Source organism: Candidatus Pelagibacter sp. HIMB1695 (assembly GCF_052047655.1).
Taxonomy (GTDB): domain Bacteria; phylum Pseudomonadota; class Alphaproteobacteria; order Pelagibacterales; family Pelagibacteraceae; genus Pelagibacter.
The window spans coordinates 457,934-514,034 of the sequence record NZ_JBNAJT010000001.1 but is presented as its reverse complement, the minus strand read 5'-3'; the positions used below and the strand labels follow the sequence as shown (position 1 = coordinate 514,034).

Genomic DNA, 56,101 nt, shown 5'->3' with positions numbered 1-56,101 from the left:
ATTTAAGTGAAAAAGAAATTGATCAATTAGTCTCTTTTTTACAATCTCTAACTGGAAAAAGTGGAAATCAAAGACCACTCGGTAAACCAAAAAAAGTACCAAGTGGATTAACAATTGATTAAATTTATTTAATTAAACTGATAGATAATAAATATGGAAAAAATTAAATATGGAATAATTGGAGCTGGCACGATGGCTCGAGAACATATTTTAAATTTATCTTTGATAGACGAAGCTGAAGTAGTTGCTCTTTCAGATCCTCACGAAGAGTCTTTGAAACAGTGCCAAGAACTCCTCAAAAAGGAAGTTGTTTGCTTTAAAAATCATCAAGATTTGATTAAAGAAAATTTAGTCGATGTATATATAATCTCATCTCCTAATTTTACTCATATTCAAATTTTAAAAGATGTAATTCAAACTGAGAAACACATATTGGTTGAAAAACCTTTGTGTACTAAGACAAAAGATTGTTTAGAAATAGAAAAACTTACTAAAGATTATCCATCAGTATTTTGGACTGCAATGGAATACAGGTACATGCCTCCTGTTTCAAAATTTATTAAAGAAATTCACAACAAAACAATTGGTGACCTAAAAACATTAACAATAAGAGAACACAGGTTTCCTTTTTTAAAAAAAGTAAATGATTGGAACAGATTTGAAAAAAATACTGGAGGAACTTTAGTTGAAAAGTGCTGTCATTTTTTTGATTTGATGCGTTTTATTATTAAGAGTGAGCCCGTAAGTGTTTATGCGAGTGGGGGACAAGATGTAAATCATTTAGATGAGGAATATGATGGAAAAAAACCAGATATTATTGATAATGCTTACGTAATTGTTAATTTTGAGAACGGCTCAAGAAGTATGCTTGAGCTTTGTATGTTTGCTGAAAATTCTGAAATGCAAGAAGAGTTAACCGCAACAGGAAATATCGGTAAAATTGAAACTTCAGTTCCTTCAAACGAGTCTGGAAAAACTACTTCTGATGTAAGAATTGGTATGAGAGATGGAAAAATTAAACAAGAAAGTATTAGTGTAGATCCAAAAATACTTGAAGCAGGACATCATCATGGGTCAACTTATTATGAACATTTAGCCTTTATAAATGCAGTAAAAAATAAATTAAAGCCAGAGGTATCTTTGAATGATGGATTAATTGCAGTTGCTGTTGGAGAAGCTGCTGAGACATCAATTAAACTTGGAAGAGTAGTAAAGCTAAACGAGATAATTACTTAAAAAAATCTATCGCCTTTTTAACTATAAAATTACTAACTCTTATATTTGACTCTGTTGTCACACCTGAAATATGAGGAGTTAAAATACAATTCATTTCAGATGTTATTCTTTCGTATAAATCTTTTTTAATAGGTTCATTTTCAAACACATCTAATGCAAATCCTGAAATTATATTTTGATTATAAGCATCTATAAGATCGTTCTCATTCACAACACTACCTCTAGAAGTATTAATTATTATTGGCTGTTTTTGCATTTTAGAGAATGAAGACTTGTTGATTAAATTTTTAGTCTCTTCTGTTAATGGTAAGTGTAAAGAAATAATATCTGCATTTTTAAATACATCTTCTAATGAAGATAATTTATAATTTTTTTCATTATCATCTAATTTTTTAATGTAAGGGTCGTAAGCCAAAACATTTAGACCATTTTTCAAACCAAAGTCCGCAACCTTTCTGCCGATGGTACCAAAACCTACTATTCCAATACACTTTTCATTTATTTCAGCAGATTTAATGATTGTTCTAGGCCAATCACCTTTGACTGTTCCATGATGAAACATAGGAATTTTTTTTATTAAAGACATAGAAGATGAAATCACATATTCAGCTACAGAGTCTGCATTCATACCAGTTGCAGGTTGGACATGGATATTTTTGGTTTTACAAAATTCAGTATCAATGTTGTCTAAACCAACACCCAATCTTCCTATAAATTTTAAATTATTAGCGTTAGATAAAATATCTTTATTTACTTGAGTTTTATTTCTGACAATTAAACCATCATAATCTTTAATAATTTCTTTAAGCTCATCCTTTTTTTCCCAAAGCTTTTCATCAAATTTGATTTCAAAACTACTGTTTAGATCGTTCAAACTGCCTTGGTTAATAAACTCTGTTATTAAGATTTTAGCCATACTTATTTATATATATTTTTAACTTAAATTGAATAACTTACTTTTTTATTGAAATTGTTGTTGGTCTTATTGAATTTGAAACAATATTTCTAGAAAGTTTTATCTCTCTTAAAACAATATAAATTCCAGCACCAATTATAAAAACATTTCCTAAATAAATATTCCAAGTAGGGATTTCATTAAAAATATAAAAACCGATCAATGCACCAATTAATAATTGAACATATTGTGTATTTGCAAATATTGAAGCAGGAAGATGTCGAGCAGAATTTATAATAAAAATCATTCCCATTCCTCTTAATAAACCTGCATTAAAATTTAAGAAAAAATCTGTTTTAGTCATTGGTATATAAAGCTCAAATGTAATCACACCTGAAATAACAATTAAGATTAACTTTCCAATTATTAAAAATGAATACACACTCTCTGATTGACCATATTTTTTAACCAACAAATGACCTACTGAAGAAAAAATTGGTATTAATAATGCCAATAATACATAGTTATTAATTTCTTTTCCAAAAGGATCGATTGCAATTATTGTTCCAATAAAACCTACTAATATTGCCGTATATCTTCTCCAACTTACTTTTTCTTTTAGAAAAATTACAGAACCAATTGTTAACACAAAGGGTGTAAAGAAGATTATGCTATACATGGTTGTCAGTGGAAGTTTATTTATACAAAGAAAAAATAATCCCATTGAAATTATTAAAGTTATTGCTCTAACCAAATGTACAAAAAAGTTTTTAGTCTTAATTTTTTTCCAAGAATTTCTAACTTGCGTGTAAAGTAAAATTGGCAGTAATGCCGATAAAGAATTAATAAATATTATTTGTGTTACATGATAATAATTTGTCAATTCTTTTGCTATAGAGTCCATGATAACAAATAAGGAATAACCAAGAATTGCTAAAAAAAAGTCTACCGAGTAGACACGGGTAGTTACTGAATTCATTTGTTAATTTTTATAATAATTTTGAAAGATCTTTTTTACTATTCTTAAACGTCGGCAAAGGATATTTAAAGGCATATTTGCGTGGAATACATTTTTCTTTTGCTTTTTCCCAAAGAGCTAACCATTGTTTAAAATTCTGAATTTTAAGATTTTTTTTATTTTTGCTTCTTACATAGAAATTTGGAAGTGGATCTCTCCCAGAAGGTTGACCAGCTACATTGTATCTAAGGTCTGCACTTATTCTAAAATCATTTGATCTATTAGGTAAGGAGCAGTGAATTGAATGTTTATGCAAAAGAATTACATCTCCAACGTCTGCCTCTAAGTGAATATGCTGCATTTTATCCAGTAATTTACTGTCTTTAATTTCTACTTGGCCTCTATAACCAGCAATATGATTTAATAATCCCATTTTATTAATTTTCTTAACAGTAATCATGCATCCATTTTTTTTTGTAGTTTTTGTAAAAGGTATCCACACAGTAACCATGTCAGTCAATTTTTGCCCTTTAGGACTGAGAACTGCAGCATCCTGATGCCAAGGTGTTCTTCCACTTAAACCGTCTAAAATTGAACCTTTTGGTAATTTTTTTTCAGGTTGTTTAATTCTAGTATTTTGTACTGGATTAGACATGATTTCTTTTCCCAAAATTTTTTCAACAACATCTAAAATATTTTTATTAGTAATTAAATTCCATAAAGATTGAGTAGCAAAGTAATCACTATCTTTCTTAACGTGATCTCTTGGCAATCTAGTATTAAAATATTGATCTAAATCATCAATTTTTAATTTCGATATATAAGAATATTTTTTTTTAAAATCTAAATTAAGAACTTTTTTTACATCCTTTTTTTTCGCAAATTTTTGGATTAAGCAATCCATTACAAATTCCATGTCATTAAGGATTGGCTTTAAATCTCTTTGATAGTTAAGAACATTTTTTACTTTTAAATATCCTTGTTCAAATAATTTCTTTTGTAGATTATTTGGCATTAATAGAACCTAGTAGAAATTTTTAACAATATCAATTCTTAGGAGCAGTTGTTAAATAATTTGCATCATGAAAAGAAGTTAACATTTTTTTCTTCGTACTGATGATATGTGGATAGTAAGCTGTTCCTTTATAATTCCAAATAACTGGCTTATTGAGTGCGTAACTTCCATAAATAAAAAATCTTTTTGGACAGTTTTTTTCTATAAAACGTTTAACTCCATGATAAGAATTTGGTGTAGATTGAAAAAATACCACAGTTCCTTTCTTTGGAGTAAATGCTTTTACTATTTCTAATTCACTCATTTTTGGAAATCGCCTGAAACTTTTTCTTAAATTTTTCTTTGATTTTTTTCTATAAATTGTAAGTGATCCTCCATTTTTCTTTGGAATATCTGTTAGATAAATTAAGAAATTATACAATCTCGTAATATCATCTCTATGAGGACGCAGTCTGTATCCTCCTTTAGAAACCGAAAAATCAATATCTAAATTAACTTTTGGGTTCGTGTAATTGTTTCCTAATAATTTTTTTAATTCACTTGAATTTAATTTCTTTTTAATAGTAAATTTTTTTTGATTAAATATTTTTGGTTTGTGAGTGTTTGTCCAAGATCCATCTTTAAAATTTTTAGAAAAAAGAGTTTCAATTTTTTTATAAAATGCCTTGCTATTAAAAAGTTTGAAGAGTTTTGCAGAATTATTTGAAGATTTAATATAGTTATTAAAATTTTTTGAGCCTTTATTAATTCTGCTTCGACCACCCATTATCATGTCATCAAAAGCTTTAGATTTACTAATTTCATCAATTAATAAATTACAAGTATTTTTCTCAACGACTTTATCTCCAACTAGTACAGGAAAATTACTTTTAATTTTTTTTAATCGATTAATTTTAAGCATTAACTATACATACCTTCTTTTACCTTGATCATTTTATACATCAGGTCATTTAAAGGTGTTTTTACTCCATGTTTTTTTCCAATTTTAGAAACAGCACCACTTATAAAATCAATTTCTGTTTTTCTTTTGTATTGAACATCAAAAGCCATTGAAGATTTGTTAGTTTGCATAGAATCTACAATTTTATTGAACATAAATAGACACTCATCTTCAGAAACATTAACTCCATCAGCAAGTGCTACTTCTCTTGTCTCTAAAATGATTTCTTTACCAAGCCCTCTTGAAACATCATTAGCCTTATTATTTACGTAAAGATCGGTGTGATGTAGGTCAAATATAGCTGAAAGAGGACCAATCGCTGTTAGAGCAAAAAGCTTCATCCATTTTCTTTTTTTAACATCTTCAGCTGCAATCATTTCTAAATTATGTGCAGTAAAAGTATCAGCTATTTCTGTAATTCTTTCCGTTATTCCTCCTTCATATTCACCGATCCATGAAGGCAATGCGCCATGGTTCATTATATGACCTGGTCCTAAAATATTAGAAGCTTGTGTTGTTGTTCCACCGATTACTTTTTCATTTCCAACGATACTTTGAATTATTGCTTCATGACCAATTCCATTTTGAAAAGACATGAAAACTGTTTTTTCACCAATAATATTTTTAATGCTATTTAACGCTGGTTCTAACGCAGTTGCTTTACACATAACAATCACTGCATCCATCTTATCTAACGATGATGGATCTGAAGTAGCATTAACTTTAATTATACGATCACCACCGTGACCATCCATTTTCAAACCATCTTTATTAATTGCATCAACATGCTCTTTCCAAACGTCAATTAAAGTTACATTTAAACCTTTTTCAGCTAGCAATCCTCCAAACAGACATCCCATTGCACCTGCGCCTAATACGGCTACTTTTAAATCTTTATTTATCATCGTTACCTTTTTAAAATTATTTATGTATAGAAATTATATATATTATCTATAGACAATATGCAAAATAAATTATAGCTTATTAACATCATGCAATTAAAAATAGAAAAAGGAACTTTCACAAATCATTCACTTGAAGATATAGCGAATGCATTAAAAAAAGGACTTTCAGAAAATTTTAAAAATGTAGAAGTTGAAGTTGTAGATTGTCCTAATCTTCGTGAATGGGATTGTCCATCTGAAGGGATAAGCGGTAACCAAAAAATCATTGATGTTGGTGGTGAGCCATACATGCATGATCCTAATTTTATCGGTGCTGAATTTGATTACCAAGAAATTTCTAAAATGATTGGATCAGAAAAATCTTATGCATTAGGTGCTGGATCTGGTGCAATGTCGTGTTTAGATGGTCACTGCGGAGAATTAGTAATTAATGAAAATTTAATTACTGACGAATCTAGATCTATAATTGCAAGAGTAAGTCCTGATAAAAAATGTATTGTTGAAAAATATAGCGCACGAAAACACGGTGGACTTGGAAATATTTATTATACAGATGGTAAACAAGGAAAAGTAATTAAAATAAAAATCAAAGGAAGATCAGGTAATCAAGGTTCACTTCCGCAAGCAATGAGGTCTTCTTTATCTAATAATTTAAACCTAAATGAAAATGAACACATTGCTATCGCGGGTGTGTTTAGAATTTTAGAAGGAAAAGTAAGATCGCATGTTCAACCAGATTATAAAGATATCAAACATGAATACTATGATCCAAAACAAATGAAGTGTGTAAAAGATTTTCTTCAATTTTATGAACCTGTTGGTCCAAAATTACAGTGTTATACAGTTCTTTGGACTGGAGATCCTACTGGAGGAGAATTGAATTTAAGAGAGTCTGGTGAACATACTCATTTTCATTCTTATGAAGACGATAAAGATGCTGGTCATTACCATTTTGATGTAACACCAGATGAAATAGAATATGAAGGATATTTTAATACAGCCTCAGAAGTGCATAGAGTAAATAACATTTATAAAGAGCTAATAAGCAAAAATAGTATTGAATAGAAAACTTAATAAGTTTAAGTTTATTTAAATGAAAAGACAGTTTAAGTATCCAAAAAATTTTGAAGAACAGAAAAAGATTTCAAAATCAACTCAGAAAAGAATTACATTAGCTGAAATTTCGCTTGGAGATTTTGAGGGAAGGTTAGCAAATGATTTATTAAATTGGTTTTCTCTGACACCTCAACATTGGATTATGCTGCACATGGTTATGCTTGCTTATTATAAAAATAAATCTATTACAAAAAATGAACTATTAAGAGTTATAGAGAAATCTTATTTAACTTCTAATGTTTATATCGATACAGCAATCAAGAAAGGTTATTTTAGAATTATTAGAAACGAAAAGGACAAAAGATCAATTTTTATTTTACCATCAGTTGTTACCATTAAGACTTTTGAGGAATTTATTGATCGAAGAGACGTTCTTTATAAAGGTATTTAATGAAGAATGTATATACATGGGCTGCAAAACCAGCCAAAAGATCAACTACAGTAGGTGATTTAAAAGCAACCAAAGGTAAAAGAAAATTTACTCAAGTTACCGCAAATACTGTTGATGAAGCTTCAGCTGCTGAAAAAGCTGGCTTTGACATGATTATTGCTAACGCTAAAAATGTTATTCCAGTTAGGGAAGGGTCCAAAAATCTTTTTTTAACCGCAGCTTTAGTTTTGAACGAATTTGTTACAGCAGATGATATTATGCGTGGAGCGTTCAAAGCTTTAGAAAATGGTGCTGATGCAGTGATGACACCAAGAAGTATGGACATAGTAGAAATGCTAGCAAAAGAAGATGTGCCTGTTATGGGTCACTTAGGATTAGTTCCAAGAAAATCAACTTGGATAGGTGGACTTCGAGCAGTTGGTAAAACTGCAAATGAGGCTTATGAGTTATTCCAAAAATTTAAAAGATTAGAAGATGCAGGAGCTTTTTCTGCTGAGTGTGAAGTAATACCTGAAAATGTAATGGGAGAAATTTCTAAACGAACAGATATTGTAACTGTCTCTTTAGGATCTGGAAGAAATGCAGATGTGATGTATTTATTTATGGAAGATATTTGTGGTGATACTGAAAATCCTCCAAGACATTCTAAAGCTTATGGAAATTTATTAAAACTTAGAAATGAAATTAAGGTTGAAAGAGTTAAAGCTCTTAAAGCATTTAAAAAAGATTCTATGGCTGGAAAGTTTCCAAGCAAGAAACAATCCTCTAATTTAGATAAAAATCAGTTTGAAGAATTTTTAAATCAACTTGATTAATAAGTAGCGTCGTTGTCTTTTTTAGACAAAGAACCTTTCATCTTATCAACAGTTGCTTTAGCGCCAGCACTTAAAGCTCTTAAATCAGAAGCTATTGTTACAAAATCAAAACCTTTTTCAATCATCTTCGTTGCATAGTCTGTTGTACCATTATGAATTCCTGCAAAAATATTATTTTTCTTTGCATGTTCTAGAATTCTCAAAATTTCAGAATAAGCTTTTGTAGTTTCAGCTCGATCAAATCCAGGTTTTTCTCCAATTGCTAAACTTAAGTCTGCAGGCCCAATATAAATTCCATCAACACCTGGTGTAGACATTATCTCATCTAAATTTTCTAAAGACTCTTTAGTTTCTATCATTGCTAATTTAAGAATTTCTTCATTAGCGTGATCTGCATAATCTGCACCACCATAAATTAATCCTCTAACAGGACCAAAGCTTCTGTAACCATCAGGTGGGTACATACATGCTTGAACAAAATTTTCAGCTTCTTTTCTATTACTGACCATTGGACAAACAATTCCATAACAACCAGCATCTAAAATTTTCATTATTTGTCCTGGCTCATTCCAATTAACTCTAGCAAGTGGAGTGACATCTGTTGTCGAAATTGTTTGAAGCATCGGAAGAGCATTACTGTAATCAACTAATCCATGCTGCATATCTATAGTTAATGAGTCCCAACCTTGATGTGCCATTGCTTCTGCAGATGCAGTACTTGGAATTGCGCACCAACCATTAATGACGGGTTTACCGTCTTTCATCATTTGTTTAATTTTATTTTTTCTCATAATTATACCTTTAATGCCATGTGCGTGTATTTAACGTTTAGATAATCTTTGATCGCCATTGATCCACCTTCACGTCCATAACCAGTTTGTTTGATACCACCAAAAGGAGCTTCTGCTACAGCAACTGCACCAGTATTAACAGCGACACAACCAGACTCTAACATTTCAGAGCCTCTGTTGGCTTGATCCATGTTATTTGTATACAAATAACTGCATAAACCAAGGTCGTTATTGTTTGCTCTTTCAATAACTTCATCAAATGTTTTAAACGTAAGAACTGGCACTAAAGGACCAAATGGTTCTTCTCTCATAATTGTAAAATCATCTTTTACGTTATCAAAAACAGTTGGTTCATAAAAATAACCTTTGTTAAAACCAGAAGGTCTTTGTCCTCCCATTAAAACATCAGCTCCTTCATTTTTTGTTGTCTCAACTAGTTTTTCAATTTCTTCTAATCTTTTTGCAGTTGTAAGAGGACCAAGCTCTACACCTTCATCCATACCATTTCCGATTTTTAATTTCTTTGCTCTATCCATAAAAGCACCTAGAAATTCATCTTTTTTATTTTCTTGAATATAAAATCTGTTTGGAGAGATACAAACTTGCCCGTTGTTTCTAAATTTTGCAGTTATCGCAATATCTGCAACTTTATTCATATCAACATCATCACAAACTATGAAAGGTGAATGACCACTAAGTTCCATCGTTACTCTTTGGACTTTATCTGCAGCTTTCTTTAATATTAATTTACCAACTCTTGTTGAGCCTGTGATTGATACTTTTTTGATAATATCAGACTCTAACAACTCATTTGAAATTTCTGCAGGATCACCAGATAATAAATTAACCACACCATCAGGAACTCCTGCTTCTTTACAAATATTAACTAATTCCATAACTGCACCAGGTGTAATTACATCTGGCTTACAAATTACAGAGCAACCTGCTGCTAATGCTGTTGAAATTTTTCTTGCAGCCAAAATAATTGGAAAATTCCATGGTATTAAAGCAGCCACAACACCTACTGGCTGATAATAAACATGAACTCTTGTATCTGGAAATCTACTTTGAACTGTTTGACCATATATTCTTTTTGTTTCTTCGGCATTCCATTCAAATATATCTGCTCCTCCACCAACTTCTCCAACTCCTTCAGCAAGAGGTTTACCAACTTCAAGTGTTAACCATTTAGCAAGAACATCTTTTTTTTCTCTCATTAGATCTGCAATTTTTCTAATTACATATGATCTTTGCCATGGTGTAGTGTTGCTCCAAACTTTAAGACCTTTCTCAGCTGACTTTAATGCTTTTTGTACATCCACTGAAGATGCTTTTGATGCTTTTCCAATCACTTCCTCTGTTGCAGGATTGATTACATCATAGGTTTCTTTTTTTTCTGCTTCTTGCCATTTTCCATCAATGAATTGTCCAAATTTGCTATACATAATTTTTTATTTTTTTTTAAGGTTTACTAAGTTAGGTTTTTTATTTTATAAATATAAATATATAAACACTATACATAAAAAAAAATAAACTAATTTATGAAAAAAATCACTCTTACTTGTGCACATGCAATCGTTAAATATTTAATAGCTCAAAAAATATTAATTAATGGCAAAAAAGAACCACTCTTTCCTGGTGTCTTTGGAATTTTTGGACATGGAAATGTAGCGTGTTTGGGTCAAGCACTTGAAGAAAATCAAAAAGAATTACCAACTTATAGAGGCCATCATGAGCAGAATATGGCTTTAACTGGAATAGGGTATGCTAGAGCTAAAAGAAGACAACAAATTTTTGTTGCTACATCATCTGTTGGCCCAGGAGCAACCAACATGGTTACTGCAGCAGCAGTTGCAATGAGTAATAGATTGCCAATTTTATTTTTACCAGGTGATACTTATGCAAATAGAATGCCAGATCCAGTATTGCAACAAGTTGAACATTTTAATAATCCAAGCATAACTGCAAACGATGCTTTCAAACCAGTTACAAGATATTTTGATCGTATCACTAGACCTGAACAAATAATTCAATCTTTTCCTATAGCAATTCAAACAATGTTAGATCCTGCTGATTGTGGTCCTGCATGTATTGCGTTAAGTCAAGATATCCAAGGTCAAACTTTTGATTATCCAGAAGAATTTTTCCAAGAAAAAGTTCATACAATTAGAAGACCAAGACCAGATGAATTTCAAATTAAAGAGGCGGCTGAAAAAATTAAATCTTCAAAAAATCCAATTATAATATCTGGAGGGGGAGTTTTTTATTCAGATGCAATGGAAGAGTTAAGTCAGTTTGCAATCAAACACAATATTCCAGTTACACAAACTGTAATGGGTTATTCAACAATGAAGAGAGATCATTCACATTTTGCAGGTCAAATAGGAGGACTTGGTGGAAAAAATACAAACTCATTAGCAAAACAAACTGATCTTGCTATTGCAATAGGTACAAAGCTTGCTGATTTTACAACAGGATCATGGGCAAACTTTGAAAACGAAAATTTCAAATTAGTCTCAATTAATGTATCAAGATATGATGCCAACAAACATTTAGCACAAGCTGTTGTTGGAGATGCAAAAGTTTCATTAACTGAACTTTCTCAAGCTTTAGGTGATTGGAAAGCAGGAGAGGATTGGAATAAGAAATCTCAAACTGAACTTAAGTCATGGAATGAACATATAGATAAAGAGAGCGCTCCAACTAATCAGGAAGTTCCAAGTTATGTTCAGGTAATTGGTGCTATTTATAGAAATTCTGATCCAACAGACATTGCAGTTACAGCTGCAGGAGGTTTGGTGGGTGAAGTAATTCAAGTATGGAGACCAAGAGAACTTAATACTCATGAAACAGAGTGGGGTTTTAGTTGTATGAGTTATGAAATATCTGGAGCATTAGGAATTAAGATGGCTAATCCAGATAAAGAAGTGATCTCATTTGTTGGCGATGGTTCTTATCTATTAAATAATACTGATATTTATTCTTCAGTAATTACAAAAAATAAATTGATCATCGTTGTTTGTGATAATGGAGGTTTTGCAGTTATAAACCGACTTCAATTATTCAAAGGTGGAAAAGAGTATAACAACTTATTAAAGAGCTCAAACACACCTGGCTTAGTTGATGTAGATTTTGCAAAACATGCAGAGAGTATGGGGGCTAAATCTGAACACGTTACTTCAATTTCAGATCTTGAAGCTGCATTTAAAAGAGCTAAAGCATCTGATGTAACTTATGTTATTTCAATTAAAACTCATGCTTATAAATGGGTAGAAGGATCATCTTTTTGGGATAGTCCAACTTTAGAAATACCAACTACTAAAGAAAATGAAGAAGCTTTAAAACTTTACAAAGAAGGAAGAAGCAAACAAAGACAAGGTATTTAATCCTTTATGAACAAAGTATTTAAAGTAGGCCTTATAGGATGTGGTCATATTTCAGAAACTTATTTTAGAGCTCAGGAGTATTTCAATAATATCAGAATTGTTAAATGCGCTGATATTAATATGGAAACAGCGAAGAAGTGTGCAATTCATTACAATATTGAAGCTGTAACTGTTGAAGAACTTCTTAAAGATAAAGAGATTGAAATAATATTAAACCTTACAATTCCTGGTGCACATTTTGAAGTTTCAAAAATGGCTTTAGAAAATGGTAAACATTCTTATGCCGAGAAACCCATGGCTGTTAACTTTGAAGATGGAAAAAAATTAGTTGAACTTGCTAAAGAGAAAAATCTTTATATTGGAAATGCACCAGATACTTTTTTGGGTGGGGGAATTCAGAAAACTCGTGAACTCATTGATAACGGTGTAATTGGTGACATTAAATTAGGTAATGCTATCTTTGCCTTTCCTGGAGTGCAATCTTATCATCCAAACCCAGAACCTTGGTTTGCTGAAAATGAAGGGGGTCCTGTGATAGATATGGGTCCATACTATCTTACAGCATTAGTAAATTTAATTGGTCCAGCAAAACAAGTACAAGGAAGATGTACAAAAGTTTTTGAAGAAAGAGAAATTGGGATAGGTCCAAAAAAAGGTCAAAAATTTAAAGTAGAAACTCCAACAACTTATCTTGCAACTATACAATTCGAAAATGATTGTATTATACAGATTACTTTATCTTTTGATGTGGTCGCTCATCAAAGAAACCATATAGAATTGTATGGTAACAAAGGATCAATTATTGTTCCAGATCCAAACATGTTTGGTGGATCTGCTTTTGTTTCAGTAACTGCTGGTGGTAATTGGGGTGAGCATAAAACAGATATGATGCCTTTAGGAAAGATAAATATTAAAAGTCAAAGCTCAAGAGCAAATGAATCTCCAACAAATGCAAATTATAGAGGAGCCGGTCTATCTGAGATGGCTTATGCAATTGAAAACAATTTAGAACATAGATGTAATGGTGATCTTTCATTACATGTTTTAGATATAATAGACTCAACTATGAGAGCATCTCAAACAGGTATTCCACAAGAAATAAAAACTACCTGCAAAAAACCAAAACCTTTTACTTTAGAAGAAATAAAAAAAATATTAAACTAATCATAAATTGATATTCTAATGAAAGTTCAATATTTTGACTTAAAAGATAAACGTGCTTTAGTTTCAGGTGGAGCATCTGGTATCGGTGCATCAATTGTTGAGCATCTTTGTGAACAAGGTGTTGAGGTTTATTTTTTTGATATAGATAAAAAAGAAGCTCAAAAATTAATTTCGAAAATAAAAAAGAAAAAACAAAAAATACCTACTTTTCATTTTTGCAATATTAAAAATATAAAAAAATACAAAACTCTAATCCAGAGCATTATTAAAAAAAAAGGCCCAATTGATATTTTAGTAAATAATGCATCCAATGATCAAAGGCACACACTTGAAGAAGTTACCGAAAAATACTGGGACGACAGAATGGCAATAAATTTGAAACACTATGTGTTTGCTATTCAAGCAGTTAAAAAAAGTATGATTAAAAATAAAGGTGGATCAATTATAAATTTAGGTTCTGTTAGTTGGATTAGAGGAGCAGTTATGTTTCCAGCATACAGTACTGCAAAAGCTGCAATTTATGGTTTAACAAAATCTTTAGCTAGAGATTTAGGGCAACATAATATTAGAATAAACTCTATTGCCCCTGGTTCAGTTGCAACTAAAAGACAGTCAAAATTATGGTTAAATCCAAAATTTAAAAAAGAAATTTTAGATAAACAGTGTCTTAAAAAACAAGTATTACCTGAGGATGTCTCAAGGATGGTTTTATATTTAGCATCAGATGTTTCATCTGGATGTACTAAACAAAATTTTACAGTAGATGCGGGTTTAATTTAAAGCTTAGCTTAACTTCTTTTTATTTTCAGCCATTGATAGTGCAATTTTAAATGAATTTAAAATTGGAGCTAAGTTAGCTTCATTTTTACCAGCAATTGCAAACGCAGAACCATGTGCAGTAGTTGTTACAGGAACAGTTAATCCACCTTGAACAGTAACTCCTCTATCAAAACCAAATGCTTTAAGTCCAGATTGAAGTGCATCATGATACATTCCAACCATACAATCATGGTTTTTATTTTTATAAGCAACTACAAAAGAAGTATCACATGGTAACGGACCATCTGTATTAAATCCGAGCTTTTTTGCTTCTTCTATTGCTGGAATAATTTCATCTTTTTCTTCAGTGCCAAATTCAGCATGTGGGTTAAGTGCTTGAACTGCTATTCTAGGATTTTTTACGCCATTCAATTCCATAACTTCATTAATTAATCTAATAGGCTTTAAGATATTTTCTTTTGTGATGTGCTGTGCAACTTCTTTAATTGGAATGTGAGAGGTTACTCTTGCAGTCCAAAAATTATCTATAACATTAAACTCACAACAAAAACTTTTTACATCTAATTTTTCAGCCATTAATTGTAATTCATCTGAATGGGTATTTCCTCCAAGCTTTAAACTTGTCTTATTCATTGGAGCAAAATTAATAGCATCAATTTTTTTTTCTTTAGCAAGAGTTAATGCTAAATCTAAAGCTTCTAAAACACTTTCACCTGATTCTTTTGAAGGTTCAGCTATTTTATAATTATGGTTTTTTCCTTTAGATATATCTAATAAAAATCTGTTTGATTTATTAAAATCAATTTGATCAAAATTTTCAACTATTTCAAGTTTGTGAGAGTTGCCAGTTACATTATTTCCACTCTCGAGAATTTGTTTTTCGCCAATAACAACAATATTTGCTTTATTTGTTATTTCTTCACTTAATAATTTTGAAATAAGTTCAGGTCCTATTCCTGCAGGATCACCAAGTAGTAGAGCTATGTTAGCTTTTGTTTGAGTCATTTTTTACTTTACGTATTATATCTGAGTATGATTATATATTTATATATAAGTTATATATATAAAAACTAAATAAACTAAAGAGGGAAATAATGAAAAAAAGCTTTAAACTATTTTTAGCAGCTGCTTTTTTAGTAACTGAATTTTTTATTGTAGCTCTTCCATTAATGATCACATCTGCAAAAGCTGATGGACATCCAATACAAGCAATTACTCACGCTGGTTTTGGTGGTGGAACTGACGTTACTACTAGAATGATGTTATTAAGAGCGAGAAGAGTTCTTAAACAAGATATGCAGTTAGTTAACAAAAAAGGTGGTGGTGGAGCAGCATCTATGGATTACATGATGTCTTTACCTGCAGATGGTAACCACACTTTAACTTGGACTACTGGTCACGCAGTATCGATGGCTTTAGGAAAAACTAAAGTAAAATTAAGCGATATGCAGCCTTTAGCAAGAGGTACAGATGATCCTCAATTATTTGTTGTTAACTGTAACAATGAAATTAAAGATGCTAAAAAATTCATTAGCGCGCAAAAATCAAAATCACTAAAATATGGAACAACACACACTGGTGGTATTGATGATGTTAGTGCAATTGCATTTACTAAAAAAGGTGGATTAACAGATCCAACTATTGTTGCTTACAAAGGTGTAGCGCCAATTAAAACTAACCTTATCAAAGGTGATATCGATGTAGGTGTTTTAAACTTAGGTGAAGCATTAACTGAAATCAACGAAGGTAAACTTTGTGTATCAGTTGTTTTAGCAAATAATAGAATGGCTAAAATTGGTGACTCTCCAACAGCTAAAGAATTAGGAATTCCTGTTTCTTTATCTACTGTTAGAGGTTTCGTAACTAAAAAAGGTGCTCCAGCAGAAAGAGTTAAACAATTAGAAGCTGGAATGATGAAAGCTATGAGCCACAACTATTACAAAAATTTCTTAACTGAAATTGGTCTTGATGACACTAGTGTAGTTGGTGCTGACGAGTGGGGTAAGCAAATGGAAGAAATGCTTGCTGAAATGACTGCTCAGCTAAAAGCTTTAGGTTACATTAACTAATCTAATTAAAAGTACATTTGAATATGAAAAATGTACAAAAACAAAAAAGGGCAAACAAAAGTTTGCCCTTTTTTTTTAGAGATGAGTTTAAAGTCTCTTTTGTAATTATTTTTATTTCTGTAGCATTATTAATCACTACTTTTACCTTTGATATTGTTCCTCCTATATTGAATAGAGGAATTCAACCTGCAACATTTCCAAAAGCACTTTTGGTTTTAATAATAGTTATGACTTTATTAATCTATTATTTAGCAACTAAAAATCCTTGGAAGGTTCAAAAAAAATTACCAAAGTCATTCTTTTTAACACTTTCAAGTTTTCTGATTTTTTTAATCATCTCAAAAACTTTAGATTTCTTTTTAGCAATTTCAGTTTTATCTATTTTTGTTTCTTATTGTTGGGGAGAGAAAAGAATATTTTATTTATTACTTGTTGGAATAATTTTTCCTGTGATTGTCTTTATTTTTTTTGAAACAATTTTAGGTTTAAGATTTCCACCTGGAATTATAACTAACATTTATTATAGCTAGATGAATAATTTATTATTAATGATGGCTCCTCTATTTAGTTCAAAGCTATTGTTAGTTTTATTTTTTGGAACATTGTTTGGATTAATCTTAGGAGTGTTACCTGGTTTAGGTCCAACAACTGGTGGTGCATTAATTTTACCTTTTACAATGACACTTGATCCATTGTCAGCAATTGTATTGTTAACTTCTATTTATTGTGCAGGTACTTACGGTGGTGCGATAACAGCAGTTCTAATTAATACTCCTGGAACACCAGCTGCTGCAGCAACTTGTTTAGATGGTTATCCTTTAGCACAGAAAGGAGAAGCTGGAAGAGCTTTAGGAATGGCTACCGTTTCAAGTACAGTTGGTGGTATTTTTAGTGTTGTAATACTTGTCTTTTTTGCACCTATATTAGCTCAGCTTGCATATGAATTTGGTCAGCCAGAATATTTTGCATTAGCGATCTTTGGTTTAACGATGCTTGCATCAATTGGAGAAGGTAGTCCTATTAAAAATTTGATTGCAGGTGCATTTGGAATTTTGATTTCAACAGTTGGTAAAGATTTTATGACATCAATTGATCGTTTTACATTTGGAATTAATGAATTAACTGAAGGGATTGGTTTTATCCCAGTTGTTGTTGGTTTGTTTGCAATGAGTGAAATGTTAACTCAATCAACTTTAATTAATCAGGTATTTAATAGAATAGCTTTAAAAGCAATTAAACTTCCAAGTAAAGATGATTACAAAAAAACTTGGAAAACAATTTTAAGATCTAGTGGTATTGGTTCATTTATTGGAGTGTTGCCTGCAGAGGGTGGAACAGTTGCTTCTTTAATTGGATATTCAGAAGCAAAAAGATTTTCAAAAAAACCAGAAGAATTTGGTAAAGGATCTATTGAAGGTATTGCTGGTGCTGAAGCTGCAAATAATGCAGCAACAGGTGGAGCAATGGTTCCAACACTTGCACTTGGAATTCCTGGTAGTGCAACAACAGCCGTTATCTTAACTGGATTAATTATACATGGGGTTAGACCTGGACCTGATTTATTTAGAGAACAACCTGATTTTTTATATGGAATTTTTGGCGCAATGCTTATTGCTAATGTTTTATTCTTTATATTTGGTTTTTTTGGTGCAAAAATTTTTGCAAGAATAACGTTGGTGCCTAATAAAATATTATGGCCAATGATTTTTGCAGTTTCAGTTTGTGGAACTTATTCATTAAATCAATCTATAATTGATGTTTGGATAATGTTATTTTTTGGTGTGCTTGGTTTTTTTATGAGAAGATATGGTTTCTCTGTTGTCCCTGTTATCATTGGATTGATTTTAGGTGAGCTAGTTGAAGGTACCTTAAGACAATCTCTAGTTATATTTGATGGAAATTGGTTAATGTTTTTTGCAAGACCAATAGCTTTAACATTCTTTATTTTATCTTTAATTGCTTTAGCTTTTCCTTTAATAAGGGCAAAAAAAATTAAAAAATAAAGATGATTAAATTTGATTTAAATAACAGAGTAGCAATTGTAACAGGTGGAGCTCAAGGTTTTGGATTAGCTATTACTGAAAGATTTATCGAGTCGGGTGCCAAAGTAGTAATTTGGGATATCGACGAGGGAGAAGCTAAAAAAGCATTAGAAAAAGTAAATTCTGAAAATTTAACTTATCAAATAGTTGATGTGAGCAACTATGAAACAATTAATTCAAAATTATCTGAAGTTGAAAAATCACATGGTAAGATTGATATCTTTATTAATAATGCCGGTGTAGCAGGGATGAATACTACTGTTGCAGAATATCCAATAGAAGAGTGGAACAAAGTTATTAATCTTAACTTAAATGCAGTCTTTTATTGTTGCAAAGCGGTTGTTCCATTTATGGCTAAGAATGATTATGGAAGAATTGTTAATATTGCCTCTATTGCAGGTAAAGAAGGAAATCCAAATGCAAGTGCTTACAGCACTTCTAAAGCAGGAGTTATAGGATTAACTAAATCTTTAGGTAAAGAACTTGCACAAAAAAATATTGCAGTAAATTGTGTTACTCCAGCTGCCGCAAAAACTAGAATTTTTGATCAAATGACTGAGGAGCATATAAATTATATGCTTTCAAAAATACCAAGAAATAAATTTGCTAAAGTAGAGGAATTGGCTTCCTTAGTTGCTTGGTTATCTAGTGAAGAAAATTCATTTTCAACAGCTGCAGTGTTCGATCTAAGCGGTGGTAGAGCAACTTACTAATAATTATGCAAGTAGGTATAGACGTTGGTGCAACAAAGATCGAGAGTGTTGTACTTGAAGAAGATGGACAAGAAAAACACAGATCTAGAATAGCATGTCCAAAAAACTATACTCAAATTATTACTGCAATAAGAGATATTCACAAAAAATTAGAACAAGAGTTTAAACAAGAACTTCCAATCGGTGTTTGTCATCCTGGAGTTCACTCTCCTCAAACAGGATTAGTTAAAAACGTTCCCAACATCAGCTGGTTAGAAAAAAAACCTTTTCAAAATGATTTGCGTAAGGCACTAGGTAAAGAAGTGTTTTGTGAAAATGATGCAAATTGTTTTGCCTTGTCGGAGTCCATAGATGGAGCAGGGAAACATTATAAAATTGTTTATGGAATTATTTTAGGATCTGGAGTTGGAGGAGGTTTAGTAATTGATAAAAAAATAGTAAGTGGCCCAAATGGTGTTGCAGGAGAGTGGGGTCATAATCAAATTCCTTATTTTGCTGCAAAAAAGGAAAATTTCGATTCAAGCAATCCAAGAGAAGCAGAAATTGAGAGTTTTTTATCTGGATTAAGTTTAGCTAAAAGATTTAAAAAACTTTATGGAAAAAATTTAAAAACAAATGAAATTTTTGAATTAAATAGACAACATGATTTAGATGCTGAAAAATTTATAGACGATTTTAAAGTCAATTTAGCAATGTCACTTTCAAGCATAATAAATATTTTAGATCCTGATGCTTTCATATTTGGGGGAGGAGTTTCAAACGAAATTGATTTCTTACATGAAATAGATTCACTGGTGCGAAAATTTGTAATTGGCAGAGAATACGAAGGTGTTTTTTTAAAACCAAGATACGGTGATGCTAGTGGCGTTCGTGGTGCTGCAAGATTAGGAAGAAGCGCGACATATTAGTTTTTAAATTTAATTTTTTAAAAATTTAGAAAAATAGCGAAAAAAAATTAAAAAAAATAATTCAACTTATAATTGTATTTAGATTTTTTGGTATAATCCCTTTTCAAATTAGTTATATTTCTTTTTTTAAATTAATTTAAAAACAATAAAAAGGGAGAAATAATGAAAAAACTTATACTTTCGATTGCAGCTCTTGCATTATTTGCAACTTCTGCGTTCGCTGAAAGATATGTCATGATTACTCATGGTGAAGGAAAAGATCCTTTTTGGCCTGTAGTTCAAAAAGGTGGTGAAGATGCAGCTAGAGCAATCGGTGCTGACTTCGAATATATCTACAACCCTTCTGCTGATATGGCTGATATGGCAAGCTCAATTCAAGCTGCTGCAGCTACTCAACCAGATGGAATGGTGATTTCTTTACCAGACCCAGATGCATTAGGCCCAGCTATTAAAGCTGCTGTAGCTGCTGGTGTTCCAGTAATTACAATGAACTCTGGTTTAGAGTCTTCTGCTAGCCTAGGTGCTTTAATGCACGTTGGTCAGCCTGAATTACTTGCTGGTCAAAAAGCTGGTGAAAGAGCAAAAGCTGAAGGTGCTTCTAAAGCACTTTGTATGATTCAAGAAGCATACAACACAGCTCTTGTAGACAGATGTGAAGGTTACGGTTCAGCTGTTCCTATGCAAATGACTGATACTACATCTGACCCTGCAACTATTCAAACTAGAGCAACTGCTGCTTTACAAGCTAACAGCGATATCGATGCGATCCTTTCAGTAGGACCACACGTGTGTGAAGCTGTTGATAAAGCTTTAGCTGATCTAGGTATGACAGTACACCACTCTTGCTTCGACTTAAGTCCTGCAGTTATGGATTTAATTGGATCTGGAAGAGTTGCTTTCACTATCGATCAACAACAAAGATTACAAGGTTATATGCCAGTTATCGTATTACACTTGTACAACAACAGTGCTGGACTTTTACCAGGAGCTAACATCCCATCAGGACCTGGCTTCGTTGACAAGTCTAACGCTTCTTCAGTTGCTGCTTTAGCAGGTATTGATAGATAGTCTGTAATAATTTAAAGGGTCGATTATTCAATCGGCCCTTTTTTTTTAACAAAATTAATAAGTCTTTTATAAATGAATACATCAACAACAAAAAAGCCGAGACAAGAGTCAGACCGACAAGGTGAAAAAAAATGGTACTCTGCATTTATGTCTCGTCCAGAGGTTGGACCTTTTGGAGTTATGGTTTTACTTTTTTGTATGTTGGGATACTTCTCTATTCCAGAGGGACAATTTTCTCTTAACCCTTTTTCTGGTGAAGGATTTAACGCTTTAGGAATTAGAAATAATTTTAGAGTAATTGCACAATTAGGGATCGTTGCACTTGCTGCTGGAATGTTAATCATTGCAGGTGAATTTGATCTTTCTGTTGGTTCAATGATCGGTTTTGCTGGTGGTTGTATGGCAATGATACTTAAATGGGGTTTTGCTGTTGTTATTCCTTACATATCTTTTGAAGGTGGTTTTCATTTTGAAGGATTTACATTATTTAAAATTCAAGATGTATCTCCATTATTAGCAATATTAATTACATTATGTATGACATTATCTTTTGGATGGATACAAGGATGGATAATTGTAAAAAGTGGAATATCTTCTTTCATCGTTACACTCGGAGGGCTTTTCTTTTTAAGAGGTTTAACCGAAGTATCATACAGAGCATTTAACAAAGCTCCTGATCAAACTGCTGGATCAACAACTGTTACAGATTTACCAGATATCAAAAACATTATAAACGTACCAGGTCATGGAGAAATGGAAAGAGACGCTGCTAAATCTTTACCAAATGACCAATTATTAGAAATTCTTAGTACTGTGCCAGCTAGCACGGTTGCAAAGTTAACTGAACGATTAACATATGTTAACGAAAAAGTTGCAGCCTACAAAACTGCCATGAATGCTGAAAAAATGATTGCAACTTTAGAAAAATCATTAGCTGGAGCAAAAAAATCTGGCAATGACTCAATGGTTGAAATTTTAACAAAGAAAATTGAAGCTGGAGTTAATGTTCCTGATGTTGCAGCAAAAGCTGTTACAGATATTGATATAGCAAAAGCTTATATCGACACCATAGTTACAGCAAGACCTGTAGCTAATTTCTTTGGTGGCGATATTATGGAGCCAGTATTTAATTGGCTATATTATACGGTAGACTGGAACGTAAATAACTTTGGAAATATTTTTGCCAAAGGAATGTATTCTGCATTAATGATCTGGGGACTGATTGCATTTATTTGTTATTTAATTTTAAGTAAAACTCAAGCAGGTAACTGGATTTATTCAACTGGTGGAAATCTTAATGCTGCAAAAGCTAATGGTGTGCCAACAAATAAAGTTAAGATTTCATTATTTATGTTCACAGCATTCTGCGCAACTATGTTTGCGGCTTGTCAAGTATTTGAAGTTAACACTGCTGATACAGCTAAAGGTAATTTAAAAGAATTAGAAGCAATTGCTGCAGCAGTTATTGGTGGTGTTGTATTAACTGGAGGTTTTGGAACTATAGGTGGAATAATTCTAGGTACAATTATTTTTGGAATTGCAAAAGAAGCTTTCTTTTATATTCCTGGAATTGATGGATCATTCTATAGAGTGTTCCTTGGAGCAGTGCTTGTTACTGCTGCCTTTACCAACGAGAATATAAGAAAACGAATTATGGGAAATATCTAATGGACAAAAAACCATTAATTGAAATAAAAAATTTAGTAAAAAAATTTGGAGCATTTACTGCTTTAAATGGCGTTTCATTAGATGTTTATCCAGGGGAAGTTCACGCATTGTTAGGTGATAATGGTGCTGGAAAATCAACTTTGATCAAAGTGTTATCTGGTGTTCATCCTATGACAAGTGGAGAAATAAAAGTAGATGGAGAAAATGTTAACTTTACTTCACCACGTCAAGCATCTGATGCAGGAATTGGTACAGTTTATCAAGATTTAGCACTAAACGCGCTAACATCAGTAACAAGAAATTTTTTTCTTGGACGTGAATTAATAAAAGGTCCTGCCGGATTTGGTTTAATGCAAATGGATGAGATGGATAGAATTACAATAGAGGAGATGTCTAAAATTGGAATTAACATTGCAAACCCTAATCAACCAGTTGGAACAATGTCAGGAGGACAAAGACAAACCTTGGCAATTGCAAGAGCAATTTACTTTGGTGCAAAGATATTAATATTAGATGAACCTACATCAGCATTAGGTCAAAAACAGCAAATGGAAGTTTTAAAGACAATTAAAAAAGTTCAAAATTTAGGAAACATCGCAATTATACTTATCACACACAATGAAATTCATGCGCGTCTTATAGCTGATCGATTTACTTTTTTAAGTTTAGGAGAAGTAATTGGTTCAGGATTGTCTTCAGAGCTAGGTAATGAAGATGTGAAAAGATTGATGGCAGGTGGTGCTAAAATTGGTGATCTAGCTAAAGAATTAGAGTTATAATTTTTTTTATTTTTTTTTAATTTTTTTTCACTTAAAATTTATTGATGCGTAAATTCTCAAGAAATACTTTTAATATTACTGATGCAATAAACGAATTAATGCATGAATCTGGAGTTATTGTTGTTGAAAAAGTATATAATTTAAACGATATCAAAGAAGCAAGAGAGATTGTTAATCATTTTGCTGAAACACAAGAGCAAAAAGAAACCCACTTTAATGCTGAAGCTGAAGCATCTGATAAAATTAAACTACAGCAAAGAATATGGAATTTATTTGGTAAAGGAGAGGTTTTTAGTAAATTAATAACAAATGACATTATTTTTAGCTTAATGTCTAAACTTTTAGGTTCAGAGTTTTTTTGTGGATCATACTGCGCAAGTAGATTGCTACCAGGATCCATAGGTCAAGAACTACATATCGATTATCCGTATTGGGATTTTTATAATAGTGAGACTTTTCCAATGGGTCTAAATAGTTCATTTGCACAAAACTGTCAGGCTACTATACCTTTAGATATCTGCTCAGAACAATCAGGAGCAACAGTTTTCATACCAGGATCACAAAAGAAATTACACTATCCAAATGAAAATGATGACTTTTCAAACAAACAACAAATGATTGCTAATCCTGGAGATTTAGTTTTTTTTAATGGTAACTGTTGGCATGGAGCATCACCAAATAAATCAGATCACCAAAGAGCAGCATTACTGATAGAGTTTCTTCCAAAGTATATAAAACCGGTAGAAGATTTGGTAACTTATTTATCGGAAGATTTTAAAAATAATTCAAATCCAAAAGTGCGACAGCTTTTAGGATTAAATTATGAATATCCAAAAATAATGGATGCAAGTAAAAAAATAAATAATATTGGTTTAGGTTATAAAGCTAAATAAAATATATATTTTTAATTTAAATACTCTATAACTAGTAAAAATAATAAAAACAGCATTAAGAAAATTAATTAAAAAAAAATATAAACAATGCTGATAGAGATTTTTGTAACTAGTGGAGGATTAAGAAAATGAAAGTAAAATATTACGATTTAGAAAATAAAAGAGTATTTATCACTGGCGGAGGATCAGGAATTGGAGCTTCAATTGTTGAACATTTTTGTGAACAAGGTTCAGAAGTTTACTTTATAGACATTAATGTATCAGAATCCGAAAAATTAATTGAAAGTATAAAAAATAAAAAATATTCAATTCCCACTTTTATTGAATGTGATTTGTTAAATATAAAACAACTTCAAAAAACAATTGCAGATATCATTGATCAAAAAGGTCCAATTGATATTTTAATTAATAACGCTGCTAATGATACAAGACACAAAATAGATGATGTTACAGAAGAATATTGGAATGAGAGAATGAATGTAAACCTAAGACATTATTTTTTCACAGTTCAATCAGTTAAAAAATCAATGATTGAAAACAAAGGTGGTGTAATTGTTAATATGGGATCCGCTTCTTGGATGGTCGGACAAGGTGGAATGGCTGCTTATACAGCTGCAAAATCTGGAGTAGTTGGTTTGACAAGATCCTTTGCTAGAGATTTAGGGGAATTTAACATTAGGGTTAACTCAGTAGTACCTGGGTGGGTCTTAACACAAAGACAAATTGATATGTGGTTAAACGAAGAGTCTGAAAAAGATTTGATGAAAAACCAATGTTTAAAAGAGAAATTAATGCCACATGAACTTGCTCAAACTGTATTGTTTTTTTCATCAGAACAGTCTTCTGGTTGCACAAATCAATCTTATATCGTTGATAAAGGTTGGCTATAAGAGACTTTGTGAAAGTACAAAGTTCAACGATAGAAAACAAATATTTAAGAGTTAAATCAATTAATATTGGTGCTTGCTTATACGAGGTTTATGACAAGCAAAAGAAAATAAATCTAATCTTAAATCTTGGTTCTACAAAAAATTATGGCAGTAAAAATTTTTATGTAGGAGCTACTTGTGGACGGTACGCAGGCAGAATATCAAATTCAAGATTTAAGATTAAAAATAAAATCTATAAACTCGATGGTAACGAAGGAAAAAATACACTACATGGAGGAAAAATAGGATTTGATAGATTAGAATGGAAAATAAAACATCATTCAAAAAATAAAATTATCTATCAATTGTTATCTAAAAATTTAGACCAAGGTTTTCCAGGAGATCTAAATTCAGAGTGTATTTTTGAAATCAAAAATAAAAGCTTGTTTATAAAATATCAATATAAATCAAGCGCATTAACTCATGTGAGTTTAACCAACCATAGTTATTGGAACTTGAATAAGAGTAAAAAAGAGACAATTTTCAATCATGATTTAAAAATTAACTCTGAAAAATATCTTGAAGTAACTAATAAATTAATCCCAACTGGTAAAATTAAAAAAGTTAAAAATACTATTAATAATTTTAATAAGTTTCAAAATATTGGAAAAAAAATAGACATTATTAAAAACAAAAAAATAAAGAGAGTATCTAATACAATCAATCAATTGGGATTTGATTTAACATATTGTATTAAAAAAAATTCTAAAAATTATTTAGCCTCTCTAAAAAATAAAAAAACTAATATTCAATTAGACTTTTATTCAAATCTTCCTGGTGTACAGCTCTACACCAGTCAAGGTTTGAGGTATAAAAATAAACTTGCTCCTTACCAGGGGGTTTGTTTAGAAACACAACACTACCCAGATGCACCAAACAATAAAAATTTTCCAAGTTCTTTAATAAAACCTAAAAAACTTTATAAGTACTTTACAAAAATAAATATTTCATAAAATGAATAAAAAAATAAACATATCCATTGTTGGAACTGGCTTAATGGGATTGCAACACATTAAGGCAATTTCAAAATCTAAAAAAGCAAACCTTCATTCAATAGTAGATATTAGCAACAATGCTAAAAATTTATCAAAAAAATATAAAATCCCATTATTTTCAAATGTAGATGAACTTTTAAACTCACAAAATTTGGATGCAGTAATTGTAGCTACTCCAAATCAACTTCATGAAAAACATACAGTCAGTTTTTTAAAGAAAAAAATTCCAGTATTATTAGAAAAACCTATTTCAGATAGCATTAATTCTGCTAAAAAAATTATTAGTAGCGCTAATAAAAATAAAACGCCGTTATTAATTGGGTATCATAGAAGACATAACTCTATTGTATCAAAGGTAAAAGAGTTAATCGATAAAGATAAATTAGGAAACATCGTTTCAGCAAATGTATTGTGTTGGTTATATAAACACAAAGCTTATTACAAAGAAAAATGGAGAATTAGTAAAGGTGGAGGGCCTTTAGGAATTAATTTAGTCCATGATATCGATATGATTTGCTACTTACTTGGATCTATTAAATACGTTCAAGCATTTACAACCAACAAAACTAGAAAATTTGCAGTTGAAGATACAGCAACAATTAGCTTAATTTTTAATTCAGGTGCACTTTGTACTTTAAATTTATCAGATACAATTGTTGCTCCATGGAGCTATGAGTTAACTGCAGGAGAAAACCCAGCTTATCCTATAACAAATCAATCTGCATACATGATTGGTGGTACCAAAGGATCATTACAATTTCCTAATTTAAAATATTGGTTCTATAAAAATGAGCGAAGTTGGTGGAATAAGATCTTTGTTAATGAAGATAAAAATAAAAAAGACGACAGTACTTTAGTAAACCAAATTGATCATTTTGCTGATGTTGTGTCTAAAAAAGTTAAGCCAAAAGTAAATGGCAATGATGGTTTAATCTCTCTTAAGATTTTTGCAGCAATAACCAAAAGTGCAAAAACTGGTAAGAAGGTTAAGATTTAAAGATTAGATAGTATTGAATTAGAACATTTTAAGGTATCAGCATCTCCACCTAAGTCTTTAGTTCTATTTTCCTTTTCGCTTAAAGATTTTTCAATAGCTTCAACAATTGAATTGGAAGCTTCTTTTTCTCCTAAATAATCTAACATCATTGCACCAGACCAAATTTGTCCTACAGGATTAGCAATACCTTTTCCTGCAATATCAGGTGCTGAACCATGAACTGGCTCAAATAAAGATGGAAATTTATTTTCAGGATTAATGTTTCCAGATGGAGCAATTCCAATAGTACCAGTGCAAGCAGGTCCTAAATCAGAAAGAATATCTCCAAATAAATTAGATGCAACAACAACATCAAACCATTCGGGATTTAGTACAAATCTAGCAACCAAAATATCAATATGATATTGATCTGTTTCAATTTCAGGATAATTTTCTTTCATTGCATTAAAACGTTCATCCCAAAACGGCATTGTAATTGAAATACCATTTGATTTTGTTGCATTCGTTAATTTTTTTCTTTTTCTTTGTTTTGCTAATTCAAAAGCAAATTTTTGAACTCTATCTATTCCATGGGCAGACATAATAGTTTCTTGAATAGCTATTTCTCTGTCAGTATTTTTAAACATTCTTCCACCAACTGAAGAGTATTCACCTTCAGTATTTTCTCTAACAATTAGCATATCGATATCACCTGGTTTTTTATTTGCTAACGGAGGATTAATTCCAGGAAACAATTTTACTGGTCTAAGATTGATATATTGATCAAATTCTCTTCTAAACTGAAGTAAGGATCCCCATAAAGATATATGATCTGGAACTTGATCTGGCATTCCAACTGCGCCAAAGAATATTGCATCATGTTTTCCTAATTTTTCCTTCCAATCATCTGGAAGCATTTTTCCATGTTTTTCATAATAATCACATGAAGCAAAATCATATTCTGTAAAATTTATTTTAAATTGATGTTTTTCAGCAGCGTCTTTTAATACTTTTAAGCCTTCAGGAACTACTTCTTTTCCTATTCCATCTCCTGCTATTGATGCAATGTTATATTCTTTCATGTTTTTATTTTTAATTTAAAGAAAATATTTTTTTTCAATGTTATAGCTTAGCTCACTGATTTCTTTTAATGTTTTTTCTAAAAATAAAAGCAAACTGTCTATATCATCATTCTTTATATTAAATTTTTCTACTGTTTTATTCAAATATTTAATTTTTTTAATCAAATCATTTTTTTTTGATATTCTATACAAAGCTCTTTCAATTTGATTTAAATTCCAGCTAATTGATCTTGGAAAAATATCTGCTTTAAGAAAAAAATTAATTATATCAGAAACTGTTATATCTTGTTTTGAATATTGCCTGTAGGCTTGGAAAGCAGAAATAGATTTTAGAATATTTATCCATTCCAATGTTAAATATTCATATCCTTTTTTATGTTGTTTAGATCTTAAAGATTGTGATTGAAGTATTCTTATCATCATATCAGTTCTTTCGATGAATCTTCCAAGACGTAAAAATTGATATTCAATGTTTCTTTGCATTTCCATATCAGTAGAGTACATGAAGCTTTGAGAACCTTGGATTACCTCATTGAGTATTTTGATATAATTTTTTTTGTTTTTTCTAGTTTTTATATTTTTATTAAATTTTAATATTAAATCATTTAATTTAATTATTGATTGTTCGGGAAGTATATCTCTTATCACCAAAGAATTTTGTTGAGATAAATTTAATGAATTAAAAATAGAGGATAGATTTGATTTATTTAAAATAAAATATTCTATTGTTTTTTTTTCAGAATATTTTTTATTCAATTTGAGATAGTCTTTGTTTAAATTTGTTACAGTTAATAAAGGTTTCCAAGAAAGTTCATCTTCCAATGATAAATCTAATTGTAATTCACTAGTAGTAATCAATAATCTTGATGTAAAATTTGATCTTTCAAGATATCTAGACATCCAATACAATAATTTTGCTCTTCTACTTAACATAATCTAATTATCCAATATCCAGGTATCTTTACTTCCCCCGCCTTGAGATGAGTTTACAATTAAACTACCTTTTTTTAACGCCACTCTAGTGAGACCACCTTGCGTTACATACTGATTGGAACCAGATATTATAAATGGTCTTAAATCTACATGTCTTGGATCAAGTTCATTATTAATTAGAGTTGGAGATGTTGAAAGTGAGACTACTTTTTGCCCAATATAATTTCGTGGATTTTTCTTAATTTTTTTAACACATTCATCTAATTCTTTTTTGGATGCTCTAGGACCAATTAAAATCCCATATCCCCCTGACTCGTTTGCAGGCTTAACTACTAATTTATCTATATTTTGTATCACATAATCCATTTGTTTTTTTTCATGACACAAATATGTTTCTACCTGGTTAATTATCGGCTCTTCGTTAAGGTAAAATTTAATCATTTTAGGAACATAACTGTAGACAACTTTGTCATCAGCGACGCCAGATCCAGGAGCATTAAGAATACTTATATTTCCTTTTTTCCATGCATTAAAAATTCCTGGAACACCTATTAAGGAAGATTTATTAAAAACTTTTGGATCTAAAAATAAATCATCAATTCTTCTATAAAGTGTATGTAGTTGTTCTTTTCCATATACTGTTTTCATAAATACTTTATTGTCTTCAACAAATAAATCTGAGCCTTCAACTAATTCAACACCCATTTGTTGTGCTAAAAAAACATGCTCAAAATAAGCTGAATTAAAAACACCAGGAGTTAGTATAGCTAGTTTAGGATTAGATTTGTTTTTTGATAGAGATCTCATACAAGAGTATAATTTTGAACAATATTCATCTACTGGACTGATTTTATGTTTTTCAAATATTTCTGGAAAAACACTTTTCATGACTGTTCTATTTTCAAGCATGTAAGATACACCTGACGGAACTCTTAAATTATCTTCCAGTACTAAAAATTCACCATTAATGTCTCTTACTAAATCTGAGCCACAAATGTTAGCCCAAACATTAAATGGAGGCTTGATACCAATACACTCTTTTCTAAAATTTCCTGAATTTAAAATTATATTTTTTGGTATTATTTTATCTTTAAAAATTTTTTGATCATTATAAACATCGTGAATAAAAAAATTTAAAGCTTTTACTCTTTGAGCTAATCCTTTAGAAATTTTATTCCAATCTTTTTTTTTTATAATTCTAGGAACAATATCAAGTGGCCAATAATGATCTGTAATTTTATCATTTGAATAAACTCTAAAAGTAACTCCTCGTTGACTAATTGCATTTTCAGAATTTTTAATAGTAGTTAGAAGTTTTTTTCTTGAATATTTAGAAATAAAATTCGAAATAGTTTTAGTTTCAGGCCTTAGTTTTTGATTTTCTCCAACATATTCATCAAATACTTTTTTTGCCTCATATTTTTCCCAGGAAATTTTAGGCATCTGTCATTAAAGCATAAAAAGTTTAAAAAAACATGAAAAATAAATTGTTTATGACGATAAATTAAGCTTTTTAAATCCAAACTTATATATTAGATAATGTGCCATGACTTATTGTATTGGAATCAATGTTAATGAAGGAATGATTTTTGCATCCGATTCTAGAACAAATGCAGGATTAAACGATATCAACACATATTCTAAAATGTTCAATTATGCTGTTGGTGATAGAAATTTAGTAATTGTTACCTCAGGAAATTTGGCAACATCACAAGCAGTATTTAGTTCTATTAAAAAAGATTTAGAATCTAACTCACCAGAAAGAAGCCTAAATACTTGTAATACAATTGAAGAAGTTGCTAATTACGTTGGATCTTTAACAGTTAAACATTCTTCCCCTCATGGAATTAATGAAGAAGCATTGCAACTTGGTTCTTCATATATTGTAGGAGGACAAATTAAAGATCAAAAATCAGAGATTTTATTAGTATATCCTCAAGGAAATTATATTCGACCATCTGATACCAAACCATATTTGATTATTGGTGAAATTAATTATGGAAAACCGATTTTAGATAGAGTTTTAAAACCAGAAATATCATTAGGTGATGCTGCTCGATGTGCATTAATTTCAATGGACTCAACTATCAAAAGCGATTTACGAGTTGGACCACCAATTGATTTTGTAGTTTATAAAAAAGGTTTAATTAACCCTATATATCAAAATAAATTTGAATTAGAGGACCAAGTTTACTCCTCAATAACAAAGAGTTGGTCAGAAAGTATTATTAGAGCTTTTGAATCGTTTCCTCGATTTGATTGGGAAAATAAATAACTTATATTTATCAAATTTTTAATCATAATCTTTCATTGTTTTGACATATTTTGTTTGTTAGTTTTGGTTATGAAAAAAATACTTCTTTTAATCTTCTTTAGTTTCTTTTTTGTTTCAAATTCAAATGCTGCGTGCGATGATCCATTAACAGATGGGGTAGATTATTCTAAATGCAGATTTTCAGATGCACAGGATCTACAAGGTAGTTATCTACCAAACTCGAATTTATCTTTTGCAAGTTTTGTTCAAGTAAACTTAGACAAAAGTATTATGATGAATTCAAATTTATCCTTTGGAACTTTTCCAGAGTCTACATTTGTTAGAGCCAATCTTTACGAGACAGTCAGTATTGGTGCAAATTTTGAAAAAACAAATTTCACAAATTCAAACTTAACAAGAGTTGATTTCATGGGGGCAACTTTAATAGAAGCTAATTTTCAAAATGCTAATTTAATGGAAGCAAATTTTACATCAGCAAATATTACTAATGCAAACTTTGAAAATGCCAATTTAATTGGTGCTACATGGACCAATGGAAAAGCTTGTGGTCCAGACTCTATTGGAACTTGTAAACAATAAGATATGAACACTTCAGTTAATACTGATGATGTTATTTTTAATTTTTTCAAACAAATCTGTGATGAGAAAGATGATCAAAAATGTGTTGAGCTTGGAAAAGAATGGATAAAAGCAATGGAAACCAACCTTTCTTCTATGGAAGCAAATCTAAATGGGGCTGATTATCTAAAACATAAAGACGATATTCAAAGTAACCGAGATCATTTAAATAGCCTCAAAAACAAGAATTCTACAGAGTGGAGAGAGTATGCTACTCAGTGTATGATCGAAATAATGAATCATAAAGGCCAACAATAATGAGTAATCAAGAAAGAGTGTTTTTAATTATTTGTGCTTCTTTAATTATTTTTACTCTTCATTATTTAATTGAAAAACACTTCTTTTAATAAGAACTAGATCTTGCCCACTTATTAATATTTCCGTCTTTGGCTTTTTTATTAATTTCTTTAAGTTCAGATTTAGAAAAATTTAAATTATTTAGACTTTCAATATTTTCTTTTATTTGTTTTACACTACTTGCCCCAATTAAAGCTGTAGTAACTGCTTTATTATTTAAAACCCAAGCCAAAGCCATTTGCGATAATGTTTGACCTCTTTTTTTAGCAATTTGATTTAAATCTGAAATTATCTTTATGTTTCTTTTAGTTATGAAACTTTTATCTAATGCAGATTTTGGATCACTTGCTCTTGATGCTTTTGGTATTCCTTTTAAATACTTATCTGACAACATTCCTTGTGCTAATGGAGAAAAAGCAATAGTTCCAATTCCTAATTTAATTAAATTTTTATCTAAATCTTTTTCAAACCATCTATTTATTAATGAATAAGAAGGTTGGTGGATAAATATTTTAATATTTCTTTTCTTTAAAATATTAAACATCTCAATAGTTTTCTTTGAAGAATATGAAGAGATCCCAATATAAAGTGCTTTACCAGATCTATAAATAAGTTCTAAGGCATCTGCTGTTTCTTCTAATGGTGTGTTTGGATCAAATCTATGTGAATAAAATATATCCACATAATCTAGTCCCATTCTCTTCAAACTTTGATCACAGCTTGCAATGATATATTTTTTAGAACCCCATTCACCGTAAGGTCCTTCCCACATATCATAACCTGCTTTAGATGAGATAATTAATTCATCTCTATATCTTTTAAATTCTTTACTTAAAATTTTTCCAAAATTAGCCTCAGCACTTCCTGCTGGTGGACCGTAATTATTTGCTAAATCAAAATGAGTAATCCCTGAATCAAAAGAATAAAACAACATTTTCTTTGCTTCAGATGTAAGTTGTTTACCACCAAAATTATGCCAAAGACCAAGGCTTATTAAGGGTAGATCAACACCACTCTTTCCACATCTTCTATATTTCATGTTGGAATATCTTTTTGGTGATGCTTTGTAACTCATAACTATTAATATAACTTAATATTTTAGTTTAAAAACATAAATTTAAATATATATATTTAAAACAAAGGGGTGTCTTAACAGACTGAGATTAAACCCTAAGAACCTGTCCGGTAATTCAGAAAGGGATAAAATGGATAACACATATTTTTTAAGTCAATCATCATCATTAACATTAGTAATTATTATTAGTTTAGTATTTGCTGCATTAGGAATTTATCATTCTAAAAAATTCCAAGGAATAAGTAATTATTTAACAGCTAATAGAAATATAGAATTATTTTCATTAACAACTAGTCTTGTTGCTTCTGCTTTAGGAGCATGGATTTTATTTGGCCCTGTTGCTGCTGCTACATGGGGAGGAATAGGGGCTGTTATTGGTTATGCTCTTGGTACAGCTTTTCCAATGATTTTCTTAATTTATTTTGGAAGAAAAATTAGATCAGAGTTTCCAAAAGGCTCATCTCTAATTGAATTTATGAGAAAAAAATTTGGAAAAAGTTTGTTTAAACTGATTTTGTTAATGACAATTTTTTACATGTTTATTTTTCTTTGCGCAGAGGTGACAGCTGTTGCAGTTTTGATAAATTATTTATCAGGTACAGATCTTTGGATCACTGCATTAATAGTGCTTTTGGCTACTTTAACGTATACGCTTTATGGAGGTCTAAGAGCTTCTATTTTTACTGATAATATTCAAATGATTGTTATTGGCTTTCTTTTATTAATTCTAATTTTAATTATCAGTTCATCAACAGGAGATAATTTTTCTTTTGCATTAATTAAAGAAAAAAATCCGCAATTGTTAAGTTTATCTTATATTCCAAGTTATACTGCTGGATTAACTTTTTTTATAGCTGTTGCTGCAACAAATTTATTTCATCAAGGAAATTGGCAAAGGGTTTATGCTGCTAAAGATTACAACACTTTAAAATCAGCATTGATTATTTCTTTTTTTGTAATTGTACCGATAGTTTTTTTAATGGGCTTTATTGGAATGGTTTCATTTTCTATTGATCCATCAGCTAGAGCTGATTTGGGATTTTTTACTTTATTACTAAAAGAACAAACTGAAATGCTATCCTTAATTATTATTGTTCTTGGTTTAGCTTTAACAATTTCAACAGTTGATACATTGGTTAATGCGATATCAAGTTTGTTTGTTGTGGATGGTAAAGCAACTTTTAATTTAGATAAAAAAACAGATTATTTAAAAATTTCTAAATACTTTATCGTATTTTTATCATTGATTGCATTTGGTGTTGCATCAAAAGGATTTGATATTTTATATTTATTTTTGCTTGCAGATTTATTTTGTTGTGCGTTTGTATTTACAGTCTTTTATAGTTTTTATAACAAGGTAAATGAAAAAACTGCTTATGTTTCAATAATAATTGGTTTAATTGGTGGATTTTTAATGTTTCCTTATCCAGATTTTTCTAAGAGTTTATTAGTTGGGGGATTGATGTCTAAAGATCTATTTTCACCTTTTGTTGCACAATCTTTATTATTTTTATCATTTGTTGTTGCAACTTTTTTACCAGCAATAATTTTAAAATTGAAAAGTAATTGATTTAGACAACGGAGTTTAAAGCTTCATAAATAAGTTCTTTGGTAGTCTCGCCGATACTTCTGTAAACTTCTTTATTATCTTTAAAAATTAAAAGAGTTGTTTGGTATTGAATATTAAAAAATTCAGCAATTTCTTTATTAGTTACATCAAATGTAAAATATTCAATATTTTCAAAATCATTTTTTGCTTTATCAAGAACCTTCATTTGACTAGCACAAGACGTACAATATTTAATCCAAGAACTAACCACTACAACTTTTCCATCTGCTAAAGCTTTATCAAATAACTCTTTAGTGTAAGTTGTTTCTTTAGCAATCCCGTTAGCGGTGAATGCCAATATAAAACAAATAAATATAAAAAATTTTTTCATTAATTGTATGTTGTAAACAAATTTTAAATTATTGTAATACAATAAATTGTCTCTATATATACCTAGTCCATGTCAGATCAAATAAACATAAATAATCTATCAAAAGTCTATGATAATGGCTTTGAAGCCTTAAAGAAAATAAACCTAAACATCAAAAAAGGTGAAATTTTTGCAATGCTTGGACCGAATGGTGCAGGCAAAACTACTCTTATAAGTATTATTTGTGGAATCGTTAGACCATCTTCAGGAAAAGTTACAGTAGATGACTTTGATATCATCGATGATTACAGAGAAACAAGATCTAGAATTGGATTAGTTCCACAAGAATTAACTTTAGAACAATTTGAAACAGTTTTTAACAATGTCTCTTATTCAAGAGGTTTGTATGGAAAAAAACCAGATCCAAAACATATTGAAAAAATTTTAAAAGACTTAAGCTTATGGGATAAAAAAGATTTAAGATTAAGACAATTATCTGGAGGAATGAAGAGACGTGTATTGATTGCAAAAGCATTGTCCCACGAGCCAACTATATTATTTTTAGATGAGCCAACGGCTGGTGTTGATGTTGAATTACGTCAAGACATGTGGAAGGTAGTTGAAACTCTAAGAAAAACTGGTGTTACAATTATTCTTACTACTCATTATATTGAAGAAGCAGAAGCAATCGCAGATAGAGTGGGTGTAATCAATCAAGGAGAAATTATTGTTGTTGATGAAACAAAAGAATTATTGAAAAAAATGGGGCATAAAAAACTTACAGTGGATCTTCAAGAAGAAATCACTGAAATCCCAAGCAGTTTAGATAAGTATAATTTAGAAATTGGAGAAGATAAAAAATCAATCAATTACACATATAATGTTAGAGCTAAAAGCACTGGAATAACTAACTTGTTACAAGATTTAAAAGATGCAAATTTAAAATTACAAGATTTAAAAACTGAACAAACTACTTTAGAGAAAATATTTGTGACATTAGTAAAGGAGAACAATGAAGTTTAATTATTACGCATTTAGAGCAATGTACTTACATGAAATGGATCGATTTAAGAGAACATTGATGCAATCATTATTTTCACCAGTTCTATCAACCTCTCTTTATTTTATTGTTTTTGGATCTGTAATTGGTGGATATGTAGAAAAGATTGATGGAATTAGTTATGGATCTTTTATTGTTCCTGGTCTTTTAATGTTAACGTTGTTAACTCAATCAATCAGTAACACTTCATTTGGGATATTTTTTCCAAAATTTAATGGAACTATTTATGAAATTTTAGCTGCACCAATTTCAACTTTTGAAATTGTTTTAGCTTTTGTGGGAGCTGGCGCTACTAAAACTCTTATTGTTGGATTGGTTATATTTTTAACATCAACTTTCTTTGTTGAGGTTCAAGTAATGTATCCATTGTTAATGATATTTTTATTAGTATTAGTAGCATTTACATTTGCTCTATTTGGTTTTTTAATTGGTTTAATGAGCTCTAATTTTGAGCAAATGTCTATCATTCCAACTTTAGTTATTACGCCAATGGTATTTTTAGGTGGTAGTTTATATTCTTTAGATATGTTGCCTGAGTTTTGGCAAACAGTTACTTATTTTAACCCGGTTGTTTATTTGATTAATGGTTTAAGATTTGCCTTTTATGGTGTTTCAGATTTCAATATTTGGGTGAGTGTTATTTCAATGGTAGTATTTTTGATGTCATGTGTAACTGTGGTTACAGTTCTATTGAAAAAAGGATACAATATTAAATCTTAGCTACTAGCTATTTTCTTTTTTGGATCGTAAAAAGGTTTTTCTACTATTGTAGCTGAATATTTTCCTTCGTGAGTTTCTATATCTAATTTATTACCTAATTCTGAATGATTAACTTCAATCATTGCAAGTGCAATATTCTTTTTTAATCTAGGTGAATATACAGCTGAAGTTACCTTACCAATTTTTTTGCCATTTTTTTCAATCGGCCAAAAAGTTGTGTTTGGTCCTGATAAAGGATCACAATCAATGATAAGACCAACTTGTTTTCTTTTAATTCCATCTTGTTTTATTTTTTTTAGCGCTTCTTTACCTATAAAATTTATATCAGTATCTAAATTAACTAATCGATCAAATCCTAGTTCAAATGGATTTGTATGAATATCTGCATCCGCATGATAAGAAAGCATACCACCTTCTATTCTTCTAATAGAGGATGTATGACCAGGTTGAATACCATGTTCTTTACCAGCTTCCATTATTTTTTCATAAAGTTCATTACCTTTTGAGCCATCTCTTAAATATATTTCATAACCGAGTTCACTTGACCAACCAGTTCTTGATACAATTAATGGAATTCCATCAAGTTCATATTCTCTTAACCAATAATATTTAAGATCTCTGATACTCTCACCAAACAATTTGATCATTATTTCTTGTGAGGTGGGACCTTGTAACTGTAGAGGGGATACATCTGGTTCAGATATTTTAACATCTAAACCTGAGTTAACTGCAACACCTTGCGCCCATAACAAAACATCACTATCTGCTAATGATAACCAAAAATGATTCTCAGCCAGTCTTAATAAAACTGGATCATTTAAGATACCACCATCATTATTTACAATTAAAACATATTTGCATTGTCCAACTGATAACTTTGAAAGATCTCTAGGAGTTAAAAGCTGGGTAAATTTATATGCATCAGGACCAGTGATCTCGACCTGTCTTTCAACTGCAACATCACATAAAATTGATTTTTCAATTAGGTTCCAAAAATTTTGCTCAGGACTTCCAAAATCCCTTGGAATATACATGTGATTATATACAGAAAAACCTGTTGCTCCCCATTTTACAGTAGCATCAAAATAAGGAGATTTTCTAATCTGTGTTCCAAAACCAAAGTTTTTATTAGACATTTGAGAGCCTTAACAGTCTGAGTATTAATTACAAATAAAAAAAATAGCCCTAACAATTAAGGGCTACTAAAAAAAATGGAGAGGGAAAGTATTTTTTTTTAAAACTGTTCAGATTCGGTAGATCCAGCCATTGCTGTTGTTGAGCTTTGGCCGCTACTAATAGTATTCGAGACTGCATCAAAATAAGATGTGCCAACTTCTCTTTGGTGCTTAACACTAGTATAGCCATCTTTTTCTCTAGCAAATTCTTGTTGTTGAATTCTAGAATATGCAGCCATACCTTCTTTTCTATATTTCTCAGCAAGCTCAAAAATTGCAATGTTTTGAGTATGGAAACCAGCAAGAGTAATGAACTGGAATTTGTAACCCATTTTAGCAATTTCTTGTTGGAATGAAGCAATCTCGTCATCACTTAAATGTTTTTTCCAATTGAATGATGGAGAACAATTGTAAGCTAATAGTTTTCCAGGAAACTTCTCATGAATTGCATCTGCAAATTTTTTAGCCTCAGCTAAATTAGGAGTAGCTGTTTCACACCAGATTAAATCAGCATATGGTGCATAAGCTAAACCTCTAGAGATAGCTTGTTCAATTCCATCTTTAACATAATGAAATCCCTCAGGAGATCTTTCACCAGTTAAAAATGGTTTATCATTTTCGTCAAAATCATTTGTAATAAGTTTTGCAGCATTAGCATCTGTTCTTGCCAATATAATTAAAGGAACTTCTGCAATATCAGCAGCTAATCTTGCAGCTTTTAAGTTTTTGACCATTGTTCCAGTTGGAACAAGAACTTTTCCACCCATATGACCACATTTCTTTTCACTAGCTAATTGATCTTCAAAATGAACACCTGCAGCACCTGCTTTTATAAATTTTTTAGTTAATTCAAATACATTTAATGGTCCACCAAAACCTGCTTCACCATCAGCTATAATTGGTAGCATATAATCAACTTTTTCTTCAGGTTTCATGTCACCATCTTGCATTTCCATATGCTGAATTTGATCTGCTCTAATTAAAGAGTTGTTCATAGACTCAACTAACTTAGGAGCACTATCATAAGGATATAAAGATTGATCTGGATACATTTCTCCAGCAGTATTAGCATCTGCTGCAACTTGCCAACCACTTAGATATATTGCTTTTAAACCTGCTTTTGCATGCTGAACAGCTTGGTTACCTGACAAAGAACCAAGGGTATTAACATAAGCTTCAGTATTTAATAATTGCCAAAGTTTTTCAGATTGATTTTTGCAAAGTGAGTACTCAATTTTAATTGAACCTCTTAATCTCTCCACTTCTTCATCAGTGTAGTCTCGTTTGATGCCCGCGAACCTTTTTAATTCATAAGAGATTTTCTCTGCACTCATTATTTATAATCCTTTGTTGAAGAAAATTGAAAAAGTTGAATTAGTTACTATCGTTTAAAGCGTCGATTAGTTCACTCATTCCACTCGAACCCCAATCACAATGATCATCTCTCATGTAAATTCCTTTATTATGGTGGTGATCTAAATCCTCTTTTTTGATGATTTGAGCTTCATTTTCTGTGTTTTTTAAGTTTTTATCCATGTAAATTATATATTTTACAAAATTTACAAAATCTATAAAAAACGTTAAAAAGCTTTGTAAATAGGGAAAAAATATTGTAAAAATAAATTTACAAAATTTACAAATAGTAAAAATGAGTCAAATTGATCTTAAAATAGGGCCAAAAATAAGAGCTTTTAGAAGACAACTTGGATTGCAAGCTAACAAATTAGCTGAAGATTTAAGTATTTCTCCTAGTTATTTAAACTTAATTGAAAGTGGCAAAAGAAAAATAGATGGTGATTTACTTTTAAATGTTTGTGAAAAATTAAACATCCAATTATCTGATCTTACATCTAAGACAGACATTAATCTTCAAAATACAATTTCAGAAATTTTAGATGATAGTTTATTTGAAGACTTAGATATTTTAGGTCCAGAAGTAAAAGATCTAGTAAGCACTAATCCAAAAATTGGTAAAGCGATTGTAAGATTGGGAGATATTCTTAAAAAAAAAGATCATGAATTAATAAATAAAATTGAAAAAATTTCGGGTAAAATAGTTGATAATAGAAAAAATTCTTTTCCAGGTGAAGTCATTTCAGATTTTCTTCAAGAGCATAAAAACTATTTTCCAAAATTAGAAGAATTTGCAAATAAAGTTTTTGATAAAATTCAAAAAAATAATCGAACAAGATATATTGCTTTGTGTGAATATTTAAATTCGGAATATTCAATAATAGTCAAAGATGTTATTCCAGATGAAAACAAACCTTTTTCAAAAATCTATAATAAAAATAAAAAAGAACTTTTGTTAAGTGATTATAGTTCTCTTGAAACAAAAAAATTACATGCAGCAGCTCAAATAGCTCAAGAAGGAGCCAATAAAGAAATTGATAATTATTTATCTAAATTTAGCTTCCCTTCAGAAGAATCTAAAAAACTTACAAAAGTTGCATTACTAAATTATTGTGGTGCTGCAATTTTGATGCCATACAAATTATTCCACTCTGAATGTAAAAAATTAAAATATGATTTAGAGTTATTGCAAAATACTTTTGCAACTTCATTTGAACAAGTAGCTCATAGAGTTACATGTTTACAAGATCCAAAACTCCCAGGTATTCCTTTTCATTTTTTAAGAGTTGATATGGCTGGAAATATTTCAAAAAGATTTTCCTTGTCTGGAATTGATATACCAAGATATGGTGGAGCGTGTCCAAGATGGAATGTGTATTCTGCTTTTACAAGACCTGGTGTAATACAAGCTGCAGTAAGTAAAATGAATAATGGCGAAAAATATGTTTGCATTGCAAGAACTGTTGAAAAAGGAATAGGTAGATTTGGACAAGCAAAAAGTGTTCTCTCAATCGGACTAGGGTGTGAAGCAAAATATGCAAAAGATTTTGTTTACACTGAAAATGTTAACATAAATGATAAATCTACAGAAATACCAATTGGTGTATCATGCAGAACCTGTGACAGATTAGATTGTTCACAAAGAGCATTTCCGCCACTACATAAAAAGTTCGATGTTGACTTAAATACAAGAGGTGTTTCAGTTTATGTCAGTGACAACAAATCTTAAAACATGATTAAATATATAATTCCAGCTATTATTGTTTTCTTAATTGTATTATTTTGGGAAAAAATAACTGAATTTGTTGAGAAAAAGTTCAATATTAAGCTTAATTATATTGTTGTTAGTTCAATAGTTGCTGCAATAGCAATTATTCTTTTGCTCCTTAATTACTAGGATTTATGAACAGTATTGATTTCTCGAATTATCAATTAGATGAAGCTGATGGTGTTTTTACTTATAAAAATGAAAATACAACACTTGGGTTTGTTAGATTTAATGAAAAGGGAGAAGTGGAGTACATTTTCGTTAATCCAATTTTTAGGAAAAAAGGAATAGCAACAAAATTATTACAGCTAGTTAAACAAAAAACAGGAAAAGAAATAATTCTTCAAGAACCAATTAGTCCTTTAGGATCAAAACTATTAAATTCATTAAACAAATGGAAATAAATTTACTATTTTTCTTTACAGTAGTACCAGCAATAATTTTGTACGGTATTGCTAAATCAGGTTTGGGTGGATCAATGACATTAATATCTATTCCATTAATGACCATTGTAATGCCTTTGAACCAAGCATTAGGAATAATTTTACCAATTTTAATATTTTCTGATTTTATTGCTGTTTATAAATATAGAAAAGAATATGACTTAGGAACTTTAAAGTTAATGGTTCCATTTGCTGCTGTTGGAATAATAATTGCTTCTTTCACGTTTACATATTTTTCAGAAGAATTATTAAAATTTATGATTGGTTTAATGGGATTTATTTTCGCAGGTCATTATTTCTTTTTTAAAAAAAATAAAGAAGCTAAATCTCAAAAAAATTCTATCAAAGGAAGCATTTGTTCTGTCATAGCTGGCTTTACAAGTTTTTGTGTCCATGCAGGAGGAACACCTGTAAGTGTTTATATGCTTCCTTTAAGAATGCAGAAAGAAATTTATGTGGGAACAAGAATTATATTTTTTACATTTGTCAATCTAATAAAACTTCCTTTATATATTAACCTTTCAATGACAAATTTAGTAACCTTTAAACAATCAGTATTTTTATTTCCAATTGCTTTTATAGGAATACTAATTGGTTATCGATTAATTAAAATTATAAACGAAAAATTATTTTATAATATTTTATATATTTTAATTTTTATAAGTAGTTCAAAACTTTTATATGATTATTTAATATGAAAAAAAAATTTAATCCTAGAATAAAAGCTCGTATTAGAAAAAATAAACAAGTACTTAATAAAAAAATTGATAATTTTTTTGGTTGGGTAAAAGGTGCTAAACTTATTGAACTTAAAGAATGTAATGTAGAAGAAGATCCAGTTCGACCAGAGTTAGATAATAAATTTAGAACAGGATTTGGAAGAAAAATTTATGGTGTTGAGTATCAAGGCGAAATTCATGCTGTTATGTGTTTTGCTTATACAAATGAAATTCCTAAAAGTGTGGATGAACTTGAAAAATTAAGTACTGATGCTTTTTTACAAAGTGCAATGAGAGATCAAAAAGGTGGTCAAATTGCTATTGCTTATACTGTATGGTCAAAGAAAAAGGGTGGAGGAAAGTTAATTGTTAAAGAAGTGTTTAAAAAGATAAAAAAATCCAATCATTTAAACAGATTAGTAACCCTTTCACCTTTAACAGAAATGGCAACGAATTTTCATGAAAGAAATGGAGCAAAATTAGTTCAAATTAATGAAACAACACAAAATTTTGAATATAAAGTAATTTAACTATGAAGTTAAAAAAACAATTAATTCTTCTATTTTGTACTTTCTTTGTTTTACCGTATTCTATTGTCATGGCCAATGAAGAAGCAAAGTATGAAGTGGTTGATAAAAATGAAATTTATGAGATTAGAAAATATTCTGATCGTTTAGCAGTTGAAACCTCTAGAGCAGGAATAGATAGTAATTTTAGAAAATTATTTAATTATATTTCTGGAAGAAATGATGCTCAAGAAAAGATAGCAATGACTACTCCGGTTACTCAAGTAGAAAAAAATGGTAATATGACTATGCAGTTTTATTTACCTTCAAAATTTAATTCAGATAATGTGCCCAATCCAAGTAGAGATGATGTAAGAATAGTAAATATTGAAGGAGGATATTATGCCGTGCTTAGATATTCTGGTCGAGCTTCAGATGGAAATTTCATAAAACACAAAGAAATCCTAGAAAAAGAGTTAAACAAAAATAATATTTCAATTATAAGTCCACCTATTAGAGCTACATATGATAGTCCTTTTACCCTTCCAATGAATAGAAGGAATGAAGCGATGTATAAAGTTGAGTTTAATTCATGAAGTCAAAATTTAAAGCGATGGTGTTATCTTGTATGGATCCAAGATTTCAACATTTAGTTCACAATCATTTAAAGAAAAAAAAATTAACTGGTAAGTACAGTGCTTTTACAATTGCTGGTGCTGCAGTAGGGGTCACACATAATAAATTTAAAAAATGGCATAATACTTTTTATGACAATCTTGGAACTTCAATTCAGCTTCATAAAATAGAAAAGCTTATTGTTATTAATCACAAAGATTGTGGTGCTGCAAAAATTGCTAATGGAAAAAAGGAATTTAGTCCAGTAAATGAAAAAAAAATACACCAAGACTCATTTAATAAACTTAAAAAAGAAATCAAAAAAAGATTTCCAAAACTTAAAGTAGAATTAAATGTAATTGCTTTAGATAGTAAAATTACAAAATTCTAATTATTGATTTCTAATCAAAGGGTAAACTTTTGGATTTAGGTATTTTAAGTTTGTTAACATAATCAATATCAATGTTACAAATCCAATTGAAAAACCTAAGTAAATTAAAACTTTAAAATCAAACATCCAAACAAGTTCAAAGATATTTTCCATAATAAATTTTGAACCAATTACAGCAAAGAATATTGCAATCAGTATGACTGATTTAAATATAATGATGAATTCTATTAATGATGACAGAATTATCTCTTTTTTTGAAAAGCCTAGAATTTTAAATACTAAGTTTTGATACTCTTTAACTTTACCTTGAACCATTATTGCACTCGAAATAACAATTAAACCAATTACAATTGTTACAGCTGATATCAAAGTAACTGCAATGAATACTTTATTTAGCACAGCTGTTACTTTTGTAAGATAATCAGCAATTTTGATCATAGATAAGCTAGGCATAACTTCTAGCATTTCAGTTTCATCAAATTTATCAGAATTAAATTTTGCTGTTGCTAAATATTCATGAGGAATATTTTGAGCGAATTGAGGATTAAATAGCATTGCAAAGTTTATACTTAAATCTCGATAATCAACTTCTCTAAAATTAACTACTTCACCGTCAATTTCTCTTCCATATATATTTAAAGTAAAAACATCTCCTAATTGAATGTTAAAATCTTTTGCAACTTTAGCATCTAAAGATATTTGAAGTTGATTAGGTTTATTTAAATCCCACCATTCTCCAGCAACTAATGGATTATCTTCAGGAACATCTTCCACCCATGAAGATCTTCTCTCACTTCCAATTACCCAATAACTATCATTATCTGGTTTAATGTAAGTATTTGGATTAATGCCATTAATTTTCGTAATGCCAGATGATACCATAGGAACCACTTCAATATCTGCATCAGGGTCCATTTTTAGTATACCTTGCTCAAACTTTTCACGCTCTCCTTTTTGAATTCCTACAAAGAAATAATCAGGTGCAATATCAGGAATTGATTTAGCAATTTCTCTTTGAAAATTTGTTCCAACTAACGCCAATGTTAAAAGTAAAGTAACCCCCAACCCTAAAGACATAATAGTAATTGGAGTAATACTTTTTGTTTGAGTGATATTTTTAATTGATACCTTTAATGAGATATTGGAGCTTGATTTAAATTTTTTAAGAAAAAATATGATTATTCTTGAAAGAAAGAAAAATACAATCAAACACACAAAAAATGCAGCAAAGTATCCTAGACTGTAAGTTGGTTGTTCAGAGCCAATTGTAAATAACAAAACTAAAATAGAGAGCAAAACAAAACTTAAAACAACAGATTTTTTTGAATAATAAAATTGTAAGTTTTGAAAAACATTTCTAAATAAATTAGAGGCTTTTACTTGGTCAATTGAACTTATTGTTGGGATAGAAAATATTACAAGAACTAATAAACCTACTAAAAATATTTTAATAAAATTAACTATAGAAAATACTGGATAAACATTTAATCCGAGTCCATCTGATAAGTATTTATCAGCAATAGGGACTATTAAAAAACTAGATCCATAGGAAACAACTGTGATTACAAACAACAAAATTAATAATTGAAGATAATAAAGTGTCTTTATATTTCCTGAATAAAATCCAACTGCTTTTCTAACTGCAATTGACATGTTGTTTTGGTTAATAAAAGAAAGAAGGGTGTTTGCAATCCCAATACCAGCAATCAACATCGCACTTATTGAAACAAGAGATAAAAATTGTGAAAAATTATTAATTATTCTCTTTATTCCACTTGCTGAATTTTCAGGATAACGAAGCTTTACTTTTTGATCATCTTTAAAAATATTTTCAATTCGTTTTTCTAACTCTTCAGGGTTATCGCCTTCATTAAATTTTACTTTGTATTCATAGTTTAAAAAGCTTCCAATACCATTTAGTTTTAATATTTCTAAAGTTTGTTTTCTAGCAAGCGCCCAATCACCAAAAGCAACAAATCCACTTACATCTGGTACTGATTTTATAATTCCAATAACTGTAAAATTTTGGTCTTGAACTTTAACTTGTTCATTAAGTTTTATGTTTAGTGTCTTTGATAAGCTTTCATTAATTAAAATAGTATTTGGTTCCTTTTGCATTCGCTCATAAGCACCTTTGGGCTCAAATACTACTTCGCCATATAATGGATATTTTTCATCAACTGTTTTAATTCTAGTGAATAATGATTTATTTTTCTCTCTTCCAGTTGTTGAAAGCATAGTACTGAACTCAATCATTTGAGAAACAGTTGCAAATTCTTTTACCTGATTAACTAGTTCTAGATTCCCTTGGTTACGATTGTAATCAATTTCTAAATCACCACCCAATAAAGCTTTTGCATTATCGTTCAGCTCTTTTTTAAGACTATCTTCAATTGTAAAAATAGCACTTAATATAAAGAGACTAATAAATAGAGTAACAATAATACTTGAGATTTTGTGATAGTTTCTGCTTAAATCCTTTAGAGCATATTTAAAAATCAAACTAAATTCAGATCGATTATTTAATTTTTCCATCTTTTATTTTGATTTTTCTTTTTGCTTTATTTGCAAGTTTTGGATCATGCGTTACCATGATTAAGGAAGATCCTTCCTCTTTTACATATTTAAATAAAATATCTGAAATCATTAATGAGTTTTCAGTATCCAAGTTTCCTGTAGGCTCATCAGCCAAGATTAATTCAGGCTTCATTGCTATAGCTCTTGCAATCGCAACTCTTTGCTGTTCACCACCAGATAACTGACTAGGTAAATTATTAAATCGGTGCTTTAAACCAAATCTATCTAATAAATTTTTTGCCTCACTCTCAGGATTTTTAAAATTATTTAATTCTAATGTTAAAGCAACGTTTTCAACTGCTGTATAATTTGGAATTAAATAGAAAGATTGAAATATAATTCCAATATTCTTCTTTCTAATTTCTGAAACTTCATCTTCATTTAATCCTGTAATTTCTTGATCTTGAAATACAATTTTACCTGAGGTTGGTTTTTCTAGTCCTCCAACCAACATTATTAAACTGGTTTTACCAGATCCACTTTCACCAACGACAGAAACTGTCTCTTTTTTCTTAATGGTAAGATCAATATTCTTTAAAACACTGATACTTTCTTTACCAGTTTGGTATTTGAGATTTATTTTTTTTAATTTAAGAAGATCACTCATGAATAAAAGTTTATTTATAAAAATTTTGATGATCTTTCTAGTGCACATAAACGCTTTCGCAATAGAAAAGGTTGTCTTATTTGGCGATAGTTTGATGGCTGGATATGGTTTACCTAAAGAACATCATTTATCTGTAGTATTAGAAGATAAATTTAAAAAAGATGGTTTAAATATAAAGATAATTAACGGCAGTGTTTCTGGAAGCACATCTTCAGGAGGATTAAATATTGCTGAATGGAGTTTATCTGAACCTGGTATTGACTTAATCATTTTAGGTTTGGGCGCCAATGATATGTTGAGAGGAATAAAACCAGAGGAAACTGAGAAAAATTTAGAAGAAATCATAAAGATAGCAAATAATAAAAATATAAAAATTATTATTGCAGGTATGGTTGCTCCAACAACACATGGTGCTGAATACAAAAAAAAGTTTGATGCTATTTATCCAAAACTATCAAAAAAATATAACTTACCTTTGATCCCATTTTTACTTGAAGGAGTTGCACTTGATCCAAGTTTAAATCAGCAAGATGGAATTCATCCAAATAAAGAAGGAACCATTGTAATTAGTAAAACTCTTAAAAAATTTATAGAAAAAACAATTAATTAGTTTTTTTAGAGGACATCATTCTTTCGTGTACTGCACGCATTCCTCTTTCAACCATGTCATTTATTTCTGCAGCATGTTTTTGTAGAAGTTCAACTACCTTTGGATCTTCTGAAGTTTGTAAAACACTAATTCCTTTATCTGTTAATTCAATTTCAGTTTCAATTTTATCATGATATCTAAATAAAACATCTAATGTAGGTGATTGAATAATAACTTCAGGATTTTTTCCTTCTTGGATTCTTGTGATCATCATTGAAACATGGTTAACAATTGATTGTCTTACGTTCTCGTCTTCAGAATACGTTTCAGTTTTAATACCGTTAGGAATATTGGTAACAGTTCTTTTTATTTCTTTATGATTTTGGAAAATATTTTTAAGATCACTAACTTCAATATCTGTTGTATCTTTACCTTGAAGTCCTGGCATATTAACTTCATCATGACCATTTTGCCCATGTCCATGACCATGTTTTTTCGTCATCTTTTCATGATTTTTTTTATATTCATCATTACTAGCTGCTAGTAAATTTGAACTTGAAAGAAGTAAGAAAGATATAAAAAAGAATTGGATAAATTTTTTGATCATGATTGGTATTTAAAATTTATTATTAATCATTAAATGTGACAAATTCAACAAATGGTTTATATCAATAATTAATGAATAATTTTTTATACAATTTAAAAGAAAGCAGAATTTTTCAATTTGTTGTTATTTCAATTATTATTTTAAATGCAATTACAATTGGGGTTAACACTTATGAATTAAGTGATCTTACCAGACAAGCAATCAATTATTTAGATTATTCAATTACAATATTTTTTGTTATTGAAATTATAATTAGGTTTATAGGAGAACCTAAAAAACTACATTTTTTTAAAAGTGGGTGGAATGTATTTGATACATTAATTGTTTTAATTTCATTAATTCCAATTCCTAATAATTCTAGCTTCTTACTTTTAAGATTATTAAGAGTATTTAGAGTATTGAGAATTATCTCAGTTGTTCCAGAATTAAAAAAAATCATTGAAGCACTGCTCACATCTGTCAAAAGAGTGTTTTACGTTGGATTATTATTGTTTATTATTCTTTATATATACGCAACTATAGGTTCAATTTTATTTAGCACTGATATTCCTGAGAGATGGAGCGACGTTGGAGTTGCTATGATCACATTGTTCCAAGTTTTAACTCTATCTAGTTGGGAACAAGTAATGTTACCATTACAAGATGTTTATTGGTGGGCTTGGATTTATTTTTTCAGCTTTATAATTATATGTGGAATTACAATGCTTAATTTGTTGATTGCAATATTAGTAGATGTAGTAATCAATCAGAAAAAATTATAATTTATATTTATGAACTTTAATTCAATACTTTGGCATCCAGTCCTAGATAAAGATGTGTTAGAGGGCAAAGATGCGTAAACCATACCAGCCTTTAGCATGGACTGGAACTGTAATGGTGATATCAGCAGCATTATTATCAGCTTTTAATATTTACCCACTTTATATTTACCTATTCTGCCTTGCTAATGCCATTTGGGTCTTGATAGGAATACTATGGAAAGAGAACAGTTTGATAGTTCTAAATGCTGTATTGACGATAATTTATATTGCTGGAATGATATTTGGGTGAAAGAGTTAAAGATTAAATAATATTTTTAATTGATCTATTTTAAAATTATTTAAGGATTTACAATATTAAATTTATACCTTGCGATATTAGTAGATGTAGTAATCAACTGAAAAAAGCTGTAAGACTTTTTAATGAAAAAATTACTTATAGTTTTAAGTTTCCTTTGCTTTAGTTATGCTAATGCACAAAATACTAATATTACTATAGATGCAAATTTAAATCTTACATGTGCATTTGAAAAAGTAATTTTAAAAAATCCAGATCATAATTTTGAAACATTTACAAAAGATCAAGTTAAGAGAGATGACATTCGTAAATTATTAATCGAATCTAAATCACCAAATTCATTAATTATAAAAAATTTATCTAATTTTATTGATAAAATTGAACTAGAGGTAAAAATTTCAAATAAAGATATTGTATTAATCCAAGCTTTTGATGATGAAAGAAATTATTCAGAATCTGCAGTATTAACTATTAAAACAGGTGAGCTTGTTCATGAAATTACTAAAAACATTAAACTAGAAGAGAAAGAAAAGGATATTTCTTTTTATAGTTGTAAAAAAAGTAATCAAAATACATAAGAACCAAGACTCTAATTCTCTTATTTGTTAATATCTAACTATGAAGAGAGTACTTTTATTTTGTTTAATTTTTTTATTTTCTTTAACGAGTTCTTTTGCAAACGATAGAGATGTAAGGTTAAATCAATTATTTAATGAACTAAAAGTTAATAAAGCAACAGTAGCATCAATTGTTGAACAAGAAATATGGTCTTTATGGAGCACTCATCCAACTGATGATAAACTAACTGCTCGTTTAGAGGAAGGTTCAATGTTTGTTAGAAATCAACAACCTAATAGAGCAAGGGATATTTTTACGGAGGTAATAAAACTTGATGAAAATTGGGCCGAGGCTTGGAATAAAAGAGCAACTGTTCTTTATATGTTGGGAGAATATCAAAAATCACAAGAAGATATTGATAAAGTCTTAGAATTAGAACCAAGACATTTTGGTGCTTTAGCGGGACAAGGTATGGTTAATATCAAATTAAAGAATTATGAAAAAGCAATTCGTAGTTATGAGGAAGCCCAAGAAATTTATCCATCAATGAAAACACCTGATGCTATGATTAAACAAATGAAGGAAATAATTAAACAACAATCAATTTAGTGAAAAAAATATTTTTTATTTTTTGGATATTACTTTTTTCAACTAACAACTTATTTTCAGAGACAAACAAACTAACAACAGAAGAAGATATTTTAAATATTTATAAATCAGTTGTTAAAATTGACAGCATCATCCCACCAGAGGCAAGAACTGCACAATCTTTAGGAACTGTAAGAGGAGGAAATGGTGTAGTTATTGATGATAAACACATATTAACAATTGGCTATATTGTTGTTGAAGCAGAAACAATTACAATAACATTACCTGATGGTAAAAAATTTCCAGGTGAGCTTATTGGTTATGATCACACAACTGGCTTTGGTATTTTAAGAACCATTATTCAATCAAACCTAAAACCTCTTAAAATTGGAGATTCTGATCAATTAACTAAAGAAGATTTTTTATATGTGTTACCTTATTTAACAGAGGGAAGACCTTCAGCCGTTAAAATGGTTTCAAGACGATCTTTTGCTGGATGGTGGGAATATTTTTTAGATAAACCAATTTATACTTATCCAGCTAATAGCTCTTTTGCAGGTTCTGCTTTAATTAATGAATATGGTGAAGTTTTAGGAATAGGTTCTTTGTATGTAGGAGATGCAGCAGCAACAGGAATAAGTTCTCCCGGAAATATGTTTGTGCCAATCAATGATTTAAAACCAATTTTAGATGATTTAATTGAAAATGGCAGAAGAACAAAAGATATCAAACCTTATATGGGTTTAACCTCAAGTGACAACACTGGACAAGTTAAAATCACAAGAGTAAATGACAATGGTCCTGCTGCTAAAGCTGGATTTAGTGTAAATGATACAATTTTAGCTGTGAATAATGAAAAAATTAACAACATTGAGGATTTTTATAAAGTGGTTTGGTCCTTTGGTGGCCCAGGGACTAAATTACAATTTGATATAGAGAGAAATCAAAAAAAATTAAATATTGAGCTTACGACAATGGATCGTAATGACTTTTTTGTAAAACCAAAATATTATTAATCTTATGTGTGGAAGATATGTTGTTAAAAATCCAGTAACCAAAACTAGTTCATTAGTTAAATCTGCAATTCAGGTTGAAGACAATGAAAACTATAACGCACACCCTTATCAAAAACTTCCAGTTATAAAAAAATATAAAAATGGAAATACCTTAGAAGCTTTAAAATGGGGACTAGTTCCAAGTTGGGCAAAAGATAAAGATTTTAAAGCTCTGATTAACGCTAGACTTGAGACCATAGATGAAAAGGTTTCATTTAAAAAATTGATTAAAAACAATCGATGTGTTGCTGTTGCAGATGGATTTTACGAATGGAAGAGGGAAGAGAAAGAAAAAACTCCTCATTACTTTACTCGTGAAGATAGTAATACTATTTATTTTGCAGGAATATTTGAAGACGATCAGTTTTGTTTAATTACAGAAGAAGCAAAAGAAAATATTAAGGAAATTCATCACCGACAACCAGTTATTCTTAATCAAGCGGATGTTAATAGATATCTAAATTTAGAATTGCAAGGATCAGCATTTCTAAATGAACGTAAATCACCCAATCTTATTTTTCATGAAGTATCCAAAGATGTTAATAAGCCTACAAATAATACTGCATCTTTGATTCAAAAAGTTTAATAATAAAAAAATGTTTTTCTTTGTAAAAGTTTTAATTGCAGGAGTAATAATTTCTTTTGCTAGTTGGTTATCTGGACAATACCCAAAATTATCTGGTTTTATCATTGCTCTACCAATTGCATCTTTGATTGCAATTATATTTTCTTATTACGAACATCAAGATGTTGAAAAAACAGTCACATTTACCAAAAGTATTTTAATTGCAGTTCCAGTTAGTTACTTGTTTTTTCTACCATTCTTTTTTGCAAAACCATTAGGAATGAATTTTTGGTTAATTTATTTGATAGGACTATCTTTGCTTGTAATAGGTTATTTTTTACACAAATATTTAATTAATTTATTTTAATTTTATTTACGTTTGTGCTTTTTGAATGAAAAATTTTTTGGTCTCTTACGATTTTTAAATTTATTTCGTTTCTTAAAAGATTTTTGTTTAAAGTTTTCATTTTCCATTGGATTATCTTGTTTTTTACTAAAATATTTAGCATTATTTGTATATCCAGCTGTTGTTTCTTTGTTCTTAAATTTAGATCTTTTATGATCTTTATTAAAAGATTTCTTCTTATCTTTAAATTTTGATCTTTGATTATTTTCTTTTTTGTTAAATCTTTTATTTTTCTTAAATTTAGAATTTGTTTTATCTCTAAATTTTTTCGTTTTATTAAATGACTTCTTACCTTTTTTATTTTTTTTAGATCTATTTTTTTCAATTTCTTGAAAAGTTTTAAAATTTGGATCTATTAATTTTTGTATAGATCTCCACATATTTCGATCATTATTGGTTAAAAAAGTTAAAGCCGAACCATCTTTTCCAGCTCTGCCTGTTCTACCTATTCGGTGAATATAATCCTCTGGAACTTGTGGAAGATCATAATTAATTACGTGTTTTATAACTGGAATATCTAATCCTCTTGCTGCAACATCTGTTGCAATTAAAATCCTGCTATTACCATTTCTAAATCCTCTAATAACTCTATCTCTTTTACTTTGTCTAAGATTTCCATGAATCGCATCAGCTTTATGGCCATCATATTTTAATCTTTTTACAATTTTATCAGCCCCATGTTTAGTTTTAACAAAAACTAAAATAGATCCACTTCTTTCAACTAATTGATTAATCAATTCGTGATATTTCTTATCAGCTGTGATTTGAAAAGTTTCTTGTTTAATTTTTTCAATTGGAGTTGATAGAGATCCAACAGATACTCTTTCAGGATTATTTAGATACTTTTGAGAAATCTTTAAAATGTTTTCAGGTAACGTTGCAGAAAACAATAATGTTTGATGATCTTTTGGAATAAATTTTAAAATAACCTCTATTTGAGGAGTAAATCCCATATCTAACATTCGATCTGTCTCATCTAAAACTAAGTAATTTACTCTAGATAAGTTCAAACTTTTTCGTTCTATGTGATCGTTAATTCTTCCAGGGGTTCCAACTATAATTCTTGCTCCTTTTTTTAATTGTCTAAGTTGTTTTTGCATACTCTCACCACCAATTAAAAGAGCATTACCAATTCCTATTTCTCTAATATTAAGTTTTAAAACAGTTTCCATTACCTGGGTTGCAAGTTCCCTTGTTGGACAAATTATTAATGCCATTGCTTGCTTATCTTTTAAAAGTTTATTCAGCATTGGAATTGTGAAAGCTAAAGTTTTGCCAGTACCAGTTTGAGCAGTTCCTAAAACATCTTTTCCTTCTAAACTAATTGGTATTGATTGACTTTGAATAGGGGTCGGAGTTTTAAATTCAGCTAATTCAATTGATTTTTTTAATTTATTTTCAATATTTAGATCAGAGAAGTTCATTATGTTGGGAATGATATAAATTTTAAGTAATTGAGTGTCTGCTTATATCTTTTTGTACTAAATACAATAAATAGTTTGGGAGGTTTAATCTCTAAAGTTTACAAAGTCTATTGGAAGCCCAATATCAATAGCTTTAATTGCTGCTATAGCTTCTTGAAGGTCATCTCTTTTTTTACCATCAACTCTTAATTCATCACCTTGGATTTTAACCTGAATTTTAAGTTTAAGTTTTTTAATGTCAGCAATAACTTTTTTTGCATTTTCTTGGCTAATACCTTCTTTAAGTTCACTTACTTGTCTAATTGCTCCACCCGAAGCACCTTCCGAACTTTTAACTTCTATAACTCTTGGATCTACTTTTCTTCTTACTAAATGTGTTTGTAATAATTCATTGACTTGCTTTAATTTTAATTCATCAGGAGCATTAGTAGTAACTGATTTATCTTTTCGCTCTATAGTGATGTGAAGTCCTTTAAAGTCATATCGATTGCTTATTTCTCTTAAGCAATTTGCTAAAGCATTATCAAATTCTTGATAATTAATTTTACTAATTACATCAAATGAAGGCATAGTTATTTATACAATAATCTATTTTTTATTAAACGAAATTAAAGATAATATTAATTTAAAATATGAAAAAAATTAAAATTCACATCAGAAATAATCATTGGAAAGAGGGATTTTTACCGTGTGATCCTGAAGGTGAGAAAAATAATACAATAACAAAAGAAGAAATTGAAAAGGGTTTTGATCAATATCCTGAGCTAAGGGACAAAGTAGAATATGTAATTGATTGGGATGATGATAATTTTATCTCTTCAATGCAATCAGCTGACATTTTACTCGGCTGGCAGTTTCCAACAAAAGATTTGAAACAAATTGCACCTAACCTTAAATGGATCCATGTAATATCTGCTGGTGTTAATCATTTATCTCCTTTTGATTGGATGAAGGATGATTTAGTACTAACAAATAGTAGTGGAGTTCATGCTAAAAAAGCAGGTGAGTTTGGTTTGATGAGTATATTAATGCTCCAAAATCACATGACTAGAATTGTAACAAATCAAAAAAATAAAGAGTTTGTATCTTTACTTGGAAAACCAACAGAAGGAAGGAAAGTGGTTGTTGTTGGAACTGGTTCTTTAGGTGGTTCAATGATTAAACATATCAGTAAACTTGGAGCAGAAGTTATTGGTGTAAATAGAAAAGGAAAAGATGTTGAGGGATGCTCAAAAGTTATTACATTTGATAAAATTGATGAAGTATTACCTCATGCTGATTTTTTATATTTAGCAGTTCCAGAAACAGAGGAGACTAAAGGATTAATTAATAGATCAAGATTAGATAAATTAAAATCTACGTGTGGGATTGTAAATATTGGAAGGCAATCTGTTTTAGATTACGAAGCTTTAAGAATTAAACTTCAAAACAATGAAATTGCTGGAGCAATTTTAGATGTATTTTCACAAGAACCTGTTCCAAAAACATCAAACCTTTGGGATACTCCAAATTTAATTATTACTCCTCATATTTCATCTGATAGTGAGGGCAATTATATTGAAATGGTTCTTAAAATTTTCTTTAAAAATTTAAAATTATTCACAGAAAATAAAGAATTAGTTAATCAAATAGATAGAAATTTAGGATACTAGTTACTATATATAAAGAACATATGTTGAAAGTATATT

Annotated in this window: 64 protein-coding genes (2 of these 64 cut by a window edge); 43 read left to right on the top strand and 21 right to left on the bottom strand. The window is 29.8% G+C overall.

All coding sequences use genetic code 11. The annotated features are described in order from the left end of the window. Positions 1–122, top strand: partial view of a cytochrome-c peroxidase gene (locus ACTTAX_RS02880; RefSeq protein WP_440692708.1) — the 3' end only. Its footprint begins 1,111 nt before the window's first position; the window shows 122 of its 1,233 coding nt (coding positions 1,112–1,233); the start codon falls outside the window, past its left edge; it ends in the stop codon at positions 120–122. Positions 123–153: 31 nt separating this feature from the next. Beyond that, entirely contained in the window at positions 154–1,236 is a 1,083-nt protein-coding gene (locus ACTTAX_RS02875; RefSeq protein WP_440692706.1) for a Gfo/Idh/MocA family protein, read from the top strand. Here ACTTAX_RS02875 and ACTTAX_RS02870 read toward each other — a convergent pair. From ACTTAX_RS02870 to ACTTAX_RS02850, 5 genes are read right to left on the bottom strand one after another with little or no spacing between them, the layout of a single operon-like run. Continuing rightward, positions 1,229–2,152: an NAD(P)-dependent oxidoreductase gene (locus tag ACTTAX_RS02870; protein WP_440692704.1), complete on the bottom strand. Its 924-nt coding sequence runs from the start codon at positions 2,150–2,152 to the stop codon at positions 1,229–1,231. The genes ACTTAX_RS02875 and ACTTAX_RS02870 overlap by 8 nt on opposite strands. Before the next feature lie 37 nt (positions 2,153–2,189). After that, the gene (locus tag ACTTAX_RS02865; RefSeq protein ID WP_440692702.1) at positions 2,190–3,110 is read right to left on the bottom strand and encodes a DMT family transporter; all 921 of its coding nucleotides are present in this window, start codon (positions 3,108–3,110) and stop codon (positions 2,190–2,192) included. A gap of 10 nt (positions 3,111–3,120) precedes the next feature. After that, positions 3,121–4,104: a phytanoyl-CoA dioxygenase family protein gene (locus ACTTAX_RS02860; RefSeq protein ID WP_440618617.1), complete on the bottom strand. Its 984-nt coding sequence runs from the start codon at positions 4,102–4,104 to the stop codon at positions 3,121–3,123. Positions 4,105–4,135: 31 nt separating this feature from the next. Next, positions 4,136–5,005 carry a 2OG-Fe(II) oxygenase gene (locus ACTTAX_RS02855; protein WP_262589477.1) on the bottom strand — a complete coding sequence of 290 codons (870 nt, stop codon included), beginning with the start codon at positions 5,003–5,005 and terminating at the stop codon, positions 4,136–4,138. Beyond that, on the bottom strand, positions 5,005–5,949 hold the full coding sequence (locus tag ACTTAX_RS02850; RefSeq protein ID WP_262589476.1) for a ketopantoate reductase family protein: 945 nt from the start codon (positions 5,947–5,949) through the stop codon (positions 5,005–5,007). Before ACTTAX_RS02850 ends, ACTTAX_RS02855 begins: the two co-directional genes overlap by 1 nt. Positions 5,950–6,036: 87 nt before the next feature. Between ACTTAX_RS02850 and ACTTAX_RS02845 the strand changes: the two genes are divergently transcribed. From ACTTAX_RS02845 to ACTTAX_RS02835, 3 genes are read left to right on the top strand one after another with little or no spacing between them, the layout of a single operon-like run. Further along, positions 6,037–7,014, top strand: a complete 978-nt coding sequence (locus tag ACTTAX_RS02845; protein ID WP_440692700.1) for a DUF1907 domain-containing protein — start codon at positions 6,037–6,039, stop codon at positions 7,012–7,014. A 28-nt stretch (positions 7,015–7,042) separates the two neighbouring features. Beyond that, on the top strand, positions 7,043–7,456 hold the full coding sequence (locus tag ACTTAX_RS02840) for a MarR family transcriptional regulator (protein WP_262589473.1): 414 nt from the start codon (positions 7,043–7,045) through the stop codon (positions 7,454–7,456). Beyond that, positions 7,456–8,271 (top strand): 3-methyl-2-oxobutanoate hydroxymethyltransferase, encoded by an 816-nt coding sequence (locus ACTTAX_RS02835; protein ID WP_440692698.1) that lies wholly within the window; start codon positions 7,456–7,458, stop codon positions 8,269–8,271. Before ACTTAX_RS02840 ends, ACTTAX_RS02835 begins: the two co-directional genes overlap by 1 nt. On the opposite strand, the gene ACTTAX_RS02830 is transcribed toward ACTTAX_RS02835, so the two are convergent. Next, positions 8,268–9,062, bottom strand: a complete 795-nt coding sequence (locus ACTTAX_RS02830) for an HpcH/HpaI aldolase family protein (RefSeq protein ID WP_440692696.1) — start codon at positions 9,060–9,062, stop codon at positions 8,268–8,270. The two genes, ACTTAX_RS02835 and ACTTAX_RS02830, sit on opposite strands and share 4 nt — an antisense overlap. 2 nt (positions 9,063–9,064) lie before the next feature. Further along, the gene (locus tag ACTTAX_RS02825; RefSeq protein ID WP_440692694.1) at positions 9,065–10,507 is read right to left on the bottom strand and encodes an NAD-dependent succinate-semialdehyde dehydrogenase; all 1,443 of its coding nucleotides are present in this window, start codon (positions 10,505–10,507) and stop codon (positions 9,065–9,067) included. Between the two features lie 96 nt (positions 10,508–10,603). Between ACTTAX_RS02825 and iolD the strand changes: the two genes are divergently transcribed. Genes iolD through ACTTAX_RS02810 form a run of 3 tightly spaced genes read left to right on the top strand, consistent with a single transcriptional unit; the run spans position 10,604 to position 14,392 of the window. Then, complete coding sequence (gene iolD, locus ACTTAX_RS02820; protein WP_440692692.1) at positions 10,604–12,448, top strand: 3D-(3,5/4)-trihydroxycyclohexane-1,2-dione acylhydrolase (decyclizing); 1,845 nt, start codon at positions 10,604–10,606, stop codon at positions 12,446–12,448. A gap of 6 nt (positions 12,449–12,454) precedes the next feature. Further along, positions 12,455–13,612, top strand: coding sequence for a Gfo/Idh/MocA family protein (locus tag ACTTAX_RS02815; RefSeq protein ID WP_440692690.1), 1,158 nt, complete (start codon positions 12,455–12,457; stop codon positions 13,610–13,612). 18 nt (positions 13,613–13,630) lie between these two features. Next, the gene (locus ACTTAX_RS02810) at positions 13,631–14,392 is read left to right on the top strand and encodes an SDR family NAD(P)-dependent oxidoreductase (protein ID WP_440692688.1); all 762 of its coding nucleotides are present in this window, start codon (positions 13,631–13,633) and stop codon (positions 14,390–14,392) included. 3 nt (positions 14,393–14,395) lie between these two features. Here the strand turns inward: ACTTAX_RS02810 and ACTTAX_RS02805 are convergent, their stop codons facing one another. Continuing rightward, complete coding sequence (locus tag ACTTAX_RS02805; protein WP_440692686.1) at positions 14,396–15,397, bottom strand: 4-hydroxythreonine-4-phosphate dehydrogenase PdxA; 1,002 nt, start codon at positions 15,395–15,397, stop codon at positions 14,396–14,398. 89 nt (positions 15,398–15,486) lie between these two features. On the opposite strand from ACTTAX_RS02805, the gene ACTTAX_RS02800 reads away from it, so the two are divergent. From ACTTAX_RS02800 to ACTTAX_RS02745, 12 genes are all read left to right on the top strand, one after another. After that, positions 15,487–16,461, top strand: a complete 975-nt coding sequence (locus ACTTAX_RS02800; RefSeq protein WP_440692684.1) for a Bug family tripartite tricarboxylate transporter substrate binding protein — start codon at positions 15,487–15,489, stop codon at positions 16,459–16,461. Positions 16,462–16,484: 23 nt separating this feature from the next. Further along, complete coding sequence (locus ACTTAX_RS02795) at positions 16,485–16,991, top strand: tripartite tricarboxylate transporter TctB family protein (RefSeq protein ID WP_440692682.1); 507 nt, start codon at positions 16,485–16,487, stop codon at positions 16,989–16,991. Further along, positions 16,992–18,464 (top strand): tripartite tricarboxylate transporter permease, encoded by a 1,473-nt coding sequence (locus tag ACTTAX_RS02790; protein WP_440692681.1) that lies wholly within the window; start codon positions 16,992–16,994, stop codon positions 18,462–18,464. A gap of 2 nt (positions 18,465–18,466) precedes the next feature. Next, positions 18,467–19,216 (top strand): SDR family NAD(P)-dependent oxidoreductase, encoded by a 750-nt coding sequence (locus ACTTAX_RS02785; protein ID WP_262589454.1) that lies wholly within the window; start codon positions 18,467–18,469, stop codon positions 19,214–19,216. A 5-nt stretch (positions 19,217–19,221) separates the two neighbouring features. Further along, positions 19,222–20,124, top strand: a complete 903-nt coding sequence (locus tag ACTTAX_RS02780) for an ROK family protein (RefSeq protein ID WP_440692679.1) — start codon at positions 19,222–19,224, stop codon at positions 20,122–20,124. Between the two features lie 162 nt (positions 20,125–20,286). Continuing rightward, positions 20,287–21,192, top strand: coding sequence for a sugar ABC transporter substrate-binding protein (locus tag ACTTAX_RS02775; protein WP_440614558.1), 906 nt, complete (start codon positions 20,287–20,289; stop codon positions 21,190–21,192). 72 nt (positions 21,193–21,264) lie between these two features. Then, positions 21,265–22,860, top strand: a complete 1,596-nt coding sequence (locus ACTTAX_RS02770; RefSeq protein WP_440692678.1) for an ABC transporter permease — start codon at positions 21,265–21,267, stop codon at positions 22,858–22,860. After that, positions 22,860–23,639 carry an ATP-binding cassette domain-containing protein gene (locus ACTTAX_RS02765; protein WP_440618597.1) on the top strand — a complete coding sequence of 260 codons (780 nt, stop codon included), beginning with the start codon at positions 22,860–22,862 and terminating at the stop codon, positions 23,637–23,639. The genes ACTTAX_RS02770 and ACTTAX_RS02765 overlap by 1 nt, the downstream gene beginning before the upstream one ends. A 44-nt stretch (positions 23,640–23,683) precedes the next feature. Beyond that, positions 23,684–24,532 carry a phytanoyl-CoA dioxygenase family protein gene (locus ACTTAX_RS02760; RefSeq protein WP_440692676.1) on the top strand — a complete coding sequence of 283 codons (849 nt, stop codon included), beginning with the start codon at positions 23,684–23,686 and terminating at the stop codon, positions 24,530–24,532. Between the two features lie 128 nt (positions 24,533–24,660). Beyond that, on the top strand, positions 24,661–25,422 hold the full coding sequence (locus tag ACTTAX_RS02755; protein WP_440692674.1) for an SDR family NAD(P)-dependent oxidoreductase: 762 nt from the start codon (positions 24,661–24,663) through the stop codon (positions 25,420–25,422). An 8-nt stretch (positions 25,423–25,430) separates the two neighbouring features. After that, positions 25,431–26,414, top strand: coding sequence for an aldose epimerase family protein (locus ACTTAX_RS02750; RefSeq protein ID WP_440692672.1), 984 nt, complete (start codon positions 25,431–25,433; stop codon positions 26,412–26,414). A gap of 1 nt (position 26,415) precedes the next feature. Continuing rightward, positions 26,416–27,453: a Gfo/Idh/MocA family protein gene (locus tag ACTTAX_RS02745; RefSeq protein ID WP_440692670.1), complete on the top strand. Its 1,038-nt coding sequence runs from the start codon at positions 26,416–26,418 to the stop codon at positions 27,451–27,453. Here ACTTAX_RS02745 and ACTTAX_RS02740 read toward each other — a convergent pair. From ACTTAX_RS02740 to ACTTAX_RS02730, 3 genes are read right to left on the bottom strand one after another with little or no spacing between them, the layout of a single operon-like run. After that, complete coding sequence (locus ACTTAX_RS02740) at positions 27,450–28,514, bottom strand: tartrate dehydrogenase (RefSeq protein WP_440692668.1); 1,065 nt, start codon at positions 28,512–28,514, stop codon at positions 27,450–27,452. The genes ACTTAX_RS02745 and ACTTAX_RS02740 overlap by 4 nt on opposite strands. Before the next feature lie 15 nt (positions 28,515–28,529). Then, the gene (locus tag ACTTAX_RS02735; protein ID WP_440692666.1) at positions 28,530–29,447 is read right to left on the bottom strand and encodes an alpha-E domain-containing protein; all 918 of its coding nucleotides are present in this window, start codon (positions 29,445–29,447) and stop codon (positions 28,530–28,532) included. Between the two features lie 3 nt (positions 29,448–29,450). Continuing rightward, positions 29,451–30,890: a circularly permuted type 2 ATP-grasp protein gene (locus tag ACTTAX_RS02730; RefSeq protein WP_440692664.1), complete on the bottom strand. Its 1,440-nt coding sequence runs from the start codon at positions 30,888–30,890 to the stop codon at positions 29,451–29,453. 103 nt (positions 30,891–30,993) lie between these two features. Here ACTTAX_RS02730 and ACTTAX_RS02725 point away from each other — a divergent pair, with 103 nt between their 5' ends. The 3 genes from ACTTAX_RS02725 to ACTTAX_RS02715 all read left to right on the top strand — a co-directional run bounded on the left by ACTTAX_RS02725 (position 30,994) and on the right by ACTTAX_RS02715 (position 32,598). After that, a complete protein-coding gene (locus ACTTAX_RS02725) occupies positions 30,994–31,722 on the top strand; it encodes a 20S proteasome subunit A/B (RefSeq protein ID WP_440656459.1) in 729 nt (242 codons plus the stop codon). Between the two features lie 69 nt (positions 31,723–31,791). Next, positions 31,792–32,301, top strand: a complete 510-nt coding sequence (locus tag ACTTAX_RS02720) for a pentapeptide repeat-containing protein (protein WP_440692662.1) — start codon at positions 31,792–31,794, stop codon at positions 32,299–32,301. 3 nt (positions 32,302–32,304) lie between these two features. Continuing rightward, positions 32,305–32,598, top strand: a complete 294-nt coding sequence (locus ACTTAX_RS02715) for a hypothetical protein (RefSeq protein WP_262589440.1) — start codon at positions 32,305–32,307, stop codon at positions 32,596–32,598. 85 nt (positions 32,599–32,683) lie between these two features. On the opposite strand, the gene mgrA is transcribed toward ACTTAX_RS02715, so the two are convergent. After that, positions 32,684–33,712, bottom strand: a complete 1,029-nt coding sequence (mgrA, locus tag ACTTAX_RS02710; RefSeq protein ID WP_440614550.1) for an L-glyceraldehyde 3-phosphate reductase — start codon at positions 33,710–33,712, stop codon at positions 32,684–32,686. Between the two features lie 130 nt (positions 33,713–33,842). Between mgrA and ACTTAX_RS02705 the strand changes: the two genes are divergently transcribed. Beyond that, complete coding sequence (locus ACTTAX_RS02705) at positions 33,843–35,282, top strand: sodium:solute symporter family transporter (protein WP_440692660.1); 1,440 nt, start codon at positions 33,843–33,845, stop codon at positions 35,280–35,282. Between the two features lies 1 nt (position 35,283). On the opposite strand, the gene ACTTAX_RS02700 is transcribed toward ACTTAX_RS02705, so the two are convergent. After that, positions 35,284–35,652, bottom strand: a complete 369-nt coding sequence (locus ACTTAX_RS02700) for a thioredoxin family protein (RefSeq protein WP_440692658.1) — start codon at positions 35,650–35,652, stop codon at positions 35,284–35,286. 69 nt (positions 35,653–35,721) lie between these two features. Between ACTTAX_RS02700 and ACTTAX_RS02695 the strand changes: the two genes are divergently transcribed. Together ACTTAX_RS02695 and ACTTAX_RS02690 are read left to right on the top strand one after the other, a co-directional pair. Further along, the gene (locus ACTTAX_RS02695) at positions 35,722–36,654 is read left to right on the top strand and encodes an ABC transporter ATP-binding protein (protein WP_440614547.1); all 933 of its coding nucleotides are present in this window, start codon (positions 35,722–35,724) and stop codon (positions 36,652–36,654) included. Then, the gene (locus tag ACTTAX_RS02690; protein ID WP_262589435.1) at positions 36,644–37,411 is read left to right on the top strand and encodes an ABC transporter permease; all 768 of its coding nucleotides are present in this window, start codon (positions 36,644–36,646) and stop codon (positions 37,409–37,411) included. Before ACTTAX_RS02695 ends, ACTTAX_RS02690 begins: the two co-directional genes overlap by 11 nt. On the opposite strand, the gene ACTTAX_RS02685 is transcribed toward ACTTAX_RS02690, so the two are convergent. From ACTTAX_RS02685 to ACTTAX_RS02675, 3 genes are all read right to left on the bottom strand, one after another. Next, positions 37,408–38,547, bottom strand: coding sequence for a glycine cleavage T C-terminal barrel domain-containing protein (locus tag ACTTAX_RS02685; RefSeq protein WP_440692656.1), 1,140 nt, complete (start codon positions 38,545–38,547; stop codon positions 37,408–37,410). The genes ACTTAX_RS02690 and ACTTAX_RS02685 overlap by 4 nt on opposite strands. A 98-nt stretch (positions 38,548–38,645) precedes the next feature. After that, on the bottom strand, positions 38,646–39,920 hold the full coding sequence (aceA, locus tag ACTTAX_RS02680; protein ID WP_440692654.1) for an isocitrate lyase: 1,275 nt from the start codon (positions 39,918–39,920) through the stop codon (positions 38,646–38,648). Positions 39,921–39,960: 40 nt separating this feature from the next. Continuing rightward, on the bottom strand, positions 39,961–40,122 hold the full coding sequence (locus ACTTAX_RS02675; RefSeq protein ID WP_262589431.1) for a hypothetical protein: 162 nt from the start codon (positions 40,120–40,122) through the stop codon (positions 39,961–39,963). Between the two features lie 112 nt (positions 40,123–40,234). Here ACTTAX_RS02675 and ACTTAX_RS02670 point away from each other — a divergent pair, with 112 nt between their 5' ends. Genes ACTTAX_RS02670 through ACTTAX_RS02640 form a run of 7 tightly spaced genes read left to right on the top strand, consistent with a single transcriptional unit; the run spans position 40,235 to position 44,381 of the window. After that, a complete protein-coding gene (locus ACTTAX_RS02670) occupies positions 40,235–41,668 on the top strand; it encodes a helix-turn-helix domain-containing protein (RefSeq protein WP_440692652.1) in 1,434 nt (477 codons plus the stop codon). Positions 41,669–41,671: 3 nt separating this feature from the next. Further along, positions 41,672–41,836, top strand: a complete 165-nt coding sequence (locus ACTTAX_RS02665) for a hypothetical protein (RefSeq protein ID WP_440692650.1) — start codon at positions 41,672–41,674, stop codon at positions 41,834–41,836. Between the two features lie 5 nt (positions 41,837–41,841). Continuing rightward, complete coding sequence (locus ACTTAX_RS02660) at positions 41,842–42,111, top strand: GNAT family N-acetyltransferase (RefSeq protein WP_440692648.1); 270 nt, start codon at positions 41,842–41,844, stop codon at positions 42,109–42,111. After that, positions 42,102–42,848, top strand: coding sequence for a sulfite exporter TauE/SafE family protein (locus tag ACTTAX_RS02655; protein ID WP_440692646.1), 747 nt, complete (start codon positions 42,102–42,104; stop codon positions 42,846–42,848). The genes ACTTAX_RS02660 and ACTTAX_RS02655 overlap by 10 nt, the downstream gene beginning before the upstream one ends. Further along, positions 42,845–43,399: a hypothetical protein gene (locus ACTTAX_RS02650; protein ID WP_440692644.1), complete on the top strand. Its 555-nt coding sequence runs from the start codon at positions 42,845–42,847 to the stop codon at positions 43,397–43,399. The genes ACTTAX_RS02655 and ACTTAX_RS02650 overlap by 4 nt, the downstream gene beginning before the upstream one ends. 2 nt (positions 43,400–43,401) lie before the next feature. Continuing rightward, on the top strand, positions 43,402–43,971 hold the full coding sequence (locus ACTTAX_RS02645; RefSeq protein WP_440692642.1) for an SOUL family heme-binding protein: 570 nt from the start codon (positions 43,402–43,404) through the stop codon (positions 43,969–43,971). Next, on the top strand, positions 43,968–44,381 hold the full coding sequence (locus ACTTAX_RS02640) for a carbonic anhydrase (protein ID WP_440692640.1): 414 nt from the start codon (positions 43,968–43,970) through the stop codon (positions 44,379–44,381). Before ACTTAX_RS02645 ends, ACTTAX_RS02640 begins: the two co-directional genes overlap by 4 nt. Here ACTTAX_RS02640 and ACTTAX_RS02635 read toward each other — a convergent pair whose 3' ends face one another. Beyond that, on the bottom strand, positions 44,382–46,916 hold the full coding sequence (locus tag ACTTAX_RS02635) for an ABC transporter permease (protein ID WP_440692638.1): 2,535 nt from the start codon (positions 46,914–46,916) through the stop codon (positions 44,382–44,384). After that, entirely contained in the window at positions 46,900–47,565 is a 666-nt protein-coding gene (locus tag ACTTAX_RS02630) for an ABC transporter ATP-binding protein (protein WP_440692636.1), read from the bottom strand. Before ACTTAX_RS02630 ends, ACTTAX_RS02635 begins: the two co-directional genes overlap by 17 nt. On the opposite strand from ACTTAX_RS02630, the gene ACTTAX_RS02625 reads away from it, so the two are divergent. Beyond that, entirely contained in the window at positions 47,564–48,175 is a 612-nt protein-coding gene (locus tag ACTTAX_RS02625) for an arylesterase (RefSeq protein ID WP_440692634.1), read from the top strand. The two genes, ACTTAX_RS02630 and ACTTAX_RS02625, sit on opposite strands and share 2 nt — an antisense overlap. Here the strand turns inward: ACTTAX_RS02625 and ACTTAX_RS02620 are convergent. After that, positions 48,168–48,761 carry a hypothetical protein gene (locus ACTTAX_RS02620; RefSeq protein ID WP_440692632.1) on the bottom strand — a complete coding sequence of 198 codons (594 nt, stop codon included), beginning with the start codon at positions 48,759–48,761 and terminating at the stop codon, positions 48,168–48,170. The genes ACTTAX_RS02625 and ACTTAX_RS02620 overlap by 8 nt on opposite strands. 71 nt (positions 48,762–48,832) lie before the next feature. On the opposite strand from ACTTAX_RS02620, the gene ACTTAX_RS02615 reads away from it, so the two are divergent. The 7 genes from ACTTAX_RS02615 (at position 48,833) to ACTTAX_RS02585 (ending at position 52,950) form a co-directional block, all read left to right on the top strand. Next, positions 48,833–49,522, top strand: a complete 690-nt coding sequence (locus ACTTAX_RS02615; RefSeq protein WP_440692630.1) for an ion transporter — start codon at positions 48,833–48,835, stop codon at positions 49,520–49,522. Positions 49,523–49,592: 70 nt separating this feature from the next. Next, positions 49,593–49,811 (top strand): DUF6552 family protein, encoded by a 219-nt coding sequence (locus ACTTAX_RS02610; protein ID WP_440634976.1) that lies wholly within the window; start codon positions 49,593–49,595, stop codon positions 49,809–49,811. A 131-nt stretch (positions 49,812–49,942) separates the two neighbouring features. Beyond that, complete coding sequence (locus ACTTAX_RS02605) at positions 49,943–50,395, top strand: hypothetical protein (RefSeq protein WP_440692628.1); 453 nt, start codon at positions 49,943–49,945, stop codon at positions 50,393–50,395. Positions 50,396–50,435: 40 nt separating this feature from the next. Further along, positions 50,436–50,984, top strand: coding sequence for a tetratricopeptide repeat protein (locus tag ACTTAX_RS02600; protein ID WP_440692626.1), 549 nt, complete (start codon positions 50,436–50,438; stop codon positions 50,982–50,984). Next, positions 50,984–51,979, top strand: coding sequence for a S1C family serine protease (locus ACTTAX_RS02595; protein ID WP_440692624.1), 996 nt, complete (start codon positions 50,984–50,986; stop codon positions 51,977–51,979). The genes ACTTAX_RS02600 and ACTTAX_RS02595 overlap by 1 nt, the downstream gene beginning before the upstream one ends. A gap of 4 nt (positions 51,980–51,983) precedes the next feature. Then, positions 51,984–52,604, top strand: coding sequence for an SOS response-associated peptidase (locus ACTTAX_RS02590; RefSeq protein ID WP_440692621.1), 621 nt, complete (start codon positions 51,984–51,986; stop codon positions 52,602–52,604). Between the two features lie 10 nt (positions 52,605–52,614). Continuing rightward, on the top strand, positions 52,615–52,950 hold the full coding sequence (locus ACTTAX_RS02585; protein WP_440692619.1) for a hypothetical protein: 336 nt from the start codon (positions 52,615–52,617) through the stop codon (positions 52,948–52,950). A 2-nt stretch (positions 52,951–52,952) separates the two neighbouring features. Here the strand turns inward: ACTTAX_RS02585 and ACTTAX_RS02580 are convergent, their stop codons facing one another. Next, positions 52,953–54,416, bottom strand: coding sequence for a DEAD/DEAH box helicase (locus ACTTAX_RS02580; protein ID WP_440693747.1), 1,464 nt, complete (start codon positions 54,414–54,416; stop codon positions 52,953–52,955). An 81-nt stretch (positions 54,417–54,497) separates the two neighbouring features. After that, entirely contained in the window at positions 54,498–54,983 is a 486-nt protein-coding gene (locus tag ACTTAX_RS02575) for a YajQ family cyclic di-GMP-binding protein (protein WP_440692617.1), read from the bottom strand. Positions 54,984–55,045: 62 nt separating this feature from the next. Between ACTTAX_RS02575 and ACTTAX_RS02570 the strand changes: the two genes are divergently transcribed. Then, entirely contained in the window at positions 55,046–56,065 is a 1,020-nt protein-coding gene (locus ACTTAX_RS02570; protein WP_440692615.1) for a D-2-hydroxyacid dehydrogenase, read from the top strand. Between the two features lie 20 nt (positions 56,066–56,085). Beyond that, positions 56,086–56,101, top strand: the beginning of a protein-coding gene (locus ACTTAX_RS02565) for a YtoQ family protein (RefSeq protein WP_440692613.1). The gene runs 434 nt beyond the window's last position; only the first 16 of its 450 coding nucleotides appear in the window; its start codon is at positions 56,086–56,088; its stop codon lies off the right edge, out of view.

Coding starts and splice junctions, on each gene's coding strand:
- aceA (WP_440692654.1), bottom strand. CDS start 39,920: ATGAGTGCAGAGAAAATCTCTTATGAATTAAAAAGGTTCGCGGGCATC.
- ACTTAX_RS02755 (WP_440692674.1), top strand. CDS start 24,661: ATGAAAGTAAAATATTACGATTTAGAAAATAAAAGAGTATTTATCACT.
- ACTTAX_RS02770 (WP_440692678.1), top strand. CDS start 21,265: ATGAATACATCAACAACAAAAAAGCCGAGACAAGAGTCAGACCGACAA.
- ACTTAX_RS02790 (WP_440692681.1), top strand. CDS start 16,992: ATGAATAATTTATTATTAATGATGGCTCCTCTATTTAGTTCAAAGCTA.
- mgrA (WP_440614550.1), bottom strand. CDS start 33,712: ATGAGTTACAAAGCATCACCAAAAAGATATTCCAACATGAAATATAGA.
- ACTTAX_RS02760 (WP_440692676.1), top strand. CDS start 23,684: ATGCGTAAATTCTCAAGAAATACTTTTAATATTACTGATGCAATAAAC.
- ACTTAX_RS02720 (WP_440692662.1), top strand. CDS start 31,792: ATGAAAAAAATACTTCTTTTAATCTTCTTTAGTTTCTTTTTTGTTTCA.
- ACTTAX_RS02855 (WP_262589477.1), bottom strand. CDS start 5,005: ATGCTTAAAATTAATCGATTAAAAAAAATTAAAAGTAATTTTCCTGTA.
- ACTTAX_RS02745 (WP_440692670.1), top strand. CDS start 26,416: ATGAATAAAAAAATAAACATATCCATTGTTGGAACTGGCTTAATGGGA.
- ACTTAX_RS02850 (WP_262589476.1), bottom strand. CDS start 5,949: ATGATAAATAAAGATTTAAAAGTAGCCGTATTAGGCGCAGGTGCAATG.
- ACTTAX_RS02735 (WP_440692666.1), bottom strand. CDS start 29,447: ATGTTAAGTAGAAGAGCAAAATTATTGTATTGGATGTCTAGATATCTT.
- ACTTAX_RS02660 (WP_440692648.1), top strand. CDS start 41,842: ATGAACAGTATTGATTTCTCGAATTATCAATTAGATGAAGCTGATGGT.
- ACTTAX_RS02865 (WP_440692702.1), bottom strand. CDS start 3,110: ATGAATTCAGTAACTACCCGTGTCTACTCGGTAGACTTTTTTTTAGCA.
- ACTTAX_RS02620 (WP_440692632.1), bottom strand. CDS start 48,761: ATGATCAAAAAATTTATCCAATTCTTTTTTATATCTTTCTTACTTCTT.
- ACTTAX_RS02785 (WP_262589454.1), top strand. CDS start 18,467: ATGATTAAATTTGATTTAAATAACAGAGTAGCAATTGTAACAGGTGGA.
- ACTTAX_RS02615 (WP_440692630.1), top strand. CDS start 48,833: ATGAATAATTTTTTATACAATTTAAAAGAAAGCAGAATTTTTCAATTT.
- ACTTAX_RS02725 (WP_440656459.1), top strand. CDS start 30,994: ATGACTTATTGTATTGGAATCAATGTTAATGAAGGAATGATTTTTGCA.
- ACTTAX_RS02840 (WP_262589473.1), top strand. CDS start 7,043: ATGAAAAGACAGTTTAAGTATCCAAAAAATTTTGAAGAACAGAAAAAG.
- ACTTAX_RS02635 (WP_440692638.1), bottom strand. CDS start 46,916: ATGGAAAAATTAAATAATCGATCTGAATTTAGTTTGATTTTTAAATAT.
- ACTTAX_RS02860 (WP_440618617.1), bottom strand. CDS start 4,104: ATGCCAAATAATCTACAAAAGAAATTATTTGAACAAGGATATTTAAAA.
- ACTTAX_RS02645 (WP_440692642.1), top strand. CDS start 43,402: ATGAAGTTAAAAAAACAATTAATTCTTCTATTTTGTACTTTCTTTGTT.
- ACTTAX_RS02875 (WP_440692706.1), top strand. CDS start 154: ATGGAAAAAATTAAATATGGAATAATTGGAGCTGGCACGATGGCTCGA.
- ACTTAX_RS02700 (WP_440692658.1), bottom strand. CDS start 35,652: ATGAAAAAATTTTTTATATTTATTTGTTTTATATTGGCATTCACCGCT.
- ACTTAX_RS02715 (WP_262589440.1), top strand. CDS start 32,305: ATGAACACTTCAGTTAATACTGATGATGTTATTTTTAATTTTTTCAAA.
- ACTTAX_RS02590 (WP_440692621.1), top strand. CDS start 51,984: ATGTGTGGAAGATATGTTGTTAAAAATCCAGTAACCAAAACTAGTTCA.
- ACTTAX_RS02570 (WP_440692615.1), top strand. CDS start 55,046: ATGAAAAAAATTAAAATTCACATCAGAAATAATCATTGGAAAGAGGGA.
- ACTTAX_RS02600 (WP_440692626.1), top strand. CDS start 50,436: ATGAAGAGAGTACTTTTATTTTGTTTAATTTTTTTATTTTCTTTAACG.
- ACTTAX_RS02845 (WP_440692700.1), top strand. CDS start 6,037: ATGCAATTAAAAATAGAAAAAGGAACTTTCACAAATCATTCACTTGAA.
- ACTTAX_RS02795 (WP_440692682.1), top strand. CDS start 16,485: ATGAAAAATGTACAAAAACAAAAAAGGGCAAACAAAAGTTTGCCCTTT.
- ACTTAX_RS02780 (WP_440692679.1), top strand. CDS start 19,222: ATGCAAGTAGGTATAGACGTTGGTGCAACAAAGATCGAGAGTGTTGTA.
- ACTTAX_RS02625 (WP_440692634.1), top strand. CDS start 47,564: ATGAATAAAAGTTTATTTATAAAAATTTTGATGATCTTTCTAGTGCAC.
- ACTTAX_RS02650 (WP_440692644.1), top strand. CDS start 42,845: ATGAAAAAAAAATTTAATCCTAGAATAAAAGCTCGTATTAGAAAAAAT.
- ACTTAX_RS02730 (WP_440692664.1), bottom strand. CDS start 30,890: ATGCCTAAAATTTCCTGGGAAAAATATGAGGCAAAAAAAGTATTTGAT.
- ACTTAX_RS02765 (WP_440618597.1), top strand. CDS start 22,860: ATGGACAAAAAACCATTAATTGAAATAAAAAATTTAGTAAAAAAATTT.
- ACTTAX_RS02630 (WP_440692636.1), bottom strand. CDS start 47,565: ATGAGTGATCTTCTTAAATTAAAAAAAATAAATCTCAAATACCAAACT.
- ACTTAX_RS02815 (WP_440692690.1), top strand. CDS start 12,455: ATGAACAAAGTATTTAAAGTAGGCCTTATAGGATGTGGTCATATTTCA.
- ACTTAX_RS02705 (WP_440692660.1), top strand. CDS start 33,843: ATGGATAACACATATTTTTTAAGTCAATCATCATCATTAACATTAGTA.
- ACTTAX_RS02690 (WP_262589435.1), top strand. CDS start 36,644: ATGAAGTTTAATTATTACGCATTTAGAGCAATGTACTTACATGAAATG.
- ACTTAX_RS02640 (WP_440692640.1), top strand. CDS start 43,968: ATGAAGTCAAAATTTAAAGCGATGGTGTTATCTTGTATGGATCCAAGA.
- ACTTAX_RS02825 (WP_440692694.1), bottom strand. CDS start 10,507: ATGTATAGCAAATTTGGACAATTCATTGATGGAAAATGGCAAGAAGCA.
- ACTTAX_RS02830 (WP_440692696.1), bottom strand. CDS start 9,062: ATGAGAAAAAATAAAATTAAACAAATGATGAAAGACGGTAAACCCGTC.
- ACTTAX_RS02675 (WP_262589431.1), bottom strand. CDS start 40,122: ATGGATAAAAACTTAAAAAACACAGAAAATGAAGCTCAAATCATCAAA.
- ACTTAX_RS02655 (WP_440692646.1), top strand. CDS start 42,102: ATGGAAATAAATTTACTATTTTTCTTTACAGTAGTACCAGCAATAATT.
- ACTTAX_RS02610 (WP_440634976.1), top strand. CDS start 49,593: ATGCGTAAACCATACCAGCCTTTAGCATGGACTGGAACTGTAATGGTG.
- ACTTAX_RS02695 (WP_440614547.1), top strand. CDS start 35,722: ATGTCAGATCAAATAAACATAAATAATCTATCAAAAGTCTATGATAAT.
- ACTTAX_RS02740 (WP_440692668.1), bottom strand. CDS start 28,514: ATGAAAGAATATAACATTGCATCAATAGCAGGAGATGGAATAGGAAAA.
- ACTTAX_RS02805 (WP_440692686.1), bottom strand. CDS start 15,397: ATGACTCAAACAAAAGCTAACATAGCTCTACTACTTGGTGATCCTGCA.
- ACTTAX_RS02575 (WP_440692617.1), bottom strand. CDS start 54,983: ATGCCTTCATTTGATGTAATTAGTAAAATTAATTATCAAGAATTTGAT.
- ACTTAX_RS02665 (WP_440692650.1), top strand. CDS start 41,672: ATGATTAAATATATAATTCCAGCTATTATTGTTTTCTTAATTGTATTA.
- iolD (WP_440692692.1), top strand. CDS start 10,604: ATGAAAAAAATCACTCTTACTTGTGCACATGCAATCGTTAAATATTTA.
- ACTTAX_RS02870 (WP_440692704.1), bottom strand. CDS start 2,152: ATGGCTAAAATCTTAATAACAGAGTTTATTAACCAAGGCAGTTTGAAC.
- ACTTAX_RS02775 (WP_440614558.1), top strand. CDS start 20,287: ATGAAAAAACTTATACTTTCGATTGCAGCTCTTGCATTATTTGCAACT.
- ACTTAX_RS02810 (WP_440692688.1), top strand. CDS start 13,631: ATGAAAGTTCAATATTTTGACTTAAAAGATAAACGTGCTTTAGTTTCA.
- ACTTAX_RS02685 (WP_440692656.1), bottom strand. CDS start 38,547: ATGTCTAATAAAAACTTTGGTTTTGGAACACAGATTAGAAAATCTCCT.
- ACTTAX_RS02585 (WP_440692619.1), top strand. CDS start 52,615: ATGTTTTTCTTTGTAAAAGTTTTAATTGCAGGAGTAATAATTTCTTTT.
- ACTTAX_RS02835 (WP_440692698.1), top strand. CDS start 7,456: ATGAAGAATGTATATACATGGGCTGCAAAACCAGCCAAAAGATCAACT.
- ACTTAX_RS02670 (WP_440692652.1), top strand. CDS start 40,235: ATGAGTCAAATTGATCTTAAAATAGGGCCAAAAATAAGAGCTTTTAGA.
- ACTTAX_RS02800 (WP_440692684.1), top strand. CDS start 15,487: ATGAAAAAAAGCTTTAAACTATTTTTAGCAGCTGCTTTTTTAGTAACT.
- ACTTAX_RS02605 (WP_440692628.1), top strand. CDS start 49,943: ATGAAAAAATTACTTATAGTTTTAAGTTTCCTTTGCTTTAGTTATGCT.